This is a genomic window from Streptomyces sp. NPDC054783, from assembly GCF_053611725.1.
In genome coordinates this window covers 1-55,486 of sequence record NZ_JBSHAY010000042.1, presented here as the reverse complement: position 1 = coordinate 55,486, position 55,486 = coordinate 1, and the positions used below count along the sequence as shown (strand labels likewise).

The window sequence follows — 55,486 nt, the reverse complement described above, 5'->3', positions numbered from 1 at the left end:
GGCGTCGTGCAGCGGGCCGATCACGTCCCTGGCCCCGGCCGGTTCCGGGGGCGTGGCACCGCCGAGCACGAACTCGAAGGGGCGCTCGGCTCCGGCCGTACGCTGCTTGCGCACGTAGGCGACCAGCTCCCGTACCTCCGCCGCATCCGGTACGTGTCCATGGCGGGCCGTCTCGAAGAGCGGCACCGCGCCGTCCCACCGCGCCGCACGGCGCATGGGCGGGCGGCGCGGCCAGAACCCGCCGATCCACACCGGCGGACCGGGCCGCTGGACGGTGGCGGGCACGAGCGTCACGTCCCGCACCTCGTAGTGCCGGCCGTGGTGGTCCACCGGCTCGCCGGACCAGAACCGCCGCAACAACTCCAGTCCCTCGTCCAGCCGCTCGGCGAGCAGGCGCGGGTCGGCGGCGTCGCCGAAGCTGCGGTACTCGTCCTCGATCGGGCCTCCCAGGCCTGCGGCGAAGATCACCCGGCCGCCGCTGAGGTGGTCCAAGGTGGCCACCTGGCGGGCGAGTTGCTGCGGCCGGTACCGCGGGACCGGCGTCAGCAGGGTGCCCAGCCGGATCCGGGAGGTCGCCAGCGCGGCGGCGGTCAGCAGCATCCAGGGGTCCCCGAAGGGGCGGCCCTGGTGCTGTCGGTGCAGTACGTGATCCCAGACGAACAGGCCGTCCCAGCCGGCGTCTTCGGCGGCGGCCGCCACGGTCGCCACGTTACGGGGATCGGCGAAGTCGCCGAAGTTGGGGATGTTGATGGAAAACCGCATCCCAGCAGGATGCGCACCGGGCGGCGAGGCGGCAATCGGTTTTACGTCCGGGCGAGTTGTGGGCGGGCCGGCCCGGCGTACGGCACCGGCACGCACCGCGGGTCACACCCGGTGCCTCAGAGGTGGGGGACGGTGGTGCCGCCGCCTGCCTTGACCGCGTCCACGGCAGCCTGGTGCAGTTGCCGGCTGTACGCCTCGGAACCGCAGGGCACGGGACTTCCGGTGAGGGTGAACCATTCGGAGGTGCCCGTGTACTGCACCGCCACGTCGGCCTCGTTGCCGTCCCAGGTGGTGTGGACGGTCAGGTCGCCGACGACGATCCCCGCCTCCTCGGTACGCGCGCCGCCCCGGCCGGTGAAGACCCCGGGGGTGGTCCATGATGCCCATACCATGACGTCAGCCTTCCTCTCTGGGTGAGCGGCTTCGTGAGTGGAACCGGAGTGGAACCGGAGTGGAACCGGAGTGGAACCGGAGTGGATGGAACCGCTACGGAATGACGATTCCGCGTTGCTGAGCAGGGCGGCGAGGCGGCAGTCCGTCCAGGGTGGCCCGTGCGGGACTCCTGCTGCCGGACCCTGCGCCGCTGTGCAGGCCCGCGGCGGCGGCCACGTAGTCCCGGGCCGTGAGCACGCCGACCAGCCGCCCGCGGGGATCGGTGACCGGCAGGGCGTCGAGGTGTTCCTCGGTCATCACGGCTGCCGCGCGCAGAACCGACTCCTCCGGGTGGACCGTGACCGTCCGGCGGGCGTGGACCAGCTCGCGCACCTTGCGGCGGGACAGCGTGGCGGCCGCGGCGGCGCAGGCCACCGCGAGTTCGGCGCGGTCCAGCAGCCCGGCGCAGCAGCCGTCCCCACGGACCACCGGAAGGTGGGGCTGCTCGGACCTCTCCATGACCTCCCACGCCATCAGCACGCTCTCGTCGTCCCCGATCGAGTACGGGGCAGCATCCATCAGGCTCCGCACCGAGAGTTGCTCGTTCACGGTTGCCTCCTCGTGCCGCGCGTACGGCCCGGTCATCCCTCTCCTGCGGCGCTGGTGTCGCTCCCCGCGCCCCTTTCACGCTCGTTGGACCGGCGGCCCCTGTCATGGGGCCGCACGGCCCCTCCGCGGGCCATTGGCCCCAGGCTCGGCGCCGGGTGCGGGGCCACTCGGCCCAGCCTTGGCGAAGAGCACGCGAAGACCCCCTGTGCGGGCTCAGGCAGGCTCGGGTACGACGGCCACCGGGCAGGCGGCGTGGTGGAGCACGCCGTGGGCGACCCGGCCGAGCTGGAGCCCGACGTGGCCCTGACGGCGCCGGGCGCCCACGACGAGCAGGTCCGCTTCGCGGGAGGCGGCGAGCAGGGCGTCGCGGGCCGGGCCCTCCACCGTACGCGGCCGGGTCCGCAACCAGGCCGGGGCCTCCCGCAGCGCCTCCGCCACCGCTTCGACGGCCTGCTGCTCCTGCAGGCGGGCCGGTTCCGCGATGATCAGCAGGCTCCCGGTGGCCGCGGACACGGGCCTGCGCCAGGCCCGTACGCCCTCCAGCGGGACCCCGCGCAGCAGGGCCTCCTCGACCGCGTACTGCACGGCGGCCGAGCCGGCCGGCTTCTCGCGTACGCCCAGGACGATCCCACCGCCCGTACCGGAGCGCATCTCGTAGTGACGGCCGCCGCGCAGCACGATCACCGGGCAGTGCGCGTGTCCGGCCACCGTGACGCTGACGGAGCCGAGGAGTGCCTCCGCCATACCGCTGCGGCCACGGCAGCCCAGCACCAGCGCAAGAGCCTCGTGGCTCTCCCGGATCAGGCTGTACTCCGCCTCCTCGGGCAGCACGTCGGTGGTGACCTTCACACCGGGCTGCCGGTGCCGGGCCCGCCGCTCGGCGGTGTCGACGATGTCCTCCGCCCTCACATACTCCGAGGGCCTGTCGAGCCCGTGGGCCGGGGATGTGCCTTCGTAGCACTCCCAGTGGGATGCGTGCACCAGCCGGAGTGACGCCCCGCGCAGGGCCGCCTCGTCGGCCGCCCACTCCACGGCGCGCAGGCTCGGCACGGAGCCGTCGACACCGACGACGACCGGGAGGTCCGGATACTCGTCGAAGGCCTGCGTGGCCGATGCCTTCATGGTCCTTCTCCTCGCAGTGGCGGTCAGCCGTGCGCGACGACCGCGACAGGGGCGGCGATGTGGTGGATCGCGGCGTGCGCGACATGCCCGATCCGGGCGCCGAACGGGCCGGTGCGGATGCGCCGGCCGACGACGGCAAGTGAGGCGTCGCGGGAGTCCTCGACGAGGTTCTGCGCGGCGCTGCCGCTCCGGCTCGACTCGATCACCTCGACGTCCGGGAACTTCTGCCGCCAGGGTCGCAGCACCTTGTTCAGCAGGGCGGCCTGCCCCTGCGCGAGCGAGTCGTAGAGCTCGGCGTCACCGGCGAAGCGGTAGAAGGAGGTCGGTGGCTCCGGCCAGCCGTGGACGGCCCGCAGGGGGCCTTTCCTGCGTGCGGCGGCGTAGAAGGCGAACTCCAGCACGGTGTCGTCCGGATCGTCGATGTCGACAGCGAGCACGACCGGCCGGAACGGCGCCGCGGCCGACGGCACACCCGTGCGATCCGCCTCGTGCTCGTCCGCGGCCTGCTCCCCCGCCCGTACCAGCACCACCGGACGTTCGGCGCGGGCCACCACGGCCAGACTCATCGACCCTGCCATGAACCCGCCGATCCCACCGAGGCCCCGTGAGCCCAGCACCAGCAGTTCGGCGCGACCCGCCACCTCGCAGAGGACGTCGGCCACGGTTCCGGTGAGCTGTTCGGTGACCAGCGCGATGTCCGGGTGACGCAGCCGGATGCCTTCCGCGCACTCCCACATCATCTGATCGGCCCAGTGCTGGTAGCTCTCGGGGGCCAGCAGCGGGTTCTGGGCCAGGCGCCTGGGCACCGGCTCCCTGACATACACGATCTTCAGCGGCAGGCCGCGCAGCAGCGCCTCACGCGCCGCCCACTCGGCCGCCGCCCGGCTCTCGGGTGAGCCGTCGATACCTGCCGTGACGGTTCCGGACATGGTCTCCGCCTCCAGGGTGAGGGTCCCGTCTTCAGGCTGGCGCTGCGGTGAGGGCGGCATCAGGGGCCACACGACCCCTACGGGGGCCGACCGACCCCCGGACCAGGGCACGGGACGGCGGCAGGGCCAGGGGCCGGGGGACCTCGGACGCAGGTGCACAAGGGAGTCGTGACCCTCACCGGCCGGATCCGAAGGCCGCGCCGTCCGGGCGCGCCACCATGCCGTCCTCGGCCATGACCAGCTCGTCGTAGGCGGTGGCCGGGGAGACCCTCGTTCCGGCGTCGGCACTCACGACCAGGGCGGAACCGCGACGATCAGTGCGCTCGCCGGCGTGGGGGGAGGACGTACGTACGGCCCTCGCGGCCCCACTCCCCGTGTTCGGGGGCCAGACCGGCGTCCATCGCCCGGAGGCAGGGGCGGCCGATGTGGGCGTAGACCAGGCGTCCGACGCGGTTGCGGGCCGCTTCCGCGCCGACGTCCCGTACGGGGGCGTGACCGCCCACCCCGCCGCGGAAGCGAATGGGGCGGTCCCAGGACGAGGCTTCGGCGAACATCAGGTCCGCGTCCGCCGCCCAGGTCGGGAAGGTCCAGAACTCCGGTGCCCACACCACCGCCCCCGGCTCCCCCTCGATGCGGTAACCGCAGGTGGGACGGGAGGTGTGCGCGACCGGCAGCGCGCGGATGCACAGCTCGCAGAGGTCCGTGTCCGTCATGCGCGGCACCAGCCCGCGCTCGGCGGCGAGATGCCGCAGGGCGGAGCGCAGTTCGGCGTGCTCGTCGGTGACGAGCCAGGCGTCCAGGCGACCCTCGGGCGGCTGGGCACCGGGCCCGCCGTCGAACGCGACGCGCCGGCGGCCGTAGGCGACCAGAAGGCCGGCCGGGGCGAAACGCGGGGACGCCATGGCGCCCACGCCCAGCAGCGTGAGCCGGAGCCGACGCGTCATGCCCGTCACCTCCCGGGAGCGTGGCCCGTTCCTGTCCCTCATCGTCTCAGGCGGGGCAGCCGTGAACCCGAGCCGTCCGGCGGCGTGCGGGGGCCGTTCGACCCCGTGCGGGCGGGACCGCCAGGACGGATGGTCGAAGGAGGCCCGAGGGAAGGAGGGGCCGGTATGCGAGGCGAGAGCAGCCGGAAGGACGTCCCGCCACGAGTCGCCCCCCGTCCGGCCGACTACGACAAGGAGTGCGCGAGCTTCTCCTGGGCGGAGGCCCGGACGATGCTGGACGGGCTGCCCGGCGGGCGCGGACTGAACATCGCGCACGAGGCCGTCGACCGGCACGCTGCATCAGGCCGTGCGAGGGCGGTCGCGCTGCGCTGTGTCGGGCGGGACGGCTCCGTCACCTGTGTGACCTACGGCGAGCTGGCCCGTTCGACGGCTCGGTTCGCCAACGTCCTCCGCGGCCTCGGCATCGGTTACGGCGACCGGGTGGTGACGCTCCTGGGATCCTGTCCCGAGCTGTACACCGTGGTCCTCGGCACGCTGAAGAACACCAGTGTCCTGTGCCCGCTGTTCTCCGCCTTCGGGCCGGACCCGGTCTTCCAGCGGGTGACGTTGAGCGACGCGCAGGTGCTGGTCACCACGGCGGACCTGTACCGCGCGAAGATCGCCGGGCAACGCCGCCGGCTCGCCGCCCTGCGCCATGTGCTGATCGTCGGCGAGGGCGCCGACGACCTGCCCGGCACCGTGCCCCTGGCCGCGCTGACGGCCGAGGCCGCCGACAGCTTCACCATCCCGCCGACCTCGCCGCACGACATGGCCCTGCTGCACTTCACAAGCGGTACGACGGGCATCCCCAAGGGCGCGGTGCACGTGCACGAGGCGGCCGTCGGCCACTACGTGTCCGCGCTGTACGCCCTCGACCTCCACCAGGACGACGTGTTCTGGTGCACCGCCCACCCGGGCTGGGTCACCGGCATGTCCTACGGGATCGTGGCACCGCTCATGCACGGCGTGAGCGTCGTGGTGGACCAGGGCGACTACGACGCCCGCCGCTGGTACCGCATCCTGGCCGAGCAGCGGGTGAGCGTCTGGTACACGGCACCGACGGCCCTGCGCATGCTGATGCGGACGACACCGAGGACGGGGCCTCACGACCTGCCCCGCTCCTTCGACCTGAGCGCGCTGCGGTTCATCGCGTCGACCGGCGAGCCGCTCGCCCCGGAGGCTGTGGCGTGGGGACGGGACGTGCTCGGACTGCCGGTGCACGACAACTGGTGGCAGACCGAGACCGGCGCCATCATGATCGCCAACTTGGCCGGCTGCGACATCCGCCCCGGGTCGATGGGGCGCCCGCTGCCCGGTGTGGAGGCCGCGGTGCTGCGGCGCGGGGCGGACGACCGGGCCGAGGTCACCGGCGGACGCGTCACCGTGCTGGAAGAGCCGGGTGTGGAGGGCGAGTTGGCGCTCCGGGCCGGCCGGCCGAGCATGTTCCGCGGTTATCTGCACGACGAGCCGCGTAGTGCGGCGGCCTTCGCGGGTGGCTGGTACCTCACCGGCGACCTGGTGCGACGCGACCGCGACGGCTGGTACTGGTTCGTCGGGCGCGCCGACGACGTCATCCAGTCGGCTGGTCACCTCGTGGGGCCGTTCGAGGTCGAGAGCGCGCTGATGGAGCATCCGGCGGTCGCGGAGTCGGGGGTGATCGGACGGCCCGACCCCGTCGCCGGGAACATCGTCAAGGCGTTTGTCACCCTGCGGGCGGGCTTCGACGCGAGCAGCGCGACCCGGCGGGACCTGCTGGCCTTCGCCAGGCGACGGCTGGGCCCGGCGGTGGCGCCCTGCGAGATCGCCTTCGACCAGCATCTGCCGCACACCCGCAGCGGCGAGGTCATGCGCCGCCTGCTGCGGGCACGTGAACTCGGCCTGCCCCAGGGCGACATCTCCACCCTGGAGGACTCCACCCCGGAGGCCGCCCCCGCGGCGAGGACGGAGCAGCCCGCATGACTTTCGGGGCGCCCGTGCTGGTGCCGCACGCGAACACCTCGTACGCCTCCTGCGCCGGGGCCGGACCGGAGGACGTCTCCGCCCGGACCGCGCTGATCGTCGCGTTCTCCTCCGGCGCCCCGGGCCCTGCGAGGCAGGACTTGTGTGCAGAAGCGGGTCGGTGCCCGCACCCACGGCGGCCCCGGTTCGCGGGCGAGCCACGGCAGCCGTCGTGGACGACGGGTCGCATGGCGATGGCCTGAGCCCCGTAAGAAGCTGGAAAGGGACGGTGACCGGGGCCGGCCGGATGGTCGGTCCGGACGTCGCCCGCATGCGGGACCTGGTGCGTCCGGCGGAGAGGCCGACGGCCCGGGTCCGGCACGAGAGGAGACGGGGGCGGTGACGATTCCCCTGGTGGTCGGCGTCGACGGATCCGAGGCCGGCCTGGAGGCGGTCGACTGGGGCGCCTCCGAGGCGGTCCGGCACGGCGTGCCGCTGCATCTCCTGCATGCGGCGGCCGGGGACCGTGACGCGGCCGGCGTGCTCGGCGCTGCCTCGGCACGTGCCAGGAAGAGTGCCCCCGCGGTGCGGCTGTCCAGCGAGGTGCTCCACGCGGACGCGGCCTGCGCCCTGGTCGACCTGGGACGCGATGCCTTCGCGTTGGTGCTGGGGTCCCGGGGTATCGGAGGCCTCGACGGCATGCTCCTGGGCTCGGTCGGCCTCGCCGTGGCGGCGCGGGCCGACTGCCCGGTCGTCGTGGTCCGCGGCGCACAGGAGCACCGGGGAGACCGATTCGGCTGCGTCGTCGTCGGAGTCGAGGACGAACACGGCAGCGGCACAGCGGTGGAGTTCGCGTGCCGAGAGGCCCAGGTGCGCCACTGTCGCCTCGTGGCCGTGCATGCCTGGAGCGCACCGCCGGGTGCGTGCACGACACCTCAAGCCCCGTCGTGGCCCCTGGACGCCCACGTACGCCCGCCGGCTCAGGTGCTCGACGACACCCTGCGCGGCGTGCCCGGACGGTACCGCGACACCCCGGTGTGCCGGCAGGTGGTCGAGGGACCGGCGCGCCGGGCGCTGCTGGACGCCGCGACAGGGGCGGACCTGCTGGTCGTGGGCGCCCCTCGGCGACTTGGGCATTCCGGTCTGCAACTGGGCCTGATCAACCATGCGGTACTGCATCACGCGCCGTGCCCTGTCGCGGTCGTTCCCCAGATATGACCGCTGACGACGGCGGCCGCCGCCGACTGCGGCCGCCGCCGACGCGGACGCGACCGAGCGGGCGCCGGGTCGGTCCGCCGGGGGCCGGACGCCGGTCTCCCGGGGACGTTCGGCCCTGTGACCCGAGGCCGCCGCCGGTCGATGGTGGGACGGACAGGGGCGACCGACCAGCGGCTTGCCCGAGGCCGGACGCCGTACCGGTCGCAGGGGACCGAGGCGAGGAGCAACATCATGTCGCACACGGCGCAGTGGAGGGTCCGCCTCGACCTCTCCGAGGACGACGACGGAACGACGAAGGCACATGTGGTGCTGGACACCGGCACCACCGCTCTCTCCGCCCGCGGAAGCGCGCACTGCCATCCGGCGGACATGAACGTGCCGGAGATCGGCGACGAACTGGCGGCGGGCCGGGCCATGGTCGACCTCGCCCATCAGCTGCTCAGCGCCGCCGAACGTGACATGCGGGCCGTGCAGGCGCCCAGTGAAAGCACCCACCGGCCCGCTGCACGGCCCGTGTGAACCCGGCACACCCTGGGCGGCACCGTCGAGCACAGGAGTCCGGTCCCGGTCTTCGAGCCTCGCACGGACGACGTCGGGCGTCCCCGCGCCGGCACCTGCATCAGTTGATCACTCGTGGGATCTCGCGGGATACGGGGCTCGCGTCTCCCGTGCGGCGACGTGTCCCACGTGGGAGTTTGGATAGAGCACCAATCTGAGGAGAGGGCGGCGACCATGCGAGCTCACCTCGGCGACCAGCTCATCGTGGAGAGTCCGGCGACCGGTGCCACCAGGCGCGACGGCGAGATCGTGGGGCTCCACCACGCGGACGGAACACCCCCCTACGACGTGCACTGGTCGGACACGGACGAAGTGACCCTGGTGTTCCCCGGACCCGACGCACACATCCGTCCTCTGCACCACGAACGGGCCGCGGCCGCGCGCGAGCCACGACAGGACACGGGCGACGTGACCACCGTGTCCCGCGCTGCCCCACCGCAAGGGGCGGCCAACCCCGGTGACATCGGCCGGCGCGTGGCCCTCGAACGCAGGAGGCAGGGCCTCAGCCGCGAGGAGACGGCCGGCCGCGCCCGGATGTCGCCCGACTATCTGGCGTATCTCGAGGAACGGCCCGCCGACCCGACCCTGGCGACGCTCGTCAGGCTGGCCGACGCGCTGGGCACCACGGTCGCCGCTCTGCGCGGCGGGGGCATCGATCTCCCGCCCGGTCAGGGCTACGCACTGCTCCACGCCGAGCTGCGCGACCTCACCCCGGCGGAATGCCACACGCTGCTGTCCACGCACGGCGTGGGACGCGTCTCGGTGTCGACGCCCGACGGCCGCCCGGCCGTCGTCCCGGTCAACTACGACGTGGTCGACGACGCCATCGTCTTCCGGACCGCGCCCGATTCCGTGGCCGCGGCGGCCGCCGAACGGGAGGTGGCCTTCGAGGTGGATCACGTGGACGAGGCCCTGAGCCAGGGCTGGAGCGTCCTCGCCGTCGGCCCGGCGAGCGTCGTGACGGACCCGGACACCGTACGCAGACTCACCCGGCAGGCCCACACCACGCCATGGGCCAGCGGTGGTCGCGAGATGTGGGTGTCGATCCGGCCCACGAGCCTCACGGGCCGCCGGATCGGCCCGGCCGAGCGGCAGACGCCGTAGCCGACCGTCCGCCGGCCGCAGCCCCCGGTCCCCGACCGGACGGCGTGTCACGGTGGCACATACCGGTCACGGTGGCACAGGGCGGATCCTCAGCCCGAGCTGACTCGCGCCGCCACGAGCGCCGGTCGCATCACGCGTGTGCGCCGGACGCAGCGTCCACGGGCAGGTCGGCCAGGCGCCACTCGAGCATGCCGTCGTTGAGGCGGATGGCGCGTCGGCCGCGGTCGGTCAGGAGGCGGACCGCGTCGTAGGCGAGGACGCAGTATTCGCCCCGGCAGTACACGACGATCTCGGTGTCCTCGGGCAACTCGTCGATGCGGTCGGCCAGTTCGCCGACCGGGATGGAGATCGCGCCGGGGATGTGCCCGGCCCGGTACTCCTCGGCCGGCCGTACATCGAGCACCGTCACATCGCCCGCCGCGACGCGGGCGTGGAGCTCCTCGCGGCTGACCTCCACGGCGCCGTCGTCACCGAGGTAGGCGTCGCGGGCGGCCGGCACGGCGGCCTGGTGGTTGTCGGCGACCTTGCGCAGCAGGGCGAAAAGCCGGGCCACGTCGTCGCCGGCGAGCCGGTAGTGGATGCGCACGCCCTCCCGGCGGGTGGCGACGAATCCGGCCTGCTTGAGCGTCTGCAGGTGCGCCGACGCGGTCGTCAGGTTCAGCCCGGCCGCCTTCGCGAGGGCGTCGACCGTTCGCTCGCCCTGGGCCAGCAGATCGAGCAGTTCCAGGCGTTTTCCGCTGGCCAGAGCCTTCCCGCTGGCCGCGAACGCGTCGTACAGCCGGGCCTTGGAGCCGGTTGCCGTGGTCTCCGCCATTGCATCCTCCATACTTCCATGGAATATCGTAGAGGATGGGGTGGCGATATGAGCCCCGGATCTGGAGGAACCGCCGTGGACTTCGCCGACGACCATCTGATTCCGCTGGTGGACGCAGGGCTGGGCAACAGCGCCTACCTCGTCGACCTGGGCGACGGCCGCGCCCTGGCCGTGGACGCGAGCCGCGACCTGCGGGCCCTGCACGCCGCCGCCACCCGGCGCGGGCTGCGTGTCGCGTTCGCCGCCGACACCCATCTGCACGCCGACTTCCTCTCCGGTGCCGTGCAGCTCGGCCACGACCACGGCGCCACCGTGCTGGCCTCCGCCGCCGGCCGCCGCGCCTTCGCGCACCGGGGCCTCGCGGACGGCGACGAGGTCGACCTGGGCGGGCTGACCCTGCGCACCCTGGCCACCCCCGGGCACACCGACGAGCACCTGTCCTTCCTGCTGCTGGACGGCGGCCGCCCGCTCGGGGTGTTCACCGGCGGCTCGTTGATCGTGAACTCCGCCGCGCGCACCGACCTGCTCGGCGCCGACCGCACCGAGGAGCTGGCCCGTGCGCAGTACCGCTCCCTGCGGAGGCTGACCCGGCTGCCGGACGAGACCGCGGTGTGGCCCACCCACGGAGCCGGCTCCTTCTGCTCGGCCCCGCCCGGCACGGAGCGCACCACCACCATCGGCGCCGAGAAGCGGGCCAACCCGCTGCTCGCCGCACCCGACGAGGACACCTTCGTGTCCCGGCTGACCGCGAGCCTCGGCAGCTACCCCGCCTACTTCGACCGGCTCGCGGCCGTCAACCGGCGCGGCCCGGCCGTCCTGACCACCACGCCGACGCTGCCCGCCCTGGAGCCCGGGCAGGTGGGGGCGCTGCTCGACGACGGCGGCCAGGTCGTCGACGTCCGTCCCGCGGCGCGCTACGCCGCCGCGCACGTACCGGGGTCCGTCTCCATCCCGCTGCGCGCCCAATTCGCCACCTGGCTGGGCTGGCTGCTGCCCGGCGAGGCCCTGATCGCCTTCGTCACCGGCGAGGACCAGGATCTGTCGGAGATCGTCTGGCAGGCGTACAAGATCGGTTACGAGCGCCTCGCCGGCCGTCTCTCGGGAGGCATCGCCGCCTGGCAGCAGACCGGCCTCCCCACCTCGTCCACCCCGTTCGTCACCCCCGACCGGGCGCCGGCGGCCCCATATCTCGACGTCCGGCAGACGGCCGAGTACACCGCCGGACACGTCCCCGGCGCCCACCACCTCGAACTCGGCGTCCTCGCCGCCCACGCCGCCGAGGTCCCCGGGGGCGCGGTGGTGGGCTGCGGACACGGGGAGCGCGCCATGACCGCTGCCAGTGTCCTGGAACGCGCCGGCCACACCGGCCTGACCGTGCTGAACGGCGGTCCCGGCGACTATGCCGCCGCCCACGGCCGCCGCCTCACCGAGGGCGGCGCCGGATGAGCACGACCACCGAGTCGGCAGCAGGGCCTGTTCGGCTGGGACTGCGCGAGAACTGGCCGCAGTTCACGCTGCTCGTCGTCGTCAACGTCTGCGTGGGCGGCCTGGTCGGGCTGGAACGCACGACCGTCCCGCTCATCGGCGCCCGCACCTTCGGCCTGACCGATGACCTGGCCGTCTTCTCCTTCATCATCGCCTTCGGCCTGACCAAGGCCCTCACCAACCTCGCCGCCGGCGCGCTCACGGCCCGCTTCCGCCGCAAGCAGCTCCTGGTGACGGGCTGGCTCATCGGCGTCCCCGTACCGTTCGCCCTCGCCTGGGCACCGTCATGGGGCTGGATCGTCGCCGCGAACGTACTGCTCGGCCTCAACCAGGGCCTGACCTGGTCGATGACCGTCAACATGAAGATCGACCTCGTCGGTCCCGCCCGGCGAGGACTGGCCACCGGCCTGAACGAGGCGGCCGGCTACACCGCCGTCGGCACCACCGCCCTGGTCACCGGCTACCTCGCCACCGCGTACGGCCTGCGTCCGGTGCCGGAACTCATCGGTGTCGTCTTCGTCGCCGCCGGGCTCGGCCTCGCCCTGATCGTCCGGGACACCGCCGCGCACGTCGCCCTCGAACTCTCCCAGCACACCAAGCCACTGGCAGCCGGCGAGAGCAGCGCCCTGGGAGCCACCTTCGCCCGGACGTCCTGGCACCACCGGTCCCTGCGCGGCGCCAGCCAGGCCGGCCTGGTCAACAACCTCAACGACGGCCTCACCTGGGGCGTCTTCCCCCTGCTGTTCACCGACCACGGTCTCGGCCTCGCCGCCGTCGGACTCATCAAGGGCCTGTACCCCATCCTCTGGGGCCTCGGCCAGATCCCCACCGGCCACCTCTCCGACCGGATCGGCCGCAAGCCGCTGATCGTCGTCGGCATGCTCGTCCAGGCCGCCGGATTCGTCCTCGCCCTCGCCCTGCTGGACACCCCTCTCCTGGCGGGCCTCCTCTCCTCCGTCGCCCTCGGGCTCGGCACCGCCATGGTCTACCCGGCCCTGATCGCGTCGGTCTCCGACCACGCGCACCCCGCCTGGCGGACGGGCGCGCTGGGCACCTACCGCTTCTGGCGCGACATCGGCTACGCCGTGGGCGCCCTCGTCGCGGGCATCCTCGCCGACGCACTCGGCCTGAACGCCACGGTCATCGCCGCCGCCGTGCTCACCGCCGGCTCGGGTCTGCTGGCCGCCCGCTGGATCAGCGAACACAACGCCGGCCGCTGACGCGGCTCAAGGCAGGCGCGCCCGTCAGTCCGGGGCCGGCGGGATGTTCTGGTTGACGTGGAACAGGTTGTCCGGGTCGTAGGCGCGCTTGGCCGCGGCCAGGCGGTCGTAGTGGCCGCGGTAGGTGGTCCGCACCCGTTCCTGGCTCTCCCCGGGGCCGATGAAGTTGACGTAGGAGCCGCCCATGGAGTGCGGGTGCAGGTCGGTCCAGTAGTCGACGCACCACTGCCGGATCGCCTCGGCGTTGGCGGGGTCCGGGTCGATGCCGGCGATGATGCCGGACCACACGGCGTCCCGGTAGGCCCAGGCCGTGTCGTCGGCGCCGGCCTGGTGGGCCGCCCCGTCCACCGGGTACAGGTGCATGGTCGACAGGCCGGTCGGGAGGTTCTCCCCGTACTTGTGGTGCACGTCGATCGCGGCGTCGGAGAGTCGGTCGAAGAGGTCGCCGCGCCAGTACCACTGCAGTCCCTTGGGGATCAGCTCGTCGAACATGGCCTGCAGGACGGGGTACGGCATCGGGGTGGCGAAATGGAAGGCCGGCGGCGCCGGCTCGTTCACCGCGGCGAACACCTCCTTCAGGTGTTCGTCGGAGAGATCGCCCGTGTAGCACCACACGACCCCGCACATCTTCTGCCCGTGGATCGGCTCGGGGAAGGGCGGGCCGGGCGGTACGACGAGGAGGAGGAAGAACCCGCTGAGCTCGTCCGGCGCGGCGGGCAGGAACTCCCGGTACCAGCGCAGCACTTCGGGGGTCCGGGCTACCGGCCACACCGTCACGGCCACCCCGACGGTGCCTGCCTGGTGCAGCCGGAAGGTGAACGACGTCACCACGCCGAAGTTGCCGCCTCCGCCCCGCAGCGCCCAGAACAGCTCCGGGTGATTCTCCGGGGACGCGGTGACATAGCTGCCGTCGGCGAGGACGACGTCGGCCGACAGCAGGCTGTCGATCGTCAGGCCGTACCTGCGGCTGAGGTGGCCGTGGCCGCCGCCCAGGGTGAGACCGCCGACACCCGTGGTCGACATGATCCCGGCGGGCACGGCGCGCGCGAAGGCGTGTGTCGCATGGTCGAGATCACCGAGCAGGCTGCCGCCGCCCACCTGGGCGGTGTCCGCCTCCGGGTCCACCCTGACCCAGCGCATCGGGGACAGGTCGAGGACGAGTCCGTCGTCGACCAGGCACAGACCCGGGCCGCTGTGGCCGCCGCCGCGCACCGCGAGCTCGACGCCGGTGTCCCGGGCGAAGGAGATCACCGCCCGCACGTCCGCCACGTCCACGCACTGGGCGAAGGCGGCCGGCCGCCGGTCGATCATGGCGTTGTAGATGCTGCGGGCCGCGTCGTAGCCGGGGCCCTGCGGTGTGATGACGGATCCCCGCAGTGCCTCGCGCAGACTGCCGGCAGCCGTTGCGTCGATGGAGTTCATGACCGAGTACCTTTTCCGTCTTCAGTCTCCAGTCTTCACCCGCCCAACACAGCCCGCACGTCGGCGTCGGGGACGCGAGTCCGCTGGTCAGCGCCTGATCGCCACATATGGGACGTTGAACGGGTCGCCCTCCACGAACATGACGTCGACGCTCCCGGACCCCGCCTCCCGAAGCATCCGTACGGCCTTCCCCGGCGCACGCGGTGCCGGACCGGCTCAGCACGCGGAACCGTGGCTTGAGAGCCCAGGACGCGGGAACGGCGAGGACCCCTGGCGGGCGTGCGGCCGGCCAGGGGTCCTCGACGGGTCAGCCCGCGTCAGCCGTCGGACTCCGACGACGGGAGGTAGGCACCCGGCACATCGTTCGGTGCGTAGATCTTCTTCTCACCGGGGTACGGCGTCTTCCAGTTGTGCGTCTGGTACCACGTGAAGTGGTTCATCTGCGCGGGGTTGGCGTAGTCGGGCACGGCGTGCGTCCCGGTCAGCCGCTGCTTCGACTTCCAGCTGTCCCACTCGGCGGCGAGCGTCCGCATGTCCGCCGGGACGTTGGCCGCCGGGACGGCCGCCGCCTTCGGGTCCTGCGCCGCCGGGGTGTCGACGCCGCAGGAGGGCGGGGTCTTCAGGCCGTCGGTCAGCGAGGTCCGGTTGGGCACCGCCTTGAACGGCGTGTAGTCCGGGCGCCGGGTGAACGCCCCGCGCATCGGGCTGGCCGCGCTGTCCTTCTGGTTCATCGGGTGGATCCCGAGGATCTGCTCGATGGTGCGGATCATGGTGATCTGCGAGTAGTAGCGGTTGTCGACGGTGCCGTGCTGCGCCCAGGGGCTGATGATCTGGATCGGGGCACGGTGGCCGTCGACGTGGTCGAGGCCGGCCTGGGAGTCGTCCTCGACGACGAAGATCGCCGAGTCCTTCCAGTACTTGCTGTGGGAGATCTCGTCGACCATCTTGCCGACCGCGAGGTCGTTGTCCGCCACCTCGGCCGCCGGGCTCGCCGGACCACCGGTGTGGTCGTTGGAGAGCCAGAACATGTTCAGGTTGGCCGGACCGTTCTTCTCGAAGTCCTGCTTCCAGATCTGGTACTTGTAGACGTCCGGGACGTCGAGGTCGAACAGCGGGAATCCGGGCACCGAGACGGCGTTGAGCGACGGGATCGCCGAGCCCGTCTGTATGGGGTACGCGGTGGGCTGGCCGGTCGCGTCCATGTTCTTGGCGTCGCAGTACAGGTTCTGCCAGGTCGCGCCGGCCGGCTTGTTCTCGATCGACTGGAACTCGCCGAAGTCCCGCACGGTCTTCCCGGCCGCCTGCGCACCGGTCCAGATGAAGCCGGACTTCTGGTGGCCGAGCACGTCGTTCTCGGTGTCGTAGCTGCGCGCGTACTCACCGGCCGAGGACTCGGTGTACTCCGGGTCGTCGGCCTGCATCAGCCAGTTGTGACCCTCGGCGGAGTTCGTGCCGATGTCGTACGTGTTGTCGTACAGGCCGAACTGCTTGGCCAGGGCGTGCTGGTTCGGCGTCACGTTCTCGCCGAACTGCGTCACCGACGGGTCGCCGTTGCCCTGCGGCATGTCACCGAAGACCTGGTCGTAGGTCCGGTTCTCCTTGACGATCAGGAAGACGTGCTTGATCGTCGAAGGGTCGCCGAGCCGCTGCGGGACCGGCACCGGCCACGCCTTGCTCCCGCCCTTGGCCAGCGAGACCGAGCCGGGGGTCCAGCCGTTCTGCTGGAAGACCTTGGCCGTCTCGGACCTGATGACGCTGTCGTCCGGCAGAGTGAACCGCTGCACGCTCGACGTGGTGTCGTGGGTGCCGTGCCCGGCGGGGTTGTTCGGGCGGCGGGCGTCGATACCACGGGTGTTGGAGACCAGCACCTGGTTGCCGACGGTGGTGATCTCCGCGGGGAAGTAGTCCGTCGGGAGCAGGCCGACGTAGCTCACCGGCTCCAGCGGGCTCCGGTAGCGGTACACGGCGACCGCGTTGGCCCGGCCGAGGGTCACCAGCAGGCGGCCGTCGTCGGTGAGCGTCACCGCGTCGGGCTCGTAGCCCACGGACGCCTCCGGCCACGGCCGGGTGTCGATGGTCTGCACGACCTTGTTCTTGCCGGTGTCGATGACCGACACATTGTTGCTGGCCGTGTTGGTGACGAACAGGGCGCTGCCCTTGGCGTACAGGGCGGTCGGGTGCAGGCCGACGTCGATGCTCGACGGGGGCGCGGCCGGGTTCGCCAGGTCGATGACGCTGACCGTGCCGGTGGTGCTGGCACCCGTCTTGGGGTTGGCCGGCACCTCGGTGCCGTACGAGTTCATGGTGGTGTCGCCGGACTGGGCCGGACGGCCGCCCTCGTTGCTGACGTAGAGCTTGCCGCCGACCACGACCATGTCGCGCGGCGCGTTGCCCACGTTCCAGCTCTGCTTGACGGCGCCGGTCGCCGCGTCGATAGCGACCACCCGGTTCTGGCCGTTGACCGCCGAGTACACGGTGGAGCCATCGGCTGAGAACACCGCCTGGCCCACCAGCGCGTGCTTGGACCCGTCCGCCGGGATCTTCACGGCCGTCGGGTCGGCGACCGTGCCGTCCGGGTTGACCGTGAACCTGGTGTAGCCGTCGGTCTGGCCCAGCCACAGCTGCTTGCCGTCGGGCGAGTAGGTGGGGCCTTCCTGGCCCACGGAGTTGCTGCTCAGGCGCGGGGTCGACGTGGCGGCGGTGCCGACGACCTGCTGAACCTTCCAGTTCTTCACGTCGACGATGGCCAGCGCGCTGCCGCCGTCGGTGACCGAGGCCGCGAGGTGGGTGCCGTCCGGGCTGGGCGAGGACGACATGATCTTGCCGTTGTTGATGACGAGGCGTTCGCCGTACGGGGCGAGGTACTGGTCGCTGGAGATGACCTGGCCCCGGTCGGTCGTCTGGCCGACCTGGTCGGTGCCGAACTGGTGGGTCTGGGCGTAACCGATGCCGGCGGTGGTGGCGAGGACCACCGCTGTGGCGATCGCCGTGAGGCTGGTCCGGCGCCCGAGGCGTCTACCGAGGAACTCCGTCTCCACAGCCCGGCGGTGGCGGGTTACCTGCATGGAGTCATCCCTTCGAGGTGCTGAGAAGTACGACGTTGCCGTCGAACTGCCAAAGAGGGTTCGGTGCGTCCCCGGTCGGGGTCCGCACCAGGAAGTAGCCGTTCACTTCCTTCGGTCCGTCGCCGTCGGCCACGAACCGCCCGTCAGAGGTGACGTCGAGCTGGTAAACGGCCGTCCCGGTGGCCTCGACGTCGGGGAGATGCCAGGACACGACGCAGCGCCAGTCGTTGCCGGGGCCTTCGGCGGCGACCCTGACGCTGCCCTTGTTGCACGTCGCCGTGGCCTTCAACTGCGCTTCGTCGACGGCAGGGCGGTTGAGCTGCCTGGTCTGCATGCGATACAGGTGGGCGAACTCCGTGGCGAGAGAGCGCTGCACCTTGTCCTGCGAGATCCCGGAACCCGTCGTCCCGGTCACCGAGGCGACGACGGCGACGGTCACGCCGGCCAGTCCGACGAGCGGCAGGAGGCCGACGGCGACCGCACGGCGCCCCGAGCCGACGTCGGTCAGGTTGGTGAAGTCGCGGCACAGGAAGAGCAGATGGGCCAGCGCTGTCGCCGTCACCGCCCACACCAGGCTGACAACGATGCCGATCACGAGCGGACCGAGCTGTGCCGGACTGGTGAACAGTCCGTTCCAGGAGATGAACGCCCAGCTGGGCAGGGCGAGTCGTACGGCGACGGGCAGCGGCAGCATCTGAGCCAGCTGCATCGCCAGCGCGACGACGGCCGGGAGCAGCAGTCCCATCGGGGACCGGCCCAGTACGACCGAGCCGAGCAGGCCGATCCCGACGAGGGCCAGCGTCGGGGCGAGGACGCACGCCCAGGCGAGCAGCACCTGGCCGGCCGCGTCCCCCGGGGCCAGCAGATGGCCGTCGAGGCCGACCAGCGGATGGTTGCCGACCGCCGCGAGCCCGCCGACCGTGCTGGAGGCGGCCAGCCCGACCACGAGCAGCAGGATCACGGTGAGACTCGCCAGTGCCTTGGCCGCGAAGATCCGGCGAGGCGAGCGGACGGCCACGAGCAGGTGACGCCAGGTGCCGAGCCGGTCCTCGGAGGCGAACACGTCGCCGGCCACCACGGAGGTCAGCAGCGGGAGCGCCCAGGTGCCCGAGAAGCCGAGGATCACCAGGGGACCGGCCCAGCCGGTGGCGAGCATCCAACGCCCGAAGAGCGTGTCGGCGGGGAGCGTGCTCTGCTGGCTCACCCCTGCGACGAAGAGCCCCGGTGCGATCCAGCAGGCGAGCACCAGCAGGCGGATGCGCCATTGCGAGACGAGCTTGACGAGTTCGAAGCGGTAGCCGCGGGCCACCGAGACGCGGCCGGCGCCGGTGGCGGGTTCGGGGGCGACGACGGTCGCGGTCGCGGTCATCGGCCGGCCTCCTGCGGCTGGGCTTCGGTCTCCTGCCGGGCTTCGGCGTCCTTGCGCTGGGCTCCGGTCTCCTGCGCCTGGGGCCCGGCCTCCTGCGGCGGCGTGCCGGCTTGCTGTTGCTGCTCGGTCAGGGCCAGGAACGCGGCCTCGAGCGGCGACACCACGGGGGCGAGTTCGCGCAGCGCGATGCCCGACTGCACGAGCCGCGCCACCAGTTCGTCGAGGGCCGGCACCAGGGCGCGTACGACGAGCACCTCGGCGCCCTGACGTCCTACGGCGTCGTCGACGACGTGGACCCCCAGCGCGCCGGCGGCCAGCCGGCGGGCGGTCTGCGGGTCGGAGGTGAGCAGCCGGTAGTCCAGTTCACGGTTCTCGGCGGCCAGCTTGCTCAACGGACCGGAGAAGACGACCCGTCCCGTGGCGAGGATGGTGACCTCGGAACACAGTGCCTCCAGGTCGTCCATGCGGTGGCTCGACAGCACGACACTCGTCCCCTCGGCCGTGAGCCGGGTCAGGACACCGTGCACGTGCTTCTTGCCGGCCGGATCGAGGCCGTTGGACGGCTCGTCGAGCACGAGCAGCCGGGGCCTGGTCAGCAGGGCGGCGGCGAGGCCGAGCCGCTGGCGCATGCCCAGGGAGAAGCCGCGGGTCCGGTCGTCGGCGACATCGGTGAGTCCGACCTGGTCGAGCACCTCGTCGATGCCCGCCGTACGGGCGTCGCGACCGCGGAGGGCGGCCAGCGCGGCCAGGTTCTGCCTGGCGGTGAGCGAGGGGTAGAGCCCGGGTCCGTCCACGAACCCGGCGACTCCGTCGGGAGCGGCGAACGTCCTGCCCACCGGCGTACCGAGGATCTCGAGACGGCCGCTGTCGGCCACGGCCAGGCCGAGCAGGAGCCCGAGCAGGGTCGTCTTCCCGGCGCCGTTCGGGCCGACCAGGCCGTGGATCTGCCCCTGCGCCACATCCAGATCGATGCCGTCGAGCGCGACGACATCACCGAAACACTTGCTGATCCCGCGAGCCCGGATCGCGCGGAGTGAGTCCATGAGCCCCTTCTTTCGAAAGCCTCAAGGACCCTAAGGAGGGCACATCACACTCACAGCAATCGCGAGTTGAACGCTCATGGAACGGAAGTCAACCGTCGCACACCCCACAGATAACCGGACATCCTCCTCAATACGGGACTATGTAAGGAACCTGACCGAACGTTACCCAACACCGCCGGGCACCGCGTCAGAACGCCACGCGCACTTCCCCGACCTCCTGCCCGCCGCCCAGCACCGGCGTGCGGCCGATGCGGTCCACGACGGGCGCCGTCACCCCCATCAGGTTCAACGCACGGGCCAGGACGGGGCCGAGGGCCCGGACTCCGCCGTCCTCGACCTTGAGGGCCAGGGCACGGCCGTCGGGCAGGGCAAGGGCCTGTACGGCTTCCGCGCCGACCTTCGACAGGGCGCCCGGTATGTCCTTCATGAGCCAGGTGTCGTGGCGTCGGGTGCCGGCGACGTACTCGGGATGGGCGCGCATGGCGTCGGCGACCCGCCGTTCGGGTGTGCCGGGTGCGGCGAGGACGAAGGAGCGGAGGGCACGGGCGAGGCCGGTCAGGCCGATCGCCATCAGGGGCGCCCCGCAGCCGTCCACGCCGACCGCGGCCACCGGTTCGCCGGCCGCCTCCTCCACGGCCGTACGGATGACGCGCTGGAGCGGATGGTCCGGGTCGAGGTAGGACTCCAACGGCCAGTCCCGGAGCGCGGCGGCCGCCAGCATCGCCGTGTGCTTGCCGGAGCAGTTCATGGCCACGCGGTCGCGCCGGCCGCCGGCCGCGAGGTAGGCCTCCTGCTCCTCCTGGTCCAGCGGGAGGGCGGGCGGGCACCGAAGGTGCTCCGGGGTCAGCCCGTGCTCGTCGAGCATCGCGCGCACCAGGTCGCGGTGGAACGGCTCACCCGAGTGGCTCGCGGCGGCCAGGGCCAGCCGTTCTCCCCCGAGGTCGAGTCCGGCCCGCAGCACGCCCGCCGCCTGCATCGGCTTGTTGGCGGAGCGCGGAAAGACGGGGGACGTCACGTCGCCGGTCGCCCACTCCACCGAGCCGTCCGCGGCGAGCAGCACCACGCCGCCCCGGTGCCGCCCCTCGACGAATCCGGAGCGGACGACCTCGGCGAGGACCGGGGCGCCCGACGCGCTCGCGTTGGGGGCGGGTATGACGGACTGGGTCATCGGCGGTCACCTTCCGGATGGGAATTCGGTTCGACCCGCCCGACCGTCCCGGGATCGCCGGACATACCGGCCGGATGAGCGGATCACTCCGCACGGTACCGGCGCCCGAGTCCTACGCCGCACACATGCGGGATTCCCGGCCACCGCGAGTGATTCATGTACATGAACTCTGCGCATATTGGTGCACGGAAGGGCCGCCGCCGTGCCAGACTCCCTCAACGCCCGTGTCGTTCCGCCTACTTGGAGGCCCGTCCATGAGCGTGTCCCGACGTACCGTGCTCGCCGTGGCAGCCGGAGCCACGGCGACCGCCGTCTCGCCCGCGCAGGCCGCGGAGGGGTTCGGCGACCAGGGCTCGAACCCGGCCGAGCGAGCGCTGCGCGCGGCGGCCGACTACGCCGTGGAGAAACTGCACGCTGTCGCGCCGGGGGTGACCGGGTTTCCCGTCGGCACGAAGTTCGAGAAGTGGACCTACTCCCAGAACGGCGACTGGGTCGGCGGGTTCTGGCCGGGGACGCTGTGGATGGCGTATCTCCACAGCGGAGACGACGTGTTCCGCACGCTGGCGCTCGACTCGGCCCGCGAACTGGCTCCACGCCGGCACGACACCACCACCCACGACCTCGGCTTCCTCTTCTATCCGTCCTGGGTCACCGCCTGGCGCCTGACGGGCGACGACAATTGGCGCGCGGGCGCGATCGAGGCGGCCGACTCACTCATCCAGCGCTACAACCCGCGCGGCCACTTCATCCGGGCCTGGGGGGCGCTGGACGACCCGAAGAACGCGGGCCGGGTCATCATGGACACGATCATGAACCTCGACCTGCTGGCCTTTGCCGGCCGGCAGACGGGCGACGAGAAGTACCTGCGGATCGCCGTCGAGCATGCCAGGACGGCACAACGGGTCTTTCCCCGGCCGGACGGCTCGACCCCGCACGTCTTCGACTTCGACCCCGACACCGGGGTGCCGATCGGCCCGAACACGGTCCAGGGCTACAGCCCGAGCTCCTGCTGGTCCCGTGGGCAGGCCTGGGGCGTCTACGGGTTCACCACGATGTACCGCCGTACGGGCGATCGGCAGTTCCTCTCCACGGCACGCAGACTCGCCGACTACGCGGTGGGAGCGCTGAGTCCGGATCACATACCGGTGTGGGACTACCGTGCACCGCAAGCCCCGTACGACATCAAGGACGCGTCAGCAGGCGCGGTCATGGCGTGCGGACTGCTCGACCTGTCCGCCGCGACCGACCGGCGCGAGTACCGGCAGGTCGCCCTGCGGATCCTCACGGCGCTGTCGGAGACCTGCCTGACGCGGAACTCCACCCGCGCGGAGGCGATCGTCGCCCGCTGCACCCGCAACCGGCCGGCCGAGGACGGCATCGAGATCTCCCTCCCCTACGCCGACTACTACCTGCTGGAGGGCATCCTGCGCGTCCTGCGGCCGCAGGACGTCGACCGGGCCGTCGATCTGTCGGCACTCTGAGCAATGGCACAGCTCACAGCCTTGCCTGTACGGGCAGGCGATAGGTTGGGGCGATGAGTGACGACTGGCGGACGGACCGGATCGGGGCTGCTCTGCGGGGCGAGAACCCCACGGTGCTACGGCGGCTCCAGGCGGGGTTCGCGGTGATCGGCGACGTGCAGTTCCTGCCGGGCTACTCGGTCCTGCTCGTGGACGAGCCGGGTGTTCAGCGGCTGTCCGACCTGCCGAGGACCAAGCGGCTGGCGTTCCTGTCCGACATGGACCGGCTCGGTGAGGCCGTGGAGCGGGCCTGCCGGCGGCTGGATCCCGCCTTCCGCAGGGTGAACCTGGAGATCCTCGGCAACACGGACCCGTTCCTGCACGCCCATGTCTGGCCCCGATTCGAGTGGGAGTCCCCCGAGTTGGTGGGCAAGCCCGTATGGCTGTATCCGCCGGACCGCTGGCGGGACGAACGGCTCGGACTCGGTCCGCAGCACGACGCCCTGCGGGATGCGATCGCGAATGAGCTGGACTTGTCGGCGTCCAGGCCCTGAGCGAATACTCCGGATCCGGGCCCGGACCAGCCGGACACCGCCCCTTCACCAGGCTGTGTTACGCCCCTGTGACACTGAACTGACAGTTCCAATATCAGGCCCTGCCAGGCTCGGCTTCACCGAACGACCTGACCAGTCCATGTTCCTGGGGGAATTGAGACATGACCATGCGTACCCGCACCATGGCGGCCGCCATCGCCGTGGCCGCGGCCGTCACCGGCACGGCGCTGCTGGGCGCCTCCGGCGCCGCCTCGGCCGCCGCCGACGCCTCGCACGGGACCCTGACCATCAGCAACGGCACCAAGTACGTGCTGATCAACGGCCACAAGGTGAACTTCGGAGTGCCCGTCCGGGACCTCGCCTGGTCGCCGAACGGCGCCAAGGCGGCCTTCGTCGACGGCTCCGGAAACCTGGACATCGCCAACCCCGACGGCAGCGGGCGTGCGGTCGTCGCCAAGAACCCCGGGAACCAGAACTGGTCCCACCCGACCTGGCAGGTGACCGCGAAGGACACCCGGTACAACATCCCCGCCAAGGACAACCTCATCTTCGCGGCACGCGCGGGCGGTGTGTCCCGGCTGAAGTACATCTCCGCCAAGGCCGTCAACGGCACGCCCAAGACGCTGTCCCTGTACGGCGAGCCCGGTCCGGGCGGGGCACTGCCGCAGACCGGCAACGTCTGGCCGAACGCGGCCGGCCACTACGGCACCTCGGTGTACGCCAACGACCACGACGGCGAGGTCTACATCCGCGACGACTACCTGCGCCAGCAGGGCGGCAAGGTCACCCAGGGCTCCCAGCCGGCCCTGTCCCCGAACGAGGAGGAGGTCGTCTTCGTGCGCTCGGTCGCGGGCCACGACCACGTCCTCGTGGAGAACTTCGCGCACAGCGGGCACGTCACGGACCTCACCCCGCACGCCACGACCGACTACACCGAGCCGGCCTGGTCCCCCGACGGCAAGACCCTCGCGGTGCGCACCCCGTCCGGCACGGTGACCCTGCCGGCCGACGGCACGGGTCATCCGACGAAGGTCACCTCGACGGTCGGCCTGGCGGCGTACCGCCCCTGAGGTCGGCCGACGCAACGGGCCGGGCGCGTCCGGGGTGCGAAGTGCGGGTCACTTCGTCATCCGGGCGAGCTCGGCCCGCAGTTCGTCCAGGTGCGCCTCGGCGGTGTCGTGCGGCAGGAACTCGACGACGTCGAGGAACCGGAAGAGCACCCGGCTGGCGGTGACGGCGTACTCGTACTCCGCGAATCCCACCACCGCACCCAGCGCGCCCCGGACGGCGCCGCGCACCACATGCGAGGTCATGTCGTCCGGCTCCGCCGCCGTCATGCCGCGCCGGGCGTTGGGCCGGGCGAGATAGGGGCACACCATCGAGGCGTACAGCATGCACGCACGGTGGCCCGGCCCTTCGAGGGTCGGCGCGAGATTGCGATAGGGCCGCCCGGCGGCCAGCGCCTCCCCGATCGCCGCGCTCTCCGCGGCCCCCACCACACGCCACACCGGTCCCTGCGGCATGGCCTGGTCGCACACCGAGCAGAGACGCTTCTGCGCACATGCGGCGCTGCGTTCGTAGTCGGTCAGCGCGAACTGGGGCTCGTCCCCCTCCCAGGGGGTGATCGCCGGCACCGGATACCCACGGACGTCACGGGGCCGTGCCTCGACCGCCGCCGGCATGGGAACACTCTCGAATCGCACATGTCATGACTACCAGGACCAACGGCTTCGGGCCAAGGCCGGGACAACGACCCCTGTCGAACGGAGAGCCGGGGAGGATTCAGTGCATGAACGAGATCGTGCTGATGGCGGATCCAAGGGTCGCGGCCGTCCCCGTCACCGACTGCGGCGAACCGCTCGTCGACGTCCGGCTGCGGGATTCCCTCGCCGTGGACGCGCGCAGGGCGAAACCGTCAGGGGCGTTCGCTCACCTGCGAGAAGGGGTTCTGATCCGGCTGCTCAGGGCTCAGCAACTCCTCCCGGACGGCCTGCGCCTGCTGTTCGTCGAGGGCTACCGTCCGCCCTCGCTGCAGCGCCAGTACTTCGAGGGGTACGCCGGCACGCTGCGGGCCGCTCATCCGGACTGGTCGCCGGAGCGGGTGCGCGAGGCCGCGAGTCGGTATGTGTCGCCGCCGGAGATCGCGCCGCACAGCGCCGGCGCCGCGGTGGACCTCACGCTCGTCGACGCCGAGGGACGCGAACTCGACATGGGCACGCGGGTGAACGCCAACCCGGAGGAGAGTGACGGCGCTTGTTACACGGATGCCGTCACGACAGGCCCCGAGGCGCGGGCCAACCGGCGCGTGCTCGGTGCGGCGCTGGGTGCCGTCGGCCTGGTCAACTACCCCACCGAATGGTGGCATTGGTCCTACGGCGACCGCTACTGGGCGCTCGCCACCGGCACCGGCAGTGCGCTGTACGGGCCCAGGGAACTCGGATGAGCCGTCGTGCGGCCCGCCCGACGGCCCATGCCCCGTGGGTGATTGACTGAGCCCATGGACGTCGGCGATGACATGCCCTGCGGGCCCGGCCCCGTCCCGAAGGCCTGGGACGCGCCCCCGTTCGACCCCGAACTGGCCCGGGCACTGGCCGGTTCGGCAGCCGCGGCGAGGGAGCCGTACACCCCGGAGAACCTGACGGCCCGGCAGGAGCGGGATGCTTCCTCGCGTCCCCGGCCGACGGTCGGGGAGCTCCGGGCCGACGGCCGCTTCGAGGTGGAGGAGCTGCGGGTGCCGGGGCCGCCGGGCGGCCCGGACGTCACGCTCGTGAGCGCACGCCCCGCCGGGAACGCCGGGCCGCTGCCCCTGCTGTACTACATGCACGGCGGCGGAATGATCTCGGGCAATGCGTGGTCCGTGCTTCCGCGGCTCCTTCGCGAGTGGTCCGCCACCCTGGAGGTGGCCGTCGTCTCCGTCGAGTACCGGCTGGCACCCGAGGCGCGGTTTCCCGCGGCGGTTGAGGACTGTTACGCGGGGCTCGTCTGGGTGGCCGCGCACGCGGCGGAGCTGGGTATCGACGCCGGCCGTGTCGTGGTCGGGGGAAAGAGCGCCGGCGGCGGGCTCGCCGCGGCACTCGCCCTGCTCACGCGTGACCGGGGCGGGCCCGGCCCGATCGGGCAACTGCTCCTGTGCCCGATGCTCGACGACCGCAACCACACCTTCTCCACCCATCAGATGGCCGGCCTCGACACCTGGGACCGGACCTCCAACGCGACCGCGTGGCAGGCCGTGCTGGGCGAAGGGTACGGCGCCGCTGACGTGCCGCCGTACGCGGCTCCTGCCCGAGCGACCGATCTGGCCGAGCTGCCTCCGGCCTATGTCGAGGTCGGGTCGGCGGAGACCTTGCGGGACGAGGCCGTGGCCTACGCGCAGGCGCTCTGGCGGGCCGGAGGCCAGGCCGAACTGCACGTCTGGCCCGGCGCCTTCCACGGCTTCGACACCTTGGCGCCACGGGCGGCGCTCAGCCGGGACGCCCGTGAGGCCCGTACCCGCTGGCTGCGACGCATCCTCACGCGGCCGCGATGACTCCGTAGGTGACCAGGCCGTAGGCGAGGTGCGGGATCGCGTCCGAGGTCCAGTCGGCGGGCGACCATGTGCGCGGGTCGCTGATGTCCAGGCCGGCTATCGGCGCGTCCGTCAGCGTCATCGCCAGGGCCCCGGTCAGCACGGCGCCGAGCCAGGTCTGCGGCCGCAGACCGGCGCGGTGGAGCAGCGACGCGAGGGCGCCCGTCCCGACGCCGACGGCGATGCCCGACAGCGCCCCCAGGCCGGAGAGCCGGTTGTCCCGTCCCTCCCCGTCGGGCACCGGGTGTCCCGCCCGCGTGGTGATCTTCTCCACGACGGCCTCCGGAGTGCTGCTCGAAGGCCGGCCGCGCAGCGCCATGTCCAGGCAGCTCACGGCGTTCAACGCGGTCGTGCCGGCGGCCCCGGCGGCACAGCCGCGCGCGATGGTTGTGAACATGTCGCTCCGGGTCCCCGCCGTTGACACGGGCCAAACGGCGCCGCCGTCGGCCGCGGCCGGATCCGGCGGCACGGTCACGGCGCGTCGGGGCCCTGCCCGGGTTCCGGGCTGCCGCGTGCGATCCGTGTCAGGTCGGTCATCAGCGAGTCGAGCCACGACACGGTCGCGTAGTACGCGCACGGCGCGCCGGGCGGCTCGGTCACGGACCCGACCAGCCGCGGATCGAACAGCGCGAACCGCCCGGTCGGGGTGTCCGCTCCGGGATCCAGGGCCGCCGAGATCAGCAGCATCCGCCCGGCCACCCGGTCCCCCAGCCCGCTGACGGAATCGGCCACCACGGGGTCGAGGCCGGCCAGCGGCGGCTCCAGCAGTCGTTGGGAGCCCCACAGGGTGTGGTGGCCGGCCATCAGCGTGGCCTGCCAGTCCACGCTGCGCGCGGCGGGCCGGCGCGCCGCGCCGCCGAACGGGGTCGGCTCGCTCTGGAACTGCGCGTACGCGGACTCGGCGAGGACGACCGCGCTGTGCAGCGACCGGTGTCCGGACCCCCCGGACGGCGCGGCCACCGCGTCGCCGGCCGCCACCGAAGCGCCGGTCGCCACCACGATCTCGGCTGCCCTGCGCAGGAGTTCCGCGGCCGCGTGGCGCAGTTCGTCATGGGCGCCCCGCGGCCAGGCCAGCAGCCCGAAGACCACGCCGATCGCGCTGCCGACCAGGACGTCCAGCACCCTGGCCTCCGCCAGGCGCCAGGTCGGCGGGGAGAGCTGGGCGAAGACCAGGGCCACGAGCACGGCGAACAGGCCCTGTGCCCAGCCGACTCCCTTGACCGGCCCCACCGTGAAGGCGAACAGCATCCACACCGGCAGTACGACGGCGTAGACGGCCGTATTGCTCCCGGCCAGGCTCAGTACCCCGGCGGTGACGAGGGCCCCGGCCAGGGTGCCCGCGAGCGCCAGACGGATGGTGTGCCAGGTCTCGTCCATGGTGGTCCGGGTCAGGGTGAGCGTCGCCAGCATGGCCCAGAATCCATGGGGCAGCGTGTCCACCCCGGCCACGAGCCGGGCCGCGGTCAGGGCCAGGGCGATGCGGACCGCGTTCTGGAAGAACACGGACCGGCGCCCGGCATGCCCGCGCAGCCGGTGCCACCACAGGACCGGCGCCCAGGTCCTGGCGTACCAGAAGCGGCCTTGCGCGGCCTGGACCGCGGCATGCCTGCCGCGTACGGCGACATCGGCCGCCGTGGCCATCGTCAGCGCGGCGTCGGCGATCTCCAGCACGGCGGCGTCCCGGCGCAGTACGGCGGGCGGGAAGTGGGGCGCGCCGGCGGTTGCGGGCGTCGCGTCCCCGGCGGGGACCGGGCCCGCGGACACGGCCGACAGGTGCTCGCGTGCTCCGACCAGGTCCTCGTAGGGGGCTGACGGCGACGGCCCGGTCCCCAGGCAGTCCGCGGTCGCCGTGGCCAGCCGGACGACGGCCTGCAGCACGGCGGTCACCTCGGGGCCCGGCTGCCCGCCCGGCGGGACGGGCAGTTGCGCCAGGCGGCTGAGGAGGGTGCGCGTGGCCAGACCGGTGTGGGAGAGGGCGCGGTCACGCACGCCCGGCCCGGCCGGGCGTTCCGCCTCCGGCACGGTCAGGAACCGCAGGGACCGGCCGGCCTCCCCGGCCGCCCGGATGTCCGGGCCGGTCAGGGCGTACGGCGGCGCCGCCAGGAGGGCCGCGCAGTGCGCGGCCGTTCGCACCGCGTGAGCGGCCCGTTCCCGGTACGACGGCGGGTTGGGCTCGGGAAGGATCAGCGCCTCGGCGACGATGAAGAGGGCCAGTCCGGTGCTGGTCCCGATCAGGCGCTCGGCGAGCGTGCCGGGCGCGTACGGGGGGAACGACGGGAGGATGTACAGGAGTTGCAGGCCCGGCGCCGCCCCTGCCAGGCGTGGGCCGCCCACGGCGGCGAACGCCAGCGCGAAGCCCACCGCCAGCATGCCGACGACGGCGCACCAGGTCCGCACCGACAGAAAGGTGCCGACGACGACCAGCAGCCAGCACACCGGAAGCAGACGCAGCACCGTCGCGGCACGCTGCCGGCCGCTGCCCGGGATCTTGGCGAGTCCGCCCAGTGCCACGGACGCGAACAGGGCGTAGGTGGCTGCCACCGGGCGGTCGAGGCCGTAGCGGAAGAGGTAGAAACCGGCCACCGCTTCCAGCGTGACGCGTACCGCCCGGCGGCCCGAGACGGCGTAGTCCGCCGGAGTCCGGCGGGCTGGGACACCTCCGACCCCTGCAGCATCGCCCACTGCTACAGAATCGCCCACCGCACCGCGCCCGGCACGCCGCCGCCGGGCGCTGCGGAGAGCGGCAGTGTGTCAGCCCCGGGTGAAACGGACCGGCGTACCTGGTGCGGCCTGGGCGGCGGCGGCCAGGGCGGACTCGGTGACGACGCCTATCACCGGGTAGCCGCCGGTGGTCGGGTGGTCGTGCAGGAACACCACCGGGCGCCCGTCCGGGGGCACCTGCACGGCGCCGAGGACCATGCCCTCGCTCGGCAGTTCGCCTGCCGACAGGCGCTCCAGCGCGGGCCCTTCGGTGCGCAGGCCGATCCGGTTGCTGTGCTGCGAGACGCGATACGTCGCCGAGGTGAGGGTGCGCAGCGCGCCGGGGGTGAACCAGTCGGCGCGGGGGCCGAGGCGCAGCGGCAGGGTCAGTTCGGTCGGCGGTGCCGGCCAGGGAGCGCTGTCGGGGAGCGCCGGTTGCCGGGCGGGTGCGCCCAGCGGGAGGACATCGCCGTCGCGGACCGGCGCCGGGCCGAGGCCCGAGAGCAGGTCCGTCGAACGGCTGCCGAGGACCGGCTCGACGGCGATGCCGCCGGCGACGGCGACGTACGAGCGCACGCCCGCCGTCACCCCGCCCACGTCGAGCACGGCGCCCGCGGGGACCCGCACGGGCACGCCCCAGGCCACCGGCCGGCCGTCGACCGTCACCGGGCACGGGGCGCCGCCGACCACGACGGTCACGCCGCGGTCGGTGCGCAGGGCGCAGCCGGTCAGGGTGGTCTCCAGGGCGGCGGCGCCGGGGGCGTTGCCGAGCAGCAGATTGGCCAGTCTCAGGGCGGCTGCGTCGAGGGCGCCGGAGCGGGGCACGCCCAGGTGCGCATGGCCACGACGGCCGCCGTCCTGGACGGTGGTGAGGGCGCCGGAACGCACGACGGTGAGCTCGGCGGTCATGGGTTGCCGTCCTCCGCCACGAACCGCACGCGCGTCCCCGGCGTGAGAAGGGCCGGTTCCTCCCGGCCGAGGTCCCACAGCGGTGTCGGGTCCGGCATGGTTCCGATCAGCTGCCAGCCGCCGGGGGTGACGCGCGGGTACACCGCGCTGTAGGGGCCGGCGAGCGCGACCGCGCCGGCCGGGACGCGGGTGCGGGGGGTGTCGCGGCGCGGCACGTGCAGCTCCGCGGGCAGGCCGGTGAGGTAGCCGAAGCCGGGGGCGAAGCCGCAGAAGGCGACGCGGAAGGTGTGGGAGGAGTGCCGGGCGGCGACCTCGTGCACGGCGACGCCCCACAGGGCGGCCACCTGGGCCAGGTCGGGTCCGTCGTAGCGTACGGGGATCTCCACGACTCCCCCGTCGTCGGCGGCCCGGGTCGGCACGTCCCAGTGGGCGATGCGGCGGGCCAGTTCCTCCGGGTGCGGGACGCCGTCCAGGAGCACGGTCCACGCGCCCGGCACGATCTCCGCGACGGGCGGCAGGGTGCCCGCGGCGCGCCGCCGCAGGAGTTCGGCGTGGAAGGCTTCCGTGTGCTCGGCGTCCGGCAGTTCGACGAGCACCGCGTGCCGCCCGGCGAGGCGCACCTGCACAGACGGACTCTGTGTCATGCGAACGCCCCGACTTCGATCCCGGCCGCCTCCAGAGCCGCGCGCACCCGCGCCGCGATCCGGGCGGCGCCCGGGGTGTCGCCGTGGACGCACAGGGAGCGGGCGGTCACCACGACCGTCGTACCGTCCACGGCCTCGACCGCGCGGTCCACCGCGAATGCCAGCGCGCGCCGGACCACCACGTCCTCGTCGGTGACGACGGCGTTCGTCTCGCGCCGCGACACGAGCGTGCCCGCCGGGGTGTAGGCGCGGTCCGCGAAGGCCTCCGGTACGGCGGTGAGGCCCGCCTGCTCGGCCGCGGCCAGCAGCTCGGACCCCGGCAGGCCGAGCACCGAAAGGGCGCCGCCCGCCAGTTTCACGCCCTCGACCACGGCCGCGGCCTGCTCGGCGTCGTGCACGGTGCGGTTGTAGAGCGCGCCGTGCGGCTTGACGTAGGCCACCTCGGCCCCGGCGGCCTGTGCGAAGACCCGCAGTGCGCCTATCTGGTAGGCGGTCTCGGCCGCCAGTTCGTCGGCGGGTACGTCCATGGCCCGGCGGCCGAAACCGGCCAGGTCGCGGTAGGACACCTGCGCGCCGATCCGGACGCCGCGTTCGGCGGCGAGGTCGCAGACGCGGCGCATCACCGCGGGGTCGCCCGCGTGGAAGCTGCAGGCGACGTTGGCGCTGGTCACGACGGAAAGCAGGGCGTCGTCGTCGGTGAGGGTCCAGCGGCCGAAGCCTTCACCGAGGTCTGCGTTGAGGTCGATCACGCTCAGAACGTAATCGATTGTTGAACGATCCGACAAGGGATGGATTTACCGAACAGCCTCTTGTTCGATCGTTGAACGATCCCCTAGGGTCCGTGCCACCCTCACGGATTCGGGCCCCGGATCCGCGCCGCCCGGGCCTCCCGCCCCTCACGCCTAAGGCCACCGCATGATCGTTCTCCTCGGCGTCGTCGTGGTGATCCTCGGATTCGTCACGCGCCGCAATCCCGTCCTCGTGGTGGGCGTCGCCGGTGTCTTCACCGGGCTGCTCGGCGGAATGAACCCGCTGGAGGTCCTCGCGGCCTTCGGCCGGTCCTTCGCCGACAGCCGCTCGGTCACCGTGTTCGCCGTCGTCCTGCCCGTGATCGGTCTCCTGGAGCGCTACGGCCTGCGTGAACAGGCCCGCAGGCTCATCGGCCGGCTCGGCGGCCTCAGCGCCGGCCGGTTCCTCACCGTCTACCTGCTGCTCCGCCAGATCACCGCGGCGTTCGGCCTCACCAGCATCGGCGGTCCCGCGCAGACCGTGCGGCCGCTCGTCGCGCCCATGGCCGAGGCCGCCGCCGAGCGCTCGGCGGGCGCGGCACTGCCCGAGCGCCTGCGGGAGAAGGTGCGTTCCTACGCCGCGTCGGCCGACACCGTGGGCGTCTTCTTCGGCGAGGACTGCTTCATCGCGATCGGCTCGATCCTGCTGATCACCGGTTTCGTCAACTCGACGTACCACCAGAACCTCGAACCGACCCAGCTGGCCCTGTGGGCGATCCCGGTCGCCGTCTGCGCCTTCCTCGTCCACGGCGCCCGCCTGCTGCTCCTGGACCGGCAGCTGCACCGGGAGATGGCACACGCCGCCGCCGAACACGATCTGCCGCTGCCCAAGGAGACGAACAAGTGATCAAGGTCGAATGGCTCTACTGGCTGGTGGGCCTCGTCTTCGTCGTCATGGCCGCGCAGATGGCCGCCGACCGCAGCAACCCCAAGCGGTGGACGACGGCGGCGTTCTGGGGCCTGCTGGGGCTCGCCTTCCCCTACGGCACCGGCGTCGCGAACGCCACCGCCCAGAACGGCGGCTGGACCCTGCCCGCCGAACCGCTCGGCGTGGCCGTCCTCGTCCTGATCGTCCTCGCCGGTTTCAACTTCCTCGGCGAGGGCGTCCCGGTCACCAGCACCACCGAGGAACGTGAGGCCTCCGCGTCCCGGCTCGGCAGCAGGATCTTCGTCCCCGCCCTGACGATCCCGCTCGTCGCCATCGTCTGCGCCTCCCTGCTCGACACGTCCGGCCTGTTCGAGACCGGCAGGGCCACCCTCCTGGGGCTCGGCGTCGGCTGCCTCGTCGCCCTGGTCGTCGGCATGCTGGTCACCGGCGAGCGGAAGCTGTCCGTGCCGCTCCACTCCGGGCGTTCCATGCTGGAGGCGATGGGCTCCGCCCTGCTGCTGCCCCAGCTGCTCGCCGTACTCGGCTCGATCTTCGCGCTGGCCGGGGTCGGCACCCAGGTCGGCAAGATCGTGCACGACGTCCTGCCGGACAACTCCAAGTACCTCGCCGTCATCGCGTACTGCGTCGGCATGTTCCTGTTCACCGTGATCATGGGCAACGCGTTCGCCGCGTTCCCCGTGATGACCGCGGCGATCGGCTGGCCCGTCCTCATCCAGCAGATGCACGGCAACGCGCCCGCCGTCCTGGCGGTCGGCATGCTGGCCGGCTTCTCCGGCACGCTGTGCACCCCGATGGCCGCCAACTTCAACATCGTCCCGGCGACCCTGCTCGAACTGAAGGACCAGTACGGCCCCATCAAGGCCCAGATCCCCACCGCCCTGCCGCTTCTGGTCTGCTCCACCGTGATCATGGCGCTCTTCGCGTTCTGAGCGCCTCCGCCATCGCCTCCCGTGCAGGAAGTGCCATGACCCGCGTTCTCATCACCGGTTTCGCCCCCTTCGACGGCCAGAAGGTCAACCCGTCCTGGCAGGCGGCCGCCCTCGTGGCCGCCGAGCCGCCCGCCGGACTCACGGTCACCGCCGGGGAACTCCCCTGTGTCTTCGGCAAGTCCGTCGACACACTGCGCGATGCCATCCGCGCGTCCGCACCCGACCTGATCCTGTGTCTGGGCCAGGCGGGCGGCCGTCCCGGTGTCACCGTCGAACGCGTCGCCGTCAACGTCGACGACGCGCGCATCCCCGACAACGCGGGCAACCAGCCCATCGACGAACCCGTGGTCCCGGGCGGCCCCGCCGCGTACTTCTCCACCCTCCCCGTCAAGGCCTGCGTCGCCGCCCTGCGCACGGCAGGGGTACCGGCCGCGGTCTCCAACACGGCCGGCACGTTCGTCTGCAACCACGTCGCGTACGGCCTCGGCCACCTGATCGCGACCGAATTCCCGCACACCCGCGGCGGTTTCGTGCATGTGCCCTGGGCGCCGGAGCAGGTCACCGACGGCACCGCCCCGGCCCTGGAGCCCGCCACGGTCGCCCGCGGCCTGCGTGCCCTGCTGGTCGCCGCCGCCACCACCCCGGCGGAGCACGACCTGAAGGTCACCGAGGGAGCCATCCACTGATGCCGCTCACCGCCCACGCGGCCGGCTTCGCCCGGCTCGCTCTGGCCAACATCACCCGGGAGTACCCCAACTTCCCGGCGCACCCGATGACTTCACCGGAGGAGGAGATACGGCCGAGCACCCTGCATCCGGCCTTCCACGGCGCCTACGACTGGCACTCGTCGGTCCACATGCACTGGCTGCTGGTACGCCTGCTGCGCCGCCACGGCGGCACGCCCGCCTTCCCGCACACGGCGCCGGTCACCGCCGTACTCGACCGGCACCTCACCCCCGGGAACATCGCGGCCGAAGCCGCCCATCTCCTCGCCCACCCCTCCTTCGAGCGGCCGTACGGCTGAGCCTGGCTGGTGGCGCTCGCCGCCGAATGCCGGGCGTACGGGGATACGGCGGGCGCCCGCTGGGCCGAGGCCCTGGAACCGGCCGTCACCGTCGTCGGCACGCTGCTGGCCGAGAGGCTGCCGAAGGCCACGTATCCGGTGCGTCAGGGGAACCATCCCAACAGCGCCTTCGCGCTGGGCCTCCTGCTCGACGCGGGCGAACTGCCCGCCGCGACCACCGGGGCCGTACGGCAACGGCTGCTGACCTGGTTCGCGGACGATCGCGACGCGCCCGCGCACTGGGAACCGTCGGGCCAGGACTTCCTGTCCCCGGCGCTGACCGAGGCCGACGCGATGCGCAGGGTGCTCGGCGGAGAACGGTTCGGACACTGGCTCGACCGCTTCCTGCCCGCGCTGCGCTCCGGCGCCCCCTGCCCGTTGCTGGAGGTGCCCGTCGTCTCCGACCGGGCCGACCCGCAGATCGGCCATCTGCTGGGTCTCATGCTCAGCAGGGCCGCCGCGCTGCGCTCGATCGCCGCCGCGCTGCCGGACGGAGGGGTCCGTACGCGCTTGGCGGAAGCCGCCGACGCCCACCTCGGGGCGGGCCTGCCGGCAGTGGAACGCGCGGACTTCACGACCGACCACTGGCTGGCCACCTTCGCGGCACTCGCTCTCGACGCGGGACCGGATCCGGTCCCGGACGCCGTGTCCTGCTATCGGCGGGCGGCGACCTGACGGCGGGCGGCGACTCGCTCCAGGACCGGTCGCCACGCCGCGAGCGGAACCACCGCCAGGCCCACCACCTTGCCCGCGTCGTCGGCACGCCGCAACGCGATCGCCGCCGCGAAGTCGGGGTCCGCCTCGAACGCCGCCGCTTCCGCCGGGGTCATGGGACCGCCCTGACGGCCGAGCGTGCGGGCGCTCTCCGGTGACAGCACCAACTGCGGGTCGGCGGCGGCCAGATAGCGTTTGGCCGGGATGTGCGCGGCGACCAGACGGGCGACCCGCGGCCCCAGCAGGCCCTGGACCGCGGCCGCGGCATGCCTGCCGTGTCCCTCCTCGTCGGCGGGCACGAGGTAGTGCCCGATGTCGTGGACGAGCCCGGCCACCTGCAGTTCCTCGTCGTCCGGGTGACTCACGGCGAGCAGGGCGGCGACCTGAAGGCCGTGGTCCAGGATGTCCACCGGGTCGCCCGACCGGTCCGGGGTGTCCCAGACGTCCGCACAGTCGGCCAGCAGAGCCATGAGATCGTCCACGGACGGCAGGGGGTCGTACGTCATGGGCCCAACCTGCCGCGCCGAGGCGTACGGCGGGTGTCGGCAGGGTGTACGGACCGCACTCCGGGCGGGGCGGAAGTGGAGTACGGCGCTCAGCCGGTCAGAACGCCGCTCATGCCGCTGACCGGGACTGTGTCGCCGGGCCGGGGTGTCCGCACCGGCACCGGTGCGCCGAGCCCGGACAGCGCCGTCGTCACCTTCACCTGGACGGCGGCCAGGTTCAGTGTCATGCAGGTCTGCACGAGCCGCCCTCGGCCGTCGACCCACGCGTCGGCGAAGGCGGGCAGGTCGTCTCCGAGGATGTCCCGGGCCTTGTCCGTCTTCGACCGCACGTCGGGGGCCATCCGGAGGGTGAGCGTCTTGTGGTCGAGCATCCCGCGGTAGTGCACGGTCCGCACACCGTGGACGGTCTCCTCGCCCTCGCGGGAGACCCGCTTCATCGCGGCCGTCTGCCGGAAGACATGCTCCGGGTCGTTGACCGGGGCCCGGAGGACGTAGTGCGCCTCGGCCTTGTCACGGGGCATCACCGTCCACGCAGCGGCATCGACGCCGGCGGCACCTTTGACGTAGACCTTGCCGTCCGCGAAGGTCTCGTCGATGTGCGGGATGCCGCCCTCGGGGAAGTCGACGGCGAGCAGGCCCCGGCCGCCGGCGAAGTCGAACCCTCCGGTGACGGTGAGCGTGTACGTCCCTCCGTCGCCCGAGACCTCGATGCGCTCGTGCAGACGGGCGGTGGTCGCACCGGTCCTGGCGACGGCTGCGCGCACGGCGTCAGCGGGCGCCGCGGACGCCGCACCGCCACCCGGTTTCGCCTCACCGGTACCCCCGGCGCCATGGTCGCCGGTCGCGGCGCACCCCGCGCACAGCAACGCGGCGACAGCGGCCAAGGGCAGGGCACGACGCATCGGCTCTCCGGAAGTCGTCCATGAGCACCGCGGCAGAGGCGTCGTTCGAGGCGTCCTGCGTGGCTCGGCATGAAGGGCGCAGCCGGGAGGTCCGGCCGGCACGCCCCAGGGTGACTGTCTGACGATCTTACCGTGCGGCCGTCGGTACGCTTCGGGAATTCTTCAGCAGTGCGCTGTCGCGAGGCCGGCCGCCGAGTCCGGCGGCCGGATGGAACGTGCGGTCAGCCCAGTTCGGTGTCCAGCCAGTGCAGGACTTCCGGGGTCACGGGGTCGGTGATGTCGGCGAACTCCTCATGTGTGTTCAGGAACTTGGCGACGTACGGGCAGACCGGCACGATCCGCTTGCCGGACTCGCGTACGTCGGTGAGCGCCTCCTTGACCAGCCGGGAGGCCAGTCCCTGTCCGGCGAAGGCCTCGTCGACCTCGGTGTGGAAGAACACGCGCTGTTCACCGCGGTCGCGGTAGGCGGTCAGTCCGGCGCGCTTGCCGTCGACCAGGATTTCGTACCGGTTCTTGACGTCATTGCGCTCGACGGTCGAAGCGGCGGAGGGCTGGCTCATGGGATGCCTTTCGGAAGAGGGTCGTTGCACGCGTCGGACGCGTCAGCGGCGCGGTGGATTCCTGCGCGGGGTGATGACGGCGTTCGGCAGGGCGGGGGCGAGGAGACGGTGGCCCGGATACCCTTCGACGGCGCCGAAGCGAGCGGAGGCGTTCTGCCAGTCCTCCCGGGCCTTGGCGATGTCCTCGTGGCTGCGCCCGATGAAATTCCACCACATCACGATCTCCTCCTCGAAGGGCGTTCCGCCGAGCAGCACCGTCCGCGCGATGTCGTCCGTCTCGTTCGTCAGCGTCAACGCCTCGGCGCCCGGGGGGACATACCCCAGCTCCGAAGGACCTACCAGGGTGTCCGCCAGGCGCACGTCGCCCTGGTCGACCAGGAGGCCGTGCTCGAAGGCGGGGTCGACGGCGAGCGTGAGGGCCGCGCGCGGCCGGAGGACGATCTCGGCGCCGAGCAGGGGTGTGAAGGTCGGCACCGGGGAGACCCGGCCGGCGAGGGAGCCCAGGAAGACCCTGATCTCGGCTTCGTCGGTCAGCACCGGCTCGGGTGCGTAGTGCTGGAAGTCCCGTTCGGTGTCGCGGTGTTCCTCCGGCAGCGCCACCCACAGCTGTACGCCGTGCAGGATGGTGGTCCGCGGGGTGGAGACCTCCGAGTGGCTGATGCCGTACCCGCCCGTCATGAGGTTCAGCTCGCCGGGACGTACGTAGGCGTGGTTGCCCATGCTGTCCCGGTGCTCGATCTCGCCGGTGAACAGCCAGCTCACCGTCTGCAGCCCGGTGTGGGGGTGCGGGGCGACGTCCATCCCGCCCGTCACCGAGACGTCGTCGGGGCCGTAGTGGTCGGCGAAGCACCAGGCGCCGATCAGGGTCCGGGCACGCTGCGGCAGCGTACGGCGCACGGTCATCGCCCGGGGGCCGCCGAGGGGCACATCGCGGGGGGTCAGCACGTCGACCCGTGCCGCCCCGGTGGGCCGCTCGGCGTCCACTGCGCCACCGCACCGCAGTTCCGTGGGTTTCGTCTCGACGTTGCTCACCGTGGACCGCCTCCCGGATGGGTAGTTCTATATTCAACTATTATGCCATGACCCTGGGCGACCGGCACGGGACTTCCATCCGTGCCGACTCCCGGCTCGACCAGACGGTCGTAGTGCTGAACAAACTACGCGTTCTGCCCAAAATCGTTCGGCGCGACCACAGCGGACGGGGTTGGTCATCTCCATCGGAGATGACCGACATCCCGAATCATCGCGAACAGCGGGGAAGCGGAGGGAGCTGCCCAGCGCTTGTGCCCGTGAGAGCAGCGAGGAAGCTGCCGATCGTCGCCAGGCATCCCGCCGAGCCGGCCGCACCGGCTCCCGCCCCGAAGAAGGTCACCGTGTCCCAGTCCTCCGAACTCCGGACCTCGCACCAGGGTGCGGCCGGCGCCGAGCCCGCACACGGTGTGCCGGGCCGGCTGATCGCGCTGCTGGCCGTCGCCGCCGGCATGACGGTCGCCAACCTGTACTACGCCCAGCCCCTGCTCTCCTCGCTGCGCGAGGTCTTCCACACCGGTACGGCGGCGGCCGGCTTGCTGATCACGCTCACTCAGGTCGGCTATGTGATCGGCATGCTGTTCCTGGTCCCGCTCGGCGACCGGCTGGAGAAGCGGAGCCTGATCACGGCTCTGCTGGCGGTCACCACGGTCGCCCTGGTGGCGGCCGGACTGGCCACGAACTTCCCCATGCTGCTGATCGCGTCCCTGGTCAGCGGCGCCACGTCGGTCGTCGCCCAGATCCTGGTCCCGTTCGCCGCGAGCCTCGCGCCCGACCACGCCCGCGGCCGGATCGTGGGCCGGGTGATGAGCGGGCTGCTCACCGGGATCCTGCTCTCGCGGACCCTGAGCAGCCTGGTCTCCGATGTCGCGGGCTGGCGCGTGGTCTACCTGGGTTCCGCCGTTCTGATGGCCGTCCTCGCCGTCGCTCTGCGCTCGGCCCTGCCCCGGCACGCGCCCACCACGACCATCCCGTACGTCCGCGTGCTGCACTCCACCCTCCAGCTGATCCGCACCCATCCCGCGCTGCTGCGCCGTGGCCTGTACCAGGCGGCGATGTTCGGCGCCTTCAGCGCCTTCTGGACCACCGTCTCCTACGTCCTGACCGGCCCCGGGTTCCACTACTCCCCCGTCGGCGTCGGTGTCTTCGCGCTGGTGGGGGCCGCCGGCGCGGCGGTGGCTCCGCTGGCCGGACGATGGGCCGACCGCAGGCTGACCCGGCCCATGACGGGCGCCGGGTTCGCCCTCGCCGTGCTGGCCTTCGGCCTCGCCGGGTTCGGCCGGCACCACATCGCCCTGATAGCCCTCGCCGCCGTGCTGCTCGACATGGCCGTCCAGGCCACCCTGATCCTCGGCCAGCACACCATCTACCAGCTCGACCCCCACGCGCGCGCCCGCCTCAACAGCGCCTTCATCGCCACCTTCTTCCTCGGCGGCGCCCTCGGCTCCCAGCTCGGCTCGCTGACCTACCGCTCCGGCGGCTGGACGGCGGTGACGGCCCTCGGCGCCGCCCTCCCCGTGCTGGCACTGCTGTACTGGCTCACCGAGCACCGGAAGCAGGACCGGAACCCTCCCCGGTACGCCGCATAAGGGTCCCCGCCGAGGTACGGGCCCGGCGAACGGCGTCCGCCCACCTGCCGCCCGCATACCATGCAGCGAAGATCCGAGCCCATGGCACGGGCACTGCATCACCGGGAGCGGATGATGGACCTGCGGCAGATGGAAGCCGTCGTCACGGTGGCGGACGCGGGCGGGTTCACGGCCGCGGCGCGGCGGCTGCACGTGGTCCAGTCCGCCGTCTCCGGCACGGTCCGCGCCCTCGAACGCGAGCTGGGAACCCCGCTGTTCACCCGGAACACCCACCGGGTGGCGCTCACCCCGGCCGGGGAAGCCTTCGTACCCGCGGCGCGAGCCGCACTGCGCGCCGCCGAGCTGGCGCGCGAGGCGGTCGACGCGGCCAAGGGGGAACTGCGCGGGCGGGTGACCGTCGGCATCATGCAGGGAGTCTGGGCGGGCCTGCACCACGCGCTGGCCGCACTGCGGTCGGAGCACCCGGGAGTGGCGGTCCACCTGCGGCAGGCGGCGGTGACCGACATCCGACAGGCCCTGCGCGAGGGCACGGTGGACCTGGCGGTGGTGGCGCTGGACCGCCAGCAGCAGCGGGGGCTCGTGACCCGGCTGCTGTCCCGCGAGGAGATGGTCCTGGTCGTCGCCCCCGGCCGGGATCTCGCCGCGAGCGCTCCCGAGGGCACCGTCGAACCGGACACGGTGGCGCAGCTGCCCCTGGTGGACTTCACACCGGGCTGGGCGATCCGCCACGCCGTCGACCGGGCCTTCCGCGCCGCCGGCGTCGACCGCACCACGACCTTCGAGGTCAACGACATCGTGGCCGCGTCCGAGCTGGTCCGCAACGACCTGGGTGTCTGCATCATGCCCCGGTCCATCGCCGACCGCTTCCCCGACCTGACGACCTATCGGTTCACCCGGCATGCACCGAGCTGGAAGGTCATGGTGGTACGTCCGCACGGTGAGCCGCCCGCGGCGGTCGCGGCACTGCTGCGGCACATCAGCTGACGCCGGAGGTGAGGTCCGTACGCAGCACGACCCGCCGTCCGCGCAGTTCGCCCCTCTCCATCCGGGCGTGCACGTCGGCGGCCGCGCCGAGGGGAAGGACCTCGACGCCGCGCGGGCGCAGCGCACCCCGGCCGAGCAGGTCGTTGATGTACGCGGCAGCGTCCGCGAGTTCGTCGGGTGTCGCGTGGGAGATCACGAACCCCACGATGGAACGGTCGTTCATGTACAGCGCCCCGGCGGGCAGCACGGGGCGGGTCCGGGCGCCGGCCAGCAGCACCACGCGGCCCCTGCGTGCGAGCAACTCGACCGTGGTCTCGAGGTCGTTGACGCCTGCCGTGTCCAGGTACAGGTCGAGCCCCGACGGCGCCGCGCCGCGGATCTTCCCGGTCAGGTCCGGATCCCGGTAGTCGAACACCTCGGCCGCGCCCAGCTCCGCGCAGTACTGCGCGTCCCGCGCGGCGGCCGTGGCGAGGACGCGGGCACCGGCCCGCACCGCCATCGTCACCAGGGCACCGCCGACGTTGCCCGCGGCGCCGGCGACCAGCACGGCCTCCCCCACGCGGAGCCGGCCGTGGACGAACAGTGCCAGATAGGCGGTCGCAGCCGGGTGGAACACGGCCACCGCCGCGTACGGATCGGCTCCCTCGGGCAGGCGGTACAGCCGGTCGGCGGCCACCACCGCCTGCTCCGCCGCCGCGCCCTGCCTCCCGCCGTGCCCGAGGCTGTTGCACCACACCCGGTCCCCCGCGCGGAAGCCGGTGACACCGGGGCCCGCCTCGGCGACCGTGCCGACCAGATCACGGCCCACGACGAAGGGAAAGTCGACCTGTGTGGGGAAGAGTCCCGACCGCACGAACGCGTCCACCGGGTTGACCGTGGTGGCCAGGACGTCCACCAGTACGTCGGTGGGGCCGGGCCGGGGCGCGGCGATCTCGCCGTACCGGATGACGTCGGGGGAACCCAGCTCCTCGATGTACGCAGCACGCATGGCACCACATGTTTCCACTTCACGCCGGAAACCGCCCAGAAGGGCAGGAAGTCCCCCGATCGACAGCCGGGCCGGGCCGTCACCAGCGCACGGCGGTGAAATCGACGGGCCGGGGCCGCTGTTCGCGGGTCCGGGCGGTCAGCCCTCGCAGTCGCCGGGCCATCTCGTCGGCGGGCAGGCGCCGGCGGTCGCCGTGTCCCGGCAGCAGCCACTCGAAGCGCAGTCGACCGGCGGTGCGCGCCAAGGAGGCGGCCAGTTCCCGGATGGAGTACCAGGTGACGCTCTCGGCCACCTCGATGTCCCCGGTGCTTCGCGACCAGTAGAAGCTGTCGCCGCTGAAGCAGTACCGGTCGTCGGCGAGAAAGAGCACACTGCCCCGGGTGTGGCCGGGCAGGGGGTGGGCGGTGACGCCGTCCGCGACGTCCACCGGGTCGGTGCCGTGCAGCACACAGTCGGCGTCCGGGGCGGCGGCGAGGTCTCCCTGGTGGATCCACAGCCGCGCGCCGAAGCGGTCGGCGTAGCGGCGACCGTGCGCGGCGTGGTCGCGATGGGTGAGCAGTACGTCGGTGACGGGGCCGAGCGTCTCGTAGCGCGCCGCCAGCGCGGTGCTCCAGCGCGGGGTGTCCACCATCATCGCGGTGCCGTCGGGGCGGCGTAACAGGTAGGAGTTGGCACCAACGGTGCGCGTGGAGTTGTGTCCGCACAGCTGGACGGTGTCGTCCAGAGCCATCGGGAAGGGATCCAGTGCCGCGTCCAGCCGCCCTCCCGGGGGACGGATCGAGCGGGTGGGGCAGGCATGCGCGGCGGTGTGGAGCTGCCTCGCCTCGGTTCGGTCCCGCGGCTGCCGCAGCACGGCCGAGCGCCCGTCGACCTCACCGATCAGGCCAGGCGCGAGCTGCCGCGCGACATCGCAGTTGGTGCACCGCTCGTCCACGAACCAGCCGTCCTCGAACCGTCCACCGCTCATGACCCGTTCCCTCCGCGCCGTCTCCGTCGACCGACCTCTCACCCTCCAGGGGTATCCGACGCCGGGCGAACAGGGGAAGGGCCCCGGGATCTTGTGGTTACCGCATGGCACTGCTCCGACGAGGCCCGTCCCATGGCCGCCGCGGAGATCCGGGCGCGCCCGCGGGACGGGCCTTCGGCGGCAAGGACGACCGGTGGTGGTCGCCGTATCCGCCACCGTGCCTGCCGGATCGGCGAGGTCAACGCCTCGGCTGCGCGCTCTCCACGCCGAGTGCCCAGGCCCCGTAGGCCGTGCCGGTGGTCTCGAAGGAGAAGATCACGTGGGACGCGGCGGTGTTGACGTCGCGCCAGAACCGCTGGACGGGGTCGGACTCGAAATGGCCCGTCGTCCCGGTGCCGCGGAAGAGCCGTTCGACGGCCGACACCGACAACTCGACCGCCAGCGCGAGGTCCCGTGGACCGCGGACCGCCGCCTCGTCCTCCTTGGTCTCCTCGATGCCGTCGGCGACCCGAGCGGCCCGCTGGACGAGGAGTTCCGCGGCATCCGCCTCCGCGGCCGAGCGCGCCAGGTCGATCTGCACCGACGGCTTCTCGCGCAGCGGGGCGCCCCGCCGGTCGACCCGCCGGAGGTTCTGCTCGGCCGCGGTCCGCACCGCGCCCCTCGCGGCAGCCACCACAGGCACGGCGAGCGGCAGCGCGTTCACCGCGTTCACCGGGACCGTGTGGCAGCGGGCCTCGGAGGCCGTCGCCCGTCCCGCGTTGATGTCGAACCTCGACAGGGTCAAGTGCTCGGGCACGAAGACGTCGTCCAGGACCATGGTGTCGCTGCCGGTCCCGCGCATGCCCAGCGTGAACCAGGTGTCCTTCACCGTGATGTCCGCCTGCGGCACCGCGAAGAACCGCACCTCGCCCCGCCCGTCGGGGCCGACCTCGCCGGGTACGGCGGAGCAGGCGAAGACCCAGTCGGCGAAGCGCACCCCGCTGATGTACTTCCACTCACCGCTGAGCCGCCAGCCACCGGCGGCGGGCTCGGCCTGCCCGGCCGGCATGAGCGCGCCCGCCATGAGGGCGTCCGGCCCGTCGGCCCAGATCACCGCCTGTCCCTCGGGGGGCAGGTACGCGCCGTACCGGGCCGCGTAGGCGGACAGCGAGGCGGCCCAGGCAGCCGAGGCGCAGCCCTCGCCGACGAGGGCCACCGCCGAGGTCATGTCCACGAACCGGCCATCCGTGCCGCCGAAGGCCGCGGGGACGAAGTGCCGGGCGAAACCGGCCTCCCGCACCGCCTCGACCACCTCGGGCACAAGGCACCGGGCGGCCTCCGTCTCGTCGCTGCACCGAGCCGCGATCTGCGCCACACGAGGAGCACCGGCGACGACCGCCGCCACGCTCGGCCTCTCGGCAAGGATCGTCGCTGTGCTGTCGCTCAGCATATGTTCGCCACCTCCATCGGGATGGCCGCAGTCTCTCCGGCGGAGCCCGCGACAGGCGGCACCCAAGCCGGGACCGGCCCGTCAATCACCCGACCGGCTTCGCTTCGACCGCATCCGGCTCGCCCCGTCGGCCGGGCGGGATGCGTCGGCTCGCCGAGCTCCCCCCACGACCGGCGAGCGGTCGGTCTCGTACACGGCACCCGAGAGAGCAGTTGTCGAGACCTTCCTCCGTTTCCTCGCGGCCTGCGACCACCGAACCTACAATGACGACATCACCCGAGTCCGTCGGCCGCCCGGAACCCGGCCGCGGCGGACGGGAAGGGTGCGGCTCGCCGTGATGGCCTGCGACGACAGTGGGAGGCCGCCGTGCAATTGGAAGAATTCCTGGACCAGGTCCGCGATCGGGGCGAGTACCGCAGCCGCGAGGAGACCGAGCACGTCTGTGAGGCGGTCCTGTGGGTGCTCGCGACCCGGATCGCCCCGGAAAAGGCCGACGAACTGGCGGCCCGGTTGCCCGCCCCGCTGGACGAGGCCCTGCATCTGGACCGAGGGCGTCCCGAGACGTTCGACTGTGACGAGTTCCTCCGGCGGGTGTCCGTGCAGACCGGCGCCCGGCCCCGAACGGCCGAGTGGGACGCGGACGCCGTGCTCTCCACGGTGGCCGACGCCGTGCCCGACCGGCAGATCGACCACATCCTGTCGGGGCTGCCGACCCGCTACGCCGAGTTCTTCGGGAGGCCGAATCCGAGCTGACGGGGAATCCGTGCCGGCCGGGAATCCGAGCCGACGGGCGACTTGGCGAGCGGCATCACGAACGGCCTCGCGCCGGCCCTGTCGCCGCGAGCGGTCACTCGTGCTGCTGCGCCTTCTCCTCGGTCAGTCGTTCGTCGCACCACTGCCTGGCCACCTCGGCGACCTCTTCCAGGGCTCCGGGTTCTCCGAACAGGTGGGTCGCACCCGGAACGATGTGCAGGGCCTGCGGAACCCGCAGGTACCTGGCCGCTTCCTCGTTCAGCTCCTGGACCTGCTGGTCCTGGCCGCCGACGATGAGCAGCACCGGGGCCTGCACCCGTCCGAGGGCATCGCCCGCCAGATCGGGCCGGCCGCCTCGCGACACCACGGTCAGCACCCTGCCGGGGCGCTCGGCCGCTGCCACCAGCGCCGCTGCGGCGCCCGTGCTGGCGCCGAACAGGACGACCGGGAGGCCGCGGGTGTCGGGCTGGGTGTCCATCCAGTCGATCGCTGCCACGAGCCGTCGGCCGAGGAGCGGAATGTCGAAGCGGTGCTCGCCGGTCAGCGCGTCGTGCCGCTCCTCCAGTTCGCTGAGCAGGTCCATCAGCAGGGTGCCGAACCCGGCGGTGCGCAGTTCGGCGGCCACCATCCGGTTGCGCGGACTGTGCCGGGAACTGCCGCTGCCGTGTGCGAAGAGCACCACGGCCCGCGCCGCCGTCGGGACCACAAGGTCACCGGAGAGTGTGGCGTCGCTGGTGGGAACCAGAACCATGTCGGAGATCATCGGTATCACTTCTTTCACGCCTGCCGACCTAGCGGATCACGGCGGATCACCAGGATCCAGATGTCCTCCACCTCCACCATATCGACCAAATCGAAGCACCGTATGTCCCGTCCTCCGTACAAATCTCCTGACCGGTCATCCGCCGTGGGACAACTTCTGCGCATGGGGCACTTCACGGCATCGGTCCTGGTGAGGCGATGAGCGGCTGGTGGTCCTCCCTGGAGGCACGGACCCGTGGGGAGATCGGCACGGAGGTGCTGCGCGACCGCTGCATCACGGCCGTCAAGGCCGCCTGGGACGCGCTACGCCCGCTCGGGGCCGGCCTGCGCGAGGCGCAGGAGGTCGTCCACGCCCGCTACGACGCCCTCGGCGACCGCGTCCGGCGGCAGGCAGCCCGACCCGCTCGACCTCTCCTCACTCGCAGCCCGCGCGGCCGCGCATCCGGGCCGGGTGGCCGCGATCGAGGCGGTCTGGGACGGCGACACCGTCCATGACTGGTTCGTGTGCCTGGCCGCGGTCCTGGAGGATCCGGACGGGGAAGGACATCTGGCGACCGTCTACCAGCACACCGACGGGCCCCGGCCGGCCACTGCCGCCGCCGAGGCAGGACAGGCCCTGGCCCACCATCTGGGGATACCGTTCCACTTCGCTTCCCCGGACGTCCCCGACGACGAGGCCCCGCGCTGGCGACGCCCCAGCGCGTCCTGATCTGCTCGGTCAGCTGCGGGACGACGTCGGACAGGCCACCGGAAGAACTACACGCTGACCACGATGTTCACGCATCCAGCCCTCCTCGCTCGACCAGCCGGCTCGCGATCACGTTCCGCTGGATCTCGTTGGTGCCCTCTCCGACGATCATCAGCGGCGCGTCCCGGAAGTAGCGCTCGACGTCGAACTCGGTCGAATAGCCGTAACCGCCGTGGATCCGAACGGCGTTGAGGGCGATCTGCATCGCGGTCTCGGACGCGAAGAGCTTGGCCATGCCGGCCTCCATGTCCACGCGTCGGCCCGCGTCCGACTCCCGGGCCGCGTACAGCGTGAGCTGGCGGGCGGCGGTCAGCGATGTCGCCATGTCGGCCAGGTAGTTGCCGATGGACTGGTGCTGCCAGATGGGCTTTCCGAACGACTCGCGTTCCCGGGCGTAGGCGAGCGAGTCCTCCAGGGCGGCCCGGCCGACGCCGAGCGCGCGGGCCGCGACCTGGAGCCGGCCGGTCTCCAGTCCCTTCATCATCTGCGCGAAACCCTCGCCCTCGACGCCGCCGAGGACCGCGTCGGCCGGTGTGCGGTGGTCCTCGAAGGCCAACTCGCAGCTCTCCACGCCCTTGTAGCCGAGCTTGGGCAGGTCGCGGGAGACGGTGAGGCCCGGACCGTGCTCGACGAGGAGGATCGAGATGCCCTTGTGGGCGGGGCTCGCCCCGGGGTCGGTCTTGCACAGCAGCGCGATCAGTCGGGCGCGGCGGGAGTTGGTGATCCAGGTCTTGGATCCGTTGACGACGTACCCGGCGGCGTCCCTGCGGGCGACGGTACGCATGGCCTGGAGGTCGGAGCCGCCGCCGGGTTCGGTCAGCGCCATGGTGGCCCGGATCTCGCCGGTGGCCATCCTCGGCAGGTAGCGCCGCTTCTGTTCCTCGGTGCCGAAGTGCAGCAGCAGCTTGGCGACCACGGTGTGGCCGCCCATGGCACCGGCCAGACTCATCCAGCCCCGGGAGAGTTCCTCGGTGACGAGGACGTAGCACGGCATGGAGACCGCGTTGCCGCCGTACGCCTCGGGGACGCCCAGCCCGTAGATCCCGAGTGCCTTCATCCGCTCGATCAGGGCCTCGGGGTAGGTGTCGGCGTGTTCCAGCTCCCGGACGACGGGCTTCACCTCCTTGTCGACGAACTCTCGCACGGTCCTGACGACGAACTGCTCGTCGTCGGAGAGGCTGTCCAAGGTGCTCACGTTCTCCTCCTCAGGACCGGATCGGCGCGCGGCATCCGTGGTCGGCGAGTTGGCGAGTCGGCGAATGGTGAGTGGTGCGTGTGAGTGGCGAAGGGTGGTGCCGGAGCCATCATGCACGGAGGTGCCGGAAAGCTCATGAGGACCGCATGGAAGCCGTCACCCTCCCCCGACGGCCCGGTCACCACCGCAGCCGGCATCGAGTACGGAACAGACACGGGAGGCTGCCATCCGGGTGTGTTCCGGATTGCGCTCGTGATTCCGGCCGCTCATGGTCGGAGGGTGAGCATGTCACCCGCACTGCGGCCGCCCGACAGCCCTCGTGAAACCGGCCGCGGTCGGGTGGAGGGTGTCCCCGGCGTTCTCCGGGCCCTCGGCGTCTTCGGGGCCGTTCGGCTCGCCGGGGTCGTCCTGCTGATCGTGGTCGACGCGGTGGCCGGCCGCCCGTTCGGGAAGAGCCTGGCCCATGCGTGGGACTCGGTCTGGTACCTGCACATCGCCGAGCACGGCTACGGGACCCAGCTGCGCATCACCAGCACGGGGGCGGTCCAGACCGACTGGGCGTTCTTTCCGCTGTATCCGGGGCTCGTCCGAGCCCTGCGCGGCTTGCTCCCCCTGACCGCCGGGCAGGCCGGGCTGCTGATCGCCTGGGGTTCCGCGGTGCTCGCCGTGTACGGCATCTACGCGGTCGTCCATCACCTCTACGGGCGCACGGTCGCCACCGCCGTCGTCGCCCTGTGGGCCGTACTGCCGCAATCGGTAGCCCTCACCCTGGCCTACACCGAACCCCTGTTCACGGCATGTGCCGCCTGGTCCCTGTACGCCGTGCTGCGCGGCCGCTGGCTGACCGCGGGCTCGCTGGCGCTGCTGGCGGGCCTCGCACGGCCGAACGGTGTCGCGGTCGCCGCGGCCGTCGCCGCCGCGGCCGCGCACGAGGTCGTACGGCAGCACGGGCGCGCCTCCCCGGGCCTCCTGCTCGGCACGGTCCTCGGTCCACTGGGCTGGGTGGGTTATGTGCTGTGGGTGGGACGGAAGACCGGTGACGTGTGGCACGGCTACCTGCAGGTGCAGAGTGCGTGGAACTCCCGCCTGGACCTCGCGGTCGGGCCCCTGCGGTTTCTGCAGTCGATGCCGTTGCAGGGCAGTTGGGTGACCTATCCGGTGTCCGTGGTCCTCGTCGTGGCAGGGATCGTGTCGTTCCTCGTGCTGTGTCTGGAGCGCGCCCCGCTGCCGTTGGTGGTCTTCGCGGGCGTGCTGCTGCTGTTGGCGGTCGCGGTGTCCGGCCCCTTCTCGTCCAAGCCGCGCTTCCTCCTTCCGGCGTTCCCCCTGCTCATCCCGCCGGCCCGCGCCCTCGTACGGGCGTGGCCCCAAGGCCCCTCGCCCCGGGCCCGCCTGGTGTGCGCCTGCCTCACCGCCCTGTCCTTGCTCTACGGCGTCTACCTGGCGGCCCTCGCCACCCAGCCGCTGTGAGGCACCGGCGCACGCGCACCGGCCATCCGGCGCACCGCCGTACGCCACATGGGCCGGACGGCAGGTGCTGTTCGGCGGTGCTGAGAACCGTCTGCTCGGGCAGCGCGGCGCGCAGGGCCCGGGCGGCGCCGGCCGGGCCGTCGTCCTGCACGGCGGGCTCCTGCCGGGTGACGACGGTGACCATGGGCTCGCGCAGCGCGGTCAGCAGGACTGGAGAACGGCCGCGCTCCGGCAGGGACAGCCAGGTGAGCACCGCTCCGCGCGCCGTGGTCGGATGGGCCAGGCCGAACCCGACCGACAGATCCCAGCCGGCCCTCAGGTCCTCGATGAGGTCCTGCGGGTGCGGGTCAGCCGGGGCGCCGGTCAGTCCGGTCCGGTGCCCGGGACGGTCAAAGCGCCTGCAGGGTCCAGCGGTTGAGCGTCTCGCCGCCGGCGTCGTAGGTGAGCCAGGTCCCGTCGCCGAGCGGGCGCGCATAGGTGCCGGCAGGGCCCTCCGGATAGGCCACCGTCCCGCGTATCTCCAAGGTGTGGGCGTCAAGGATGCAGTGGCGGGGGCGCTTGCCGTCCTCGGCGGAGTCGAGGGTCGACGCGATGACGGTGCCGGCGTCCACGAAGCCGCAGGTGTAGTCCCAGTGGAGCGGGTCCTCGTCGTCGTCCGTCGCGGCCGGTCTCTCGGCTAGCACGGTGCCGTCCAGGGCGTGCAGTCGTATGTCGGCGCCGTAGTGCTCGACCGTCAGGAAGCCCCCGTGCGCGGCGTGGACGTCCATGAGGATCCGGTCCATGGTCTCGTTCAGGTCCCAGCCGGTCAGCTCCTTGCCGTCCCATCGCGCCCAGTGCAGCAGGATGCCGTCCTGGCCCATGCCGATGCACAGGCCCATGTGGACGCCGTCCGGGTGGGAGAGCTGGTGCGAACCGGCGGCGGCGCTCTCCAGCGGCGTCGCCGCCAGCTCGCGTCCGTCACGGGCGTCCAGGACGACCCAGCGCTCCTCCCATTCGCCCCCTCCGGCTCTGTCACGATGTGCGCCCACACCAGCCCGCCGTCGTCCGAGACCCGGCAGGAGCCGTGCTCGAGCCCCCGGCACACCTCCTGCTCGTCCCCGGTGTGCGGGTGGCCCATCTCCGGTCCCCAGCAGCCGTGCCGGTACTCCCACAAGGTCTCACCGCCCGTGCCCACGGCCCGCACCGCGCGCTGCCCCGAGAAGACCGCGAACGTGCCGTCGGGACTCACCGAGTGGACACCGCCGTCCCAACCCGGCCAGGGCAGCGGGAAGACGGCGCCCGGGGCGCGCTCTCCGGCGAACACCTCGTCCAGGTCGTACACCTCCAGCTCATGGCCGTTCTGGAGGAGGGCGCGGCGCGAGCCCGTCCCGCGGCTCTCGAAGGCGAAGCCGTCGACCAGGGCGCGTCCGCCGGGCAGGCGGACCGAGTCGCGCAGTTGTGCAGTGATCGGCATGGGTCCGAAGGTAGCGGAGGCCACTGACAAGGGCCGGGACCGAGCAGGCGGACGGATCGGCTCACTTGGGGTTCGTGTCGTCGGATCGGCCTGCCTGGCGGCGCCACATCGAGGGTGCGGTGCCGTGGCGGCGTTTGAAGGCGACGCTGAAGGCGAACGGGTCCTCGTAGCCGACCTGGTGGGCCACGGCCGCGACGGTCGCCTCGGTGTCCCGCAGGAGGTCCGCCGCCACGGCCATGCGCCAGCCGGTGAGATAGGTGAGCGGCGGCTCGCCGACCAGGCCGGTGAAACGGGCGGAGAACGCGGCGCGGGACATGCCGAGACGGGTGGCGAGTCCGGCGACCGTCCAGCGCTGCGCGGGGTGCCGGTGCAACAGGCGCAGGGCCTCTCCGACGGCGGGATCGGTGAGCGCGCGATACCAGGCCGGGGGCGCCGCGTCGGGGCCTGCGCACCAGGTGCGCAGGGCCAGCACCAGGACGAGGTCCAGCGCCCGGTCGATGACGGCGTCCTGTCCGGGTTCGTCACGCGCGATCTCCGCGGCGAGCAGTTCCAGTGCCGGCCCCGTCCGCGGTCCCGCGCGCACGATCGCCGAGGGCGGCAGCAGGCCCAGCAGCCGGTCACCCACATCGCCTCGGAGTTCGTAGGCGCCGCGGAGGAGGACCGTGGCCCCGGGCAGGCCGTCTCCGTACGTGCGCGGTGCCAGGCCCCGTCGCACCCCCGCCGCCCTCTCGTCGCCGGCGACCACCTGTTTCTCCCGGCCTCGGATCACGACCTGGGGCGGGGTGGTGGGTGCATCGGCGATCGTGTACCGGCTGGCTCCGCTGATCAGGGCGATGTCGCCGGTGGCGAGCCGCACCGGTGCGGCGTCCGGGTCGTCGAGCCGGACCGAGACGTGCCCGGCGAGCGTGGCGACGACCGTGAGGGGCGGCGCGTCGACGAAGCCCAGCGACCACGGTGGCCGCTGGACCAGCTTCCGGACCAGGGCGTTCCTGGCACGCGCCCGGTGCAGCAGATCGCTGAGCACGTCCATGTCCGCCCCCAACGCTGGACGATCACAAAGGTCTTGGCGATTGTCTCCCATGGATCGTCTCCGGCGCGTGGCGTTCCCTGGAGGGCATGAAGAACATCCTCGTCATCGGCGGCACCGGCAAGACCGGCCGCCGCATCGTGCGGCGCCTCGAGGCCGCCGGCCACCCGGTTCGCACGGCGTCCCGCACCGGCGGAGACATCCCCCTCGACCTGGCCGATCCGTCGACCTGGGCCCTCGCCCTCGACGGCGTCACCGCCGCCTACATGGTCGAACCCGACCTACGGACCGGCGTGGACCACGAGGCGCGGATCCCCCGGTTCGTCGCCGAAGCGGTGGACGCCGGCGTACGACGGCTGGTGCTGCTGTCGGCGTACGGCGTGGGCGAGGCCGACGACAGCCATCCCCTCAAGGCCGCCGAACGGGCCGTGCGGCGCTCGGGCGTCGACTGGACGATCCTGCGGCCGGACTGGTTCTCGCAGAACTTCGGCGAGGGTCCCTGGCTCCAGGGGATCCGGACGGCGACCCTGTCCCTGCCGACCGGTGACGGCCGCACGCCGTTCGTGGACGCCGAGGACATCGCCGAGGTCGCCGCGTCGGCGCTGACCGAGGACCGGCACGGCGGCCGGACCTACCTGCTGACCGGTCCACGGGCGATCGGCTTCGGTGAGGCGGCCGACCTCATCGGCAGGGCCACCGGACGTGTCGTCCGCCATGTCGACGTGGATCCCGATGTGTTCACCGAGCGGCAGATCTCCTGCGGTGTGCCGGCCGACGTCGCTCGCCTGCTCACCGGCCTGCTCGTGAACGTCCGTACCGGCCGGGGCGCCACGGTCGCCGACGGCGTCGAACGAGCCCTCGGCCGGCCGCCGAGGCCGTTCGAGGACTACGTCGCCGAGACCGCCGCCGCGGGTCTCTGGACCTGACCCGACTGCACCAGGTCCCCGGCTGGTGGGGCGTGGTGCCGTCGGCGGGAACCGCCGGCCGGGCCGGGTGACTTGCTCGACGCCCGGCCCTGGCCGGATTCTCCCACGCCTACGCAGCCGAGCGTCGAGGGGACGGGTGGGCCGGGGCCGGCCCTCGATGTCCAGAGCCGTCCCGTACAGCCGGTCCACCCGCAGCCGGATCACGCCCCTGCGCTCGGCCACCTGCTGTGCGAGGAAGGCGTCCTCGTCCTCGGGCCCGGCGGCCGGTGGGAGCACCGCGAGGAGTTCCCGCCCGACCGCGTCACCGGGCACCGAGGTGATCTCGGAGACCTCGGCGGATCCCTCGGCGACGGCGAACGACCACACGTCGCCGCCCTGCACATCGATTGCCGCCCGAGGATCGCGCCGCAGATGCCTCGCCTTCACGCGGTCGGCCGTCGTGGACAGCCGCACGATACGGGCCTCGGGGTCCCAGGCGTAGAGCGTGGTGGTGAGGTGGGGGTGACCACTTTCCCTGACCGTGGCGAGGGTGCCGAACCGCTGCTTGGCGAGCAGATCGGAGAGGGCCTCGTCGGACCGGGGCCGGGGTGCGGGTCCTTCAGTCGTACGGTGATCAGCTCCCGTCCGCGAGACGGTGTTCCGGGTGCCGTGTCCCCACCTGGCGCCGTCGGTTCGTGCACACCTCCGCCCGGTCCGCGCTCTCGGCGGCGATGCCGTTGCCGACCTGGTCGCTCCAGTGGTCGCGGATCTGCAACACCGACCATGTCGGCATCGAGGCCTCCCGCTTGCAGCGTGCCCAGCCTTCCCACCGTCGCCCCCGACAAGCAGGAGAGCGCCCGGGTCGCCGTACCGCTGCCGCTGGAGCGGATCGACGACCCGGACGCCGCTGCCGTGCACGGCCATGTGACCGGGCACCGGATCACCGTGCGAGGGGGCGGGTCTCAGTCCTCGGTGGAACGGTACGGGCCGGGTACGAAGACCAGGGCGTCGCCCACGGACCGCTCGGTGGGCCCGCTGGGGTGGTTCACCAGGGTGCCCTCGACCGACATGGTGGTCGAGCCGCCGCCGTCCAGGTTGACCGCGTCGGTCAGGCCCAGGGCGTCGGCGACCGCCGCCGTCTCGTCCATGGTGGTGCCAACGCTGGTCGTCATGCGGCCGTCGATGGTCGCCAGGACGACCTTGCCTTCGCGGGTCGTGCCGGCGATCGTGCGCGGGTTGCGGTCGAAGAAGCTGCCCGAGCCGGCCGGCACCACGATCCGGCCGTGCGCGGTGAGGCGATAGCGGCCGTTCACGCCGAACAGCCCCGGCCGGACGGGAAGTCGCCGGCCCTGCTCGTCCGTGAGCACGGAGTCGGTACGCAGGCAGCCCCCGTCGACGGTGTGCAGCAGGGCCGCCGCGTCGGCGCCCGTGGCCTGTACCGAGGTCTGGCCGGTGGTCAGGTGTGTGCCGCGGGCCGTCTGCGTGCGGACGACGCAGCCGTGCCGGTCGAGGACCGCCTCGACGCCCGCTCCGGAGGGCGTGGTCTCGGCGAACTCGGGGGTGAAGCGCACGACGTCGCCGGGCACAGTGCACCGGGTCGGATCGCTCAGGTCGGCGCAGGCCGCCGGGACGGTGGGCGGATGGTTCACGTACTTCAGCGGCAGCGTGGCTCCGGTCCGCCGGTTGTGCAGGCTGCCCGACCAGCTCAGCCGGCCCATCAGGGCGCGGTTGTCGTGGGCGTCCACGACGAAGTCGGCCTCCGTGGGGTCGCCGGTGGGCTCGCTGAGCAGCCGTCCGTCGTAGAGGCCGAGGCCCACCGGGTCGCCGGGATACTGCGCGCTGGCGGTGAAGGTGAAGAACGAGCCGTTGACGCCGGCCAGGGCCGCCGAGGAGCGCACCAGGTCGGTCGTCTTCTCCGTGTGGGCCAGGTCGGGGCCGTACGTCGCCTTCAACTGCCCGCGCGCCCGGCGCGGGTCGATGGTGAGGACGTCGACCACCCAGGGGCCGCGTGTCGTGGTGTTGATCCGGTCGGCCGGGGCGGGTTCGGTCCCCCGGACGATACGGGTGAGGGTCACACCCTCGGCCAGGGTCTGTGTCGTGCGGGTCTCCGCGAGGCCGGGGTCGCCGAGCGGGAGCGTCGCCCCGGCGGCGGTGGCCCGGCCGGCGGGCGGCGCGAGCAGCAGGAGCAGGGCGGCCGCGGTGAGCGTCGCCGCGCGGGTCAAGCCGGGTCTGTACGAGGTGAATGCCATGCACGCGAGACTGCTGGGCGCGTCGGACGTCTACCCGTGCGGCGGTTGATGTGCCGGTCCCGGTTCGGTTAACTGCCGGTTACACGGGTCGAGTTGGCGGGACCGGCGGGCAGGAGCCCGGGCCGGGGCGGACGGCGTCAGAGGGCGATCAGCCCCGCTACCGTCTCTGTCAACCCGCAGGCGTCGAGGTAGAACGGACGAAGGTGTTCCTCGAAGTCGACGTGCAGCCACTCGCACTTCGCGGCGCGCGCCTCCTCGGCCGCGGTGGCGACGAGCGCGCTGCCGACTCCCTTCGTACGGCAGTGCCCGGCGACCACCGTGTCCAGGATGAAGGCGTGCACTCCCCCGTCCCGGACGAGGTTGACGAACCCGACCAGCGTCCCGTCCTCCCATGCGCAGACCCAGCCGAGACTGTGCCGCTCCAGTCTCGTCCGCCAGTCGGTCCGGGCCACCGGGTGGCCGAAGCCGGCGGCGTGCAGCGCCTCCAGGGCCGCGTTGTCGAACTCGCCGCGCCACTCATGGGTGATCTTCATACCGGGATCGTAGTGACGCCGCTCGTGAGTGCGGGTTCCTCGGC

52 protein-coding genes and 2 pseudogenes (1 of these 54 cut by a window edge) are annotated in these 55,486 nt (G+C 72.4%); 21 read left to right on the top strand and 33 right to left on the bottom strand.

The window, feature by feature from the left end; genetic code table 11:
- The 6 genes from ACWGJ5_RS41010 to ACWGJ5_RS40985 form a co-directional block, all read right to left on the bottom strand.
- Positions 1–762, bottom strand: the 5' portion of a protein-coding gene (locus tag ACWGJ5_RS41010) for an LLM class flavin-dependent oxidoreductase (RefSeq protein ID WP_453314707.1). 102 nt of this gene lie to the left of the window's left edge; only the first 762 of its 864 coding nucleotides appear in the window; it begins with the start codon at positions 760–762; its stop codon lies beyond the left edge, outside the window.
- Positions 763–878: 116 nt separating this feature from the next.
- A complete protein-coding gene (locus ACWGJ5_RS41005; RefSeq protein WP_453314706.1) occupies positions 879–1,154 on the bottom strand; it encodes a hypothetical protein in 276 nt (91 codons plus the stop codon).
- 94 nt (positions 1,155–1,248) lie between these two features.
- Positions 1,249–1,743, bottom strand: a complete 495-nt coding sequence (locus ACWGJ5_RS41000) for a CBS domain-containing protein (protein ID WP_453314705.1) — start codon at positions 1,741–1,743, stop codon at positions 1,249–1,251.
- 213 nt (positions 1,744–1,956) lie between these two features.
- Positions 1,957–2,865: a universal stress protein gene (locus tag ACWGJ5_RS40995; protein WP_453314704.1), complete on the bottom strand. Its 909-nt coding sequence runs from the start codon at positions 2,863–2,865 to the stop codon at positions 1,957–1,959.
- Between the two features lie 23 nt (positions 2,866–2,888).
- Positions 2,889–3,794: a universal stress protein gene (locus ACWGJ5_RS40990; RefSeq protein WP_453314703.1), complete on the bottom strand. Its 906-nt coding sequence runs from the start codon at positions 3,792–3,794 to the stop codon at positions 2,889–2,891.
- A gap of 314 nt (positions 3,795–4,108) precedes the next feature.
- The gene (locus ACWGJ5_RS40985; RefSeq protein ID WP_453314702.1) at positions 4,109–4,738 is read right to left on the bottom strand and encodes a hypothetical protein; all 630 of its coding nucleotides are present in this window, start codon (positions 4,736–4,738) and stop codon (positions 4,109–4,111) included.
- Between the two features lie 165 nt (positions 4,739–4,903).
- Between ACWGJ5_RS40985 and acsA the strand changes: the two genes are divergently transcribed.
- The 4 genes from acsA (at position 4,904) to ACWGJ5_RS40965 (ending at position 9,595) form a co-directional block, all read left to right on the top strand.
- Positions 4,904–6,736, top strand: coding sequence for an acetate--CoA ligase (gene acsA, locus ACWGJ5_RS40980; RefSeq protein ID WP_453314701.1), 1,833 nt, complete (start codon positions 4,904–4,906; stop codon positions 6,734–6,736).
- Positions 6,737–7,114: 378 nt separating this feature from the next.
- On the top strand, positions 7,115–7,933 hold the full coding sequence (locus ACWGJ5_RS40975; RefSeq protein WP_453314700.1) for a universal stress protein: 819 nt from the start codon (positions 7,115–7,117) through the stop codon (positions 7,931–7,933).
- A gap of 231 nt (positions 7,934–8,164) precedes the next feature.
- Complete coding sequence (locus tag ACWGJ5_RS40970) at positions 8,165–8,452, top strand: dsRBD fold-containing protein (protein WP_453314699.1); 288 nt, start codon at positions 8,165–8,167, stop codon at positions 8,450–8,452.
- A 213-nt stretch (positions 8,453–8,665) separates the two neighbouring features.
- Positions 8,666–9,595 (top strand): pyridoxamine 5'-phosphate oxidase family protein, encoded by a 930-nt coding sequence (locus ACWGJ5_RS40965; RefSeq protein ID WP_453314698.1) that lies wholly within the window; start codon positions 8,666–8,668, stop codon positions 9,593–9,595.
- A gap of 130 nt (positions 9,596–9,725) precedes the next feature.
- Here ACWGJ5_RS40965 and ACWGJ5_RS40960 read toward each other — a convergent pair whose 3' ends face one another.
- Positions 9,726–10,409: an ArsR/SmtB family transcription factor gene (locus ACWGJ5_RS40960; RefSeq protein WP_453314697.1), complete on the bottom strand. Its 684-nt coding sequence runs from the start codon at positions 10,407–10,409 to the stop codon at positions 9,726–9,728.
- A gap of 75 nt (positions 10,410–10,484) precedes the next feature.
- Between ACWGJ5_RS40960 and ACWGJ5_RS40955 the strand changes: the two genes are divergently transcribed.
- Positions 10,485–11,855 carry an MBL fold metallo-hydrolase gene (locus ACWGJ5_RS40955; RefSeq protein WP_453314696.1) on the top strand — a complete coding sequence of 457 codons (1,371 nt, stop codon included), beginning with the start codon at positions 10,485–10,487 and terminating at the stop codon, positions 11,853–11,855.
- Entirely contained in the window at positions 11,852–13,114 is a 1,263-nt protein-coding gene (locus ACWGJ5_RS40950) for an MFS transporter (protein ID WP_453314695.1), read from the top strand. Before ACWGJ5_RS40955 ends, ACWGJ5_RS40950 begins: the two co-directional genes overlap by 4 nt.
- Positions 13,115–13,138: 24 nt before the next feature.
- Here the strand turns inward: ACWGJ5_RS40950 and ACWGJ5_RS40945 are convergent, their stop codons facing one another.
- The 5 genes from ACWGJ5_RS40945 to ACWGJ5_RS40925 all read right to left on the bottom strand — a co-directional run bounded on the left by ACWGJ5_RS40945 (position 13,139) and on the right by ACWGJ5_RS40925 (position 21,181).
- A complete protein-coding gene (locus ACWGJ5_RS40945) occupies positions 13,139–14,536 on the bottom strand; it encodes an FAD-binding oxidoreductase (RefSeq protein WP_453314694.1) in 1,398 nt (465 codons plus the stop codon).
- 317 nt (positions 14,537–14,853) lie between these two features.
- On the bottom strand, positions 14,854–17,601 hold the full coding sequence (locus ACWGJ5_RS40940) for an alkaline phosphatase family protein (protein ID WP_453314693.1): 2,748 nt from the start codon (positions 17,599–17,601) through the stop codon (positions 14,854–14,856).
- Between the two features lie 4 nt (positions 17,602–17,605).
- Positions 17,606–18,970 (bottom strand): ABC transporter permease, encoded by a 1,365-nt coding sequence (locus ACWGJ5_RS40935; RefSeq protein ID WP_453314692.1) that lies wholly within the window; start codon positions 18,968–18,970, stop codon positions 17,606–17,608.
- Positions 18,967–20,013, bottom strand: coding sequence for an ABC transporter ATP-binding protein (locus tag ACWGJ5_RS40930; protein WP_453314691.1), 1,047 nt, complete (start codon positions 20,011–20,013; stop codon positions 18,967–18,969). The genes ACWGJ5_RS40935 and ACWGJ5_RS40930 overlap by 4 nt, the downstream gene beginning before the upstream one ends.
- 187 nt (positions 20,014–20,200) lie before the next feature.
- The gene (locus ACWGJ5_RS40925; protein WP_453314690.1) at positions 20,201–21,181 is read right to left on the bottom strand and encodes an asparaginase; all 981 of its coding nucleotides are present in this window, start codon (positions 21,179–21,181) and stop codon (positions 20,201–20,203) included.
- 254 nt (positions 21,182–21,435) lie between these two features.
- Between ACWGJ5_RS40925 and ACWGJ5_RS40920 the strand changes: the two genes are divergently transcribed.
- From ACWGJ5_RS40920 to ACWGJ5_RS40910, 3 genes are all read left to right on the top strand, one after another.
- Positions 21,436–22,662 carry a glycoside hydrolase family 88 protein gene (locus ACWGJ5_RS40920; protein ID WP_453314689.1) on the top strand — a complete coding sequence of 409 codons (1,227 nt, stop codon included), beginning with the start codon at positions 21,436–21,438 and terminating at the stop codon, positions 22,660–22,662.
- 53 nt (positions 22,663–22,715) lie between these two features.
- Positions 22,716–23,195, top strand: coding sequence for a diadenosine tetraphosphate hydrolase (locus ACWGJ5_RS40915; RefSeq protein ID WP_453314688.1), 480 nt, complete (start codon positions 22,716–22,718; stop codon positions 23,193–23,195).
- A 161-nt stretch (positions 23,196–23,356) separates the two neighbouring features.
- Positions 23,357–24,265: a TolB family protein gene (locus ACWGJ5_RS40910; RefSeq protein ID WP_453314687.1), complete on the top strand. Its 909-nt coding sequence runs from the start codon at positions 23,357–23,359 to the stop codon at positions 24,263–24,265.
- Positions 24,266–24,313: 48 nt separating this feature from the next.
- Here the strand turns inward: ACWGJ5_RS40910 and ACWGJ5_RS40905 are convergent, their stop codons facing one another.
- Positions 24,314–24,877, bottom strand: coding sequence for a hypothetical protein (locus ACWGJ5_RS40905; RefSeq protein ID WP_453314686.1), 564 nt, complete (start codon positions 24,875–24,877; stop codon positions 24,314–24,316).
- Positions 24,878–24,984: 107 nt separating this feature from the next.
- On the opposite strand from ACWGJ5_RS40905, the gene ACWGJ5_RS40900 reads away from it, so the two are divergent.
- Together ACWGJ5_RS40900 and ACWGJ5_RS40895 are read left to right on the top strand one after the other, a co-directional pair.
- Positions 24,985–25,638, top strand: coding sequence for a M15 family metallopeptidase (locus ACWGJ5_RS40900; RefSeq protein ID WP_453314685.1), 654 nt, complete (start codon positions 24,985–24,987; stop codon positions 25,636–25,638).
- Between the two features lie 54 nt (positions 25,639–25,692).
- Positions 25,693–26,721: an alpha/beta hydrolase gene (locus tag ACWGJ5_RS40895; RefSeq protein ID WP_453314684.1), complete on the top strand. Its 1,029-nt coding sequence runs from the start codon at positions 25,693–25,695 to the stop codon at positions 26,719–26,721.
- On the opposite strand, the gene ACWGJ5_RS40890 is transcribed toward ACWGJ5_RS40895, so the two are convergent.
- The 5 genes from ACWGJ5_RS40890 to ACWGJ5_RS40870 all read right to left on the bottom strand — a co-directional run bounded on the left by ACWGJ5_RS40890 (position 26,705) and on the right by ACWGJ5_RS40870 (position 31,762).
- On the bottom strand, positions 26,705–27,157 hold the full coding sequence (locus ACWGJ5_RS40890) for a hypothetical protein (protein ID WP_453314683.1): 453 nt from the start codon (positions 27,155–27,157) through the stop codon (positions 26,705–26,707). The genes ACWGJ5_RS40895 and ACWGJ5_RS40890 overlap by 17 nt on opposite strands.
- A gap of 74 nt (positions 27,158–27,231) precedes the next feature.
- The gene (locus ACWGJ5_RS40885; protein WP_453314682.1) at positions 27,232–29,343 is read right to left on the bottom strand and encodes an FUSC family protein; all 2,112 of its coding nucleotides are present in this window, start codon (positions 29,341–29,343) and stop codon (positions 27,232–27,234) included.
- Between the two features lie 168 nt (positions 29,344–29,511).
- Positions 29,512–30,369: a 5-oxoprolinase subunit C family protein gene (locus tag ACWGJ5_RS40880; protein WP_453314681.1), complete on the bottom strand. Its 858-nt coding sequence runs from the start codon at positions 30,367–30,369 to the stop codon at positions 29,512–29,514.
- Positions 30,366–31,013 carry a 5-oxoprolinase subunit B family protein gene (locus ACWGJ5_RS40875; RefSeq protein WP_453314680.1) on the bottom strand — a complete coding sequence of 216 codons (648 nt, stop codon included), beginning with the start codon at positions 31,011–31,013 and terminating at the stop codon, positions 30,366–30,368. The genes ACWGJ5_RS40880 and ACWGJ5_RS40875 overlap by 4 nt, the downstream gene beginning before the upstream one ends.
- On the bottom strand, positions 31,010–31,762 hold the full coding sequence (locus tag ACWGJ5_RS40870; protein ID WP_453314679.1) for a LamB/YcsF family protein: 753 nt from the start codon (positions 31,760–31,762) through the stop codon (positions 31,010–31,012). Before ACWGJ5_RS40870 ends, ACWGJ5_RS40875 begins: the two co-directional genes overlap by 4 nt.
- A 166-nt stretch (positions 31,763–31,928) precedes the next feature.
- On the opposite strand from ACWGJ5_RS40870, the gene ACWGJ5_RS40865 reads away from it, so the two are divergent.
- From ACWGJ5_RS40865 to ACWGJ5_RS40850, 4 genes and pseudogenes are all read left to right on the top strand, one after another.
- Complete coding sequence (locus ACWGJ5_RS40865) at positions 31,929–32,648, top strand: DUF969 domain-containing protein (protein ID WP_453314678.1); 720 nt, start codon at positions 31,929–31,931, stop codon at positions 32,646–32,648.
- Complete coding sequence (locus ACWGJ5_RS40860) at positions 32,645–33,619, top strand: DUF979 domain-containing protein (protein WP_453314677.1); 975 nt, start codon at positions 32,645–32,647, stop codon at positions 33,617–33,619. The genes ACWGJ5_RS40865 and ACWGJ5_RS40860 overlap by 4 nt, the downstream gene beginning before the upstream one ends.
- Positions 33,620–33,654: 35 nt before the next feature.
- Positions 33,655–34,305: a pyroglutamyl-peptidase I gene (gene pcp, locus ACWGJ5_RS40855; RefSeq protein WP_453314676.1), complete on the top strand. Its 651-nt coding sequence runs from the start codon at positions 33,655–33,657 to the stop codon at positions 34,303–34,305.
- A pseudogene (locus ACWGJ5_RS40850) lies at positions 34,305–35,357 on the top strand (DUF2891 domain-containing protein). Before pcp ends, ACWGJ5_RS40850 begins: the two are co-directional and overlap by 1 nt.
- Here ACWGJ5_RS40850 and ACWGJ5_RS40845 read toward each other — a convergent pair.
- From ACWGJ5_RS40845 to ACWGJ5_RS40830, 4 genes are all read right to left on the bottom strand, one after another.
- The gene (locus tag ACWGJ5_RS40845; RefSeq protein ID WP_453314675.1) at positions 35,336–35,902 is read right to left on the bottom strand and encodes an HD domain-containing protein; all 567 of its coding nucleotides are present in this window, start codon (positions 35,900–35,902) and stop codon (positions 35,336–35,338) included. The pseudogene ACWGJ5_RS40850 and the gene ACWGJ5_RS40845 overlap by 22 nt on opposite strands.
- An 89-nt stretch (positions 35,903–35,991) precedes the next feature.
- Positions 35,992–36,804: a hypothetical protein gene (locus ACWGJ5_RS40840; RefSeq protein ID WP_453314674.1), complete on the bottom strand. Its 813-nt coding sequence runs from the start codon at positions 36,802–36,804 to the stop codon at positions 35,992–35,994.
- Positions 36,805–37,025: 221 nt separating this feature from the next.
- The gene (locus tag ACWGJ5_RS40835; protein ID WP_453314673.1) at positions 37,026–37,364 is read right to left on the bottom strand and encodes a GNAT family N-acetyltransferase; all 339 of its coding nucleotides are present in this window, start codon (positions 37,362–37,364) and stop codon (positions 37,026–37,028) included.
- 42 nt (positions 37,365–37,406) lie between these two features.
- On the bottom strand, positions 37,407–38,396 hold the full coding sequence (locus ACWGJ5_RS40830) for a pirin family protein (RefSeq protein WP_453314672.1): 990 nt from the start codon (positions 38,394–38,396) through the stop codon (positions 37,407–37,409).
- Between the two features lie 407 nt (positions 38,397–38,803).
- On the opposite strand from ACWGJ5_RS40830, the gene ACWGJ5_RS40825 reads away from it, so the two are divergent.
- Complete coding sequence (locus ACWGJ5_RS40825) at positions 38,804–39,982, top strand: MFS transporter (RefSeq protein WP_453314717.1); 1,179 nt, start codon at positions 38,804–38,806, stop codon at positions 39,980–39,982.
- A 114-nt stretch (positions 39,983–40,096) separates the two neighbouring features.
- Positions 40,097–40,966, top strand: a complete 870-nt coding sequence (locus ACWGJ5_RS40820; protein ID WP_453314716.1) for a LysR family transcriptional regulator — start codon at positions 40,097–40,099, stop codon at positions 40,964–40,966.
- Here the strand turns inward: ACWGJ5_RS40820 and ACWGJ5_RS40815 are convergent.
- The 3 genes from ACWGJ5_RS40815 to ACWGJ5_RS40805 form a co-directional block, all read right to left on the bottom strand.
- Positions 40,959–41,954, bottom strand: a complete 996-nt coding sequence (locus ACWGJ5_RS40815; RefSeq protein WP_453314671.1) for an NADPH:quinone reductase — start codon at positions 41,952–41,954, stop codon at positions 40,959–40,961. The two genes, ACWGJ5_RS40820 and ACWGJ5_RS40815, sit on opposite strands and share 8 nt — an antisense overlap.
- A 79-nt stretch (positions 41,955–42,033) precedes the next feature.
- Positions 42,034–42,921: an MBL fold metallo-hydrolase gene (locus ACWGJ5_RS40810; protein ID WP_453314670.1), complete on the bottom strand. Its 888-nt coding sequence runs from the start codon at positions 42,919–42,921 to the stop codon at positions 42,034–42,036.
- Between the two features lie 238 nt (positions 42,922–43,159).
- On the bottom strand, positions 43,160–44,350 hold the full coding sequence (locus ACWGJ5_RS40805) for an acyl-CoA dehydrogenase family protein (protein ID WP_453314669.1): 1,191 nt from the start codon (positions 44,348–44,350) through the stop codon (positions 43,160–43,162).
- Between the two features lie 366 nt (positions 44,351–44,716).
- Here ACWGJ5_RS40805 and ACWGJ5_RS40800 point away from each other — a divergent pair, with 366 nt between their 5' ends.
- On the top strand, positions 44,717–45,103 hold the full coding sequence (locus tag ACWGJ5_RS40800; protein WP_453314668.1) for a DUF2267 domain-containing protein: 387 nt from the start codon (positions 44,717–44,719) through the stop codon (positions 45,101–45,103).
- Between the two features lie 94 nt (positions 45,104–45,197).
- On the opposite strand, the gene ACWGJ5_RS40795 is transcribed toward ACWGJ5_RS40800, so the two are convergent.
- On the bottom strand, positions 45,198–45,866 hold the full coding sequence (locus ACWGJ5_RS40795; RefSeq protein ID WP_453314667.1) for a dienelactone hydrolase family protein: 669 nt from the start codon (positions 45,864–45,866) through the stop codon (positions 45,198–45,200).
- A 450-nt stretch (positions 45,867–46,316) separates the two neighbouring features.
- Here ACWGJ5_RS40795 and ACWGJ5_RS40790 point away from each other — a divergent pair, with 450 nt between their 5' ends.
- Complete coding sequence (locus tag ACWGJ5_RS40790) at positions 46,317–46,574, top strand: hypothetical protein (protein WP_453314666.1); 258 nt, start codon at positions 46,317–46,319, stop codon at positions 46,572–46,574.
- 67 nt (positions 46,575–46,641) lie between these two features.
- Here ACWGJ5_RS40790 and ACWGJ5_RS40785 read toward each other — a convergent pair whose 3' ends face one another.
- Positions 46,642–47,808: an acyl-CoA dehydrogenase family protein gene (locus ACWGJ5_RS40785; RefSeq protein ID WP_453314665.1), complete on the bottom strand. Its 1,167-nt coding sequence runs from the start codon at positions 47,806–47,808 to the stop codon at positions 46,642–46,644.
- Positions 47,809–48,093: 285 nt separating this feature from the next.
- Between ACWGJ5_RS40785 and ACWGJ5_RS40780 the strand changes: the two genes are divergently transcribed.
- A complete protein-coding gene (locus ACWGJ5_RS40780) occupies positions 48,094–49,275 on the top strand; it encodes a mannosyltransferase family protein (RefSeq protein WP_453314715.1) in 1,182 nt (393 codons plus the stop codon).
- A gap of 389 nt (positions 49,276–49,664) precedes the next feature.
- On the opposite strand, the gene ACWGJ5_RS40775 is transcribed toward ACWGJ5_RS40780, so the two are convergent.
- Together ACWGJ5_RS40775 and ACWGJ5_RS40770 are read right to left on the bottom strand one after the other, a co-directional pair.
- Positions 49,665–50,303 carry a hypothetical protein gene (locus ACWGJ5_RS40775; RefSeq protein WP_453314664.1) on the bottom strand — a complete coding sequence of 213 codons (639 nt, stop codon included), beginning with the start codon at positions 50,301–50,303 and terminating at the stop codon, positions 49,665–49,667.
- A 486-nt stretch (positions 50,304–50,789) separates the two neighbouring features.
- Positions 50,790–51,758: an AraC family transcriptional regulator gene (locus ACWGJ5_RS40770; RefSeq protein ID WP_453314663.1), complete on the bottom strand. Its 969-nt coding sequence runs from the start codon at positions 51,756–51,758 to the stop codon at positions 50,790–50,792.
- 86 nt (positions 51,759–51,844) lie between these two features.
- Between ACWGJ5_RS40770 and ACWGJ5_RS40765 the strand changes: the two genes are divergently transcribed.
- Complete coding sequence (locus tag ACWGJ5_RS40765) at positions 51,845–52,681, top strand: NAD(P)H-binding protein (RefSeq protein WP_453314662.1); 837 nt, start codon at positions 51,845–51,847, stop codon at positions 52,679–52,681.
- 150 nt (positions 52,682–52,831) lie between these two features.
- Here ACWGJ5_RS40765 and ACWGJ5_RS40760 read toward each other — a convergent pair.
- The 4 genes and pseudogenes from ACWGJ5_RS40760 to ACWGJ5_RS40745 all read right to left on the bottom strand — a co-directional run.
- Positions 52,832–53,284, bottom strand: a pseudogene (locus ACWGJ5_RS40760) (TIGR03618 family F420-dependent PPOX class oxidoreductase); the annotation flags it as partial.
- Positions 53,285–53,294: 10 nt separating this feature from the next.
- Positions 53,295–53,453, bottom strand: coding sequence for a hypothetical protein (locus ACWGJ5_RS40755; RefSeq protein ID WP_453314661.1), 159 nt, complete (start codon positions 53,451–53,453; stop codon positions 53,295–53,297).
- A 169-nt stretch (positions 53,454–53,622) separates the two neighbouring features.
- Positions 53,623–54,909 carry a phosphodiester glycosidase family protein gene (locus tag ACWGJ5_RS40750; protein ID WP_453314660.1) on the bottom strand — a complete coding sequence of 429 codons (1,287 nt, stop codon included), beginning with the start codon at positions 54,907–54,909 and terminating at the stop codon, positions 53,623–53,625.
- Between the two features lie 137 nt (positions 54,910–55,046).
- A complete protein-coding gene (locus ACWGJ5_RS40745; RefSeq protein WP_453314659.1) occupies positions 55,047–55,442 on the bottom strand; it encodes a GNAT family N-acetyltransferase in 396 nt (131 codons plus the stop codon).
- Positions 55,443–55,486: the final 44 nt, after the last annotated feature.

Coding starts and splice junctions, on each gene's coding strand:
- ACWGJ5_RS41005 (WP_453314706.1), bottom strand. CDS start 1,154: ATGGTATGGGCATCATGGACCACCCCCGGGGTCTTCACCGGCCGGGGC.
- ACWGJ5_RS40995 (WP_453314704.1), bottom strand. CDS start 2,865: ATGAAGGCATCGGCCACGCAGGCCTTCGACGAGTATCCGGACCTCCCG.
- ACWGJ5_RS40990 (WP_453314703.1), bottom strand. CDS start 3,794: ATGTCCGGAACCGTCACGGCAGGTATCGACGGCTCACCCGAGAGCCGG.
- ACWGJ5_RS40985 (WP_453314702.1), bottom strand. CDS start 4,738: ATGACGCGTCGGCTCCGGCTCACGCTGCTGGGCGTGGGCGCCATGGCG.
- acsA (WP_453314701.1), top strand. CDS start 4,904: ATGCGAGGCGAGAGCAGCCGGAAGGACGTCCCGCCACGAGTCGCCCCC.
- ACWGJ5_RS40970 (WP_453314699.1), top strand. CDS start 8,165: ATGTCGCACACGGCGCAGTGGAGGGTCCGCCTCGACCTCTCCGAGGAC.
- ACWGJ5_RS40965 (WP_453314698.1), top strand. CDS start 8,666: ATGCGAGCTCACCTCGGCGACCAGCTCATCGTGGAGAGTCCGGCGACC.
- ACWGJ5_RS40960 (WP_453314697.1), bottom strand. CDS start 10,409: ATGGCGGAGACCACGGCAACCGGCTCCAAGGCCCGGCTGTACGACGCG.
- ACWGJ5_RS40950 (WP_453314695.1), top strand. CDS start 11,852: ATGAGCACGACCACCGAGTCGGCAGCAGGGCCTGTTCGGCTGGGACTG.
- ACWGJ5_RS40945 (WP_453314694.1), bottom strand. CDS start 14,536: ATGAACTCCATCGACGCAACGGCTGCCGGCAGTCTGCGCGAGGCACTG.
- ACWGJ5_RS40940 (WP_453314693.1), bottom strand. CDS start 17,601: ATGCAGGTAACCCGCCACCGCCGGGCTGTGGAGACGGAGTTCCTCGGT.
- ACWGJ5_RS40935 (WP_453314692.1), bottom strand. CDS start 18,970: ATGACCGCGACCGCGACCGTCGTCGCCCCCGAACCCGCCACCGGCGCC.
- ACWGJ5_RS40930 (WP_453314691.1), bottom strand. CDS start 20,013: ATGGACTCACTCCGCGCGATCCGGGCTCGCGGGATCAGCAAGTGTTTC.
- ACWGJ5_RS40925 (WP_453314690.1), bottom strand. CDS start 21,181: ATGACCCAGTCCGTCATACCCGCCCCCAACGCGAGCGCGTCGGGCGCC.
- ACWGJ5_RS40920 (WP_453314689.1), top strand. CDS start 21,436: ATGAGCGTGTCCCGACGTACCGTGCTCGCCGTGGCAGCCGGAGCCACG.
- ACWGJ5_RS40915 (WP_453314688.1), top strand. CDS start 22,716: ATGAGTGACGACTGGCGGACGGACCGGATCGGGGCTGCTCTGCGGGGC.
- ACWGJ5_RS40910 (WP_453314687.1), top strand. CDS start 23,357: ATGACCATGCGTACCCGCACCATGGCGGCCGCCATCGCCGTGGCCGCG.
- ACWGJ5_RS40905 (WP_453314686.1), bottom strand. CDS start 24,877: ATGCCGGCGGCGGTCGAGGCACGGCCCCGTGACGTCCGTGGGTATCCG.
- ACWGJ5_RS40900 (WP_453314685.1), top strand. CDS start 24,985: ATGAACGAGATCGTGCTGATGGCGGATCCAAGGGTCGCGGCCGTCCCC.
- ACWGJ5_RS40895 (WP_453314684.1), top strand. CDS start 25,693: ATGGACGTCGGCGATGACATGCCCTGCGGGCCCGGCCCCGTCCCGAAG.
- ACWGJ5_RS40890 (WP_453314683.1), bottom strand. CDS start 27,157: ATGTTCACAACCATCGCGCGCGGCTGTGCCGCCGGGGCCGCCGGCACG.
- ACWGJ5_RS40880 (WP_453314681.1), bottom strand. CDS start 30,369: ATGACCGCCGAGCTCACCGTCGTGCGTTCCGGCGCCCTCACCACCGTC.
- ACWGJ5_RS40875 (WP_453314680.1), bottom strand. CDS start 31,013: ATGACACAGAGTCCGTCTGTGCAGGTGCGCCTCGCCGGGCGGCACGCG.
- ACWGJ5_RS40865 (WP_453314678.1), top strand. CDS start 31,929: ATGATCGTTCTCCTCGGCGTCGTCGTGGTGATCCTCGGATTCGTCACG.
- pcp (WP_453314676.1), top strand. CDS start 33,655: ATGACCCGCGTTCTCATCACCGGTTTCGCCCCCTTCGACGGCCAGAAG.
- ACWGJ5_RS40845 (WP_453314675.1), bottom strand. CDS start 35,902: ATGACGTACGACCCCCTGCCGTCCGTGGACGATCTCATGGCTCTGCTG.
- ACWGJ5_RS40840 (WP_453314674.1), bottom strand. CDS start 36,804: ATGCGTCGTGCCCTGCCCTTGGCCGCTGTCGCCGCGTTGCTGTGCGCG.
- ACWGJ5_RS40835 (WP_453314673.1), bottom strand. CDS start 37,364: ATGAGCCAGCCCTCCGCCGCTTCGACCGTCGAGCGCAATGACGTCAAG.
- ACWGJ5_RS40820 (WP_453314716.1), top strand. CDS start 40,097: ATGGACCTGCGGCAGATGGAAGCCGTCGTCACGGTGGCGGACGCGGGC.
- ACWGJ5_RS40815 (WP_453314671.1), bottom strand. CDS start 41,954: ATGCGTGCTGCGTACATCGAGGAGCTGGGTTCCCCCGACGTCATCCGG.
- ACWGJ5_RS40810 (WP_453314670.1), bottom strand. CDS start 42,921: ATGAGCGGTGGACGGTTCGAGGACGGCTGGTTCGTGGACGAGCGGTGC.
- ACWGJ5_RS40805 (WP_453314669.1), bottom strand. CDS start 44,350: ATGCTGAGCGACAGCACAGCGACGATCCTTGCCGAGAGGCCGAGCGTG.
- ACWGJ5_RS40795 (WP_453314667.1), bottom strand. CDS start 45,866: ATGATCTCCGACATGGTTCTGGTTCCCACCAGCGACGCCACACTCTCC.
- ACWGJ5_RS40780 (WP_453314715.1), top strand. CDS start 48,094: ATGTCACCCGCACTGCGGCCGCCCGACAGCCCTCGTGAAACCGGCCGC.
- ACWGJ5_RS40770 (WP_453314663.1), bottom strand. CDS start 51,758: ATGGACGTGCTCAGCGATCTGCTGCACCGGGCGCGTGCCAGGAACGCC.
- ACWGJ5_RS40765 (WP_453314662.1), top strand. CDS start 51,845: ATGAAGAACATCCTCGTCATCGGCGGCACCGGCAAGACCGGCCGCCGC.
- ACWGJ5_RS40755 (WP_453314661.1), bottom strand. CDS start 53,453: ATGCCGACATGGTCGGTGTTGCAGATCCGCGACCACTGGAGCGACCAG.
- ACWGJ5_RS40750 (WP_453314660.1), bottom strand. CDS start 54,909: ATGGCATTCACCTCGTACAGACCCGGCTTGACCCGCGCGGCGACGCTC.
- ACWGJ5_RS40745 (WP_453314659.1), bottom strand. CDS start 55,442: ATGAAGATCACCCATGAGTGGCGCGGCGAGTTCGACAACGCGGCCCTG.